Genomic DNA, 53,925 nt, shown 5'->3' with positions numbered 1-53,925 from the left:
CCCGCGTACGGTCAGCCCCACGACCGGCAGCCGGGCCCGTACGAGGGCCAGGCGCAGGGCCCCTACGAGGCCCACCAGGCGCAGGGCCCGTACGAGGGCCAGCACCAGGGCCGGCCCGCCCACGACCCGAACCAGGCCTACGGCCAGACCCCGCCCCCCGCCCCGGCCGCACACGGCGCCGAGGGCTGGCCCCCGCCGCCGCCCGCCGTTCCCGCGTACGAGGGGGGCGGCTCCGGCCACGGCGGCTGGGGCGCCCCGCTCCACACCGACGGCGCCCCCGCGCCCAAGCCGAAGGGCCGGGGCGGCCTGGTCGCGGCCGTCCTCGCGGCGGCCCTGCTCGCGGGCGGCATCGGCGGCGGCATCGGCTACTGGGCGGCGGAGCGCAGCGACAACGCCTCCGGCTCGACGACCATCACCGCCAGCACCCCCAAGGACGTCAAGCGGGACCCCGCCTCGGTCGCGGGCCTCGCCGCGTCCGCGCTGCCCAGCGTCGTCACCATCGAGGCCTCGGCCGGCGACGGCGAGGGCGGCACCGGCACCGGCTTCGTCTACGACGAGCAGGGCCACATCCTCACCAACAACCACGTGGTGGCCTCCGCCGCCAACGGCGGCAAGCTCTCCGCGACCTTCTCCAACGGCAAGAAGTACGAAGCCGAGGTGATCGGCCGTGCCCAGGGCTACGACGTGGCGGTGCTCAAGCTGAAGAACCCGCCCGCCGGCCTGAAGCCGCTGGCGCTCGGTGACTCCGACAAGGTCGCCGTCGGCGACTCGACCATCGCGATCGGCGCCCCCTTCGGCCTGTCCAACACGGTCACCACCGGCATCGTCAGCGCCAAGAACCGTCCGGTGGCCTCCGGCGACGGTTCCGGCGGCAAGAACTCGTACATGAGCGCCCTCCAGACGGACGCCTCCATCAACCCGGGCAACTCGGGCGGCCCGCTGCTCGACGGCCGGGGCGCGGTCATCGGCATCAACTCCGCGATCCAGTCCGCCGGGAACGGCGGCTTCGGCGGCGGCCAGGCCGGCTCGATCGGCCTCGGCTTCGCCATCCCGATCAACCAGGCCAAGAACGTCGCCGACTCCCTGATCAAGACCGGCAAGCCGGTCTACCCGGTGATCTCGGTGTCCGTGGACCTCCAGGCGAAGAGCGACGGGGCCAAGATCTCCGAGCAGGGCGCGGCCGCCAACGAGCTGGTCGACCCCAACGGCCCGGCCGGCAAGGCGGGCCTCAAGCCCGGCGACGTCATCACCGAGTTCGGCGGCCGCCAGGTCGACAGCGGTCCGACCCTGATCAGCCTGATCTGGACGTACAAGCCGGGCGACACCGTGAAGCTGACGTACCTGCGCGACGGCAAGCCGAACACCGTCGACATCACCCTCGGCTCGCGGGTCGGCGACAAGTAGACGGCCGAAGAGCGGCGACGGACGACGAAGGGCGACGAAGAGCGGCGACGGGCAGGCGCTCGACGCTGGCTTGATGGCAGGGGCCGTGGGCGGGATTCCGTCTACGGCCCCTCCCAATATCTGCTTATGCTTCGCTCGTGTTCGATTCACGGCACATACGGACATTCCACGAAGTGGTCGCGGCGGGCTCGTACTCCGCGGCCGCTCGCGTCCTGGGCTACACCCAGCCCGCGATCACCCAGCAGATGAAGGCGCTCGAACGCGCTGTCGGCACCCCGCTGTTCACCCGCGTGGGCCGGAAGATGAAGCTCACCGAGGCCGGCGAGTCCCTGGCCCGGCACGCCGAGTCCATCCTCGGCAGCCTCTCCGCCGCCGAGGCCCAGCTCAAGGCGTACACCCGGCTGCGCACCGGACGCGTCCGGGTCTGCGGATTCCCCAGCGCCAACGTCACCCTGGTCCCGGAAGCCCTCAGCGGCCTGGCCAAGGACCACCCCGGCGTCCAGGTCGAGCTGCTGGAGGGGGAGCCGCCGGAGTCCCTGCGCCGCCTCCAGCGCGGTGAGTGCGACATCACCCTGGCCTTCACCTACCCGGGTCTGCACGAGGAGATCCCCGAGGAAGTCGCCGAGGTCAGGCTGCTGGAGGACCAGCTGACCGTGCTGCTGCCGACCGGGCACCCGCTGGCCCGGCGCCGCGCCGTGCACCTGGCCGACCTCGCGGAGGAGCGCTGGATCGCGGGCTGCCCGCGCTGCCGCGCCAACCTGCTGCACGAGTGCGCCGAGCTGGGCTTCGTACCCGACATCAGGTTCGCCACCGATGACAACCTGGTCGTCCAGAGCCTCGTGGCGCAGGGCCTCGGCGTCGCCATGATGCCCGCGCTGGTACTGCCCTCGCTCTCCCTCAGCCGTGTCTGCGGACGGGTGCTGGAACCCGCCGCGCGCCGGCACATCGCCGCCTACGTCTACCGCGACCACCTGCGCATCCCGGCGACGGCCGTGGTGCTCGACGAACTGAAGCGCGTGGCGGCGAACCGGGTCGGCTGCTGAGCGCCGCCGGCTGAGCCCGGCCCCTCCGGCGCTCCGGCGACCCTCGATCCATAAGCGGAGCTTGGGAATTCAGGGCAGAACTGTCGTTGGACGTGATGGATCGGCCGACGGACGCTGCTTCCATGACCACCACCACGCAGGCCCGTACGACCGCGAGGATGGCCGCCCTCGTCAGTGAGATCCGCAACGTCGTCGACCGGGGGCTCGCCCCCGATCTGACCGCCTACCTGGTCGGTGAACGACTCGCCCCGCACCTGGGCGCCCCCGAGCTGCTCGCCCCCGAGCAGCGCGAGGGCCATCCCGACCGGTACCGGCAGCACGTCCTGCACACCGAGCCCGACGGAAGCTTCTCCGTGGTCGCCCTGGTCTGGCTGCCCGGGCAGGAGACCGCCATCCACGACCACGTCTCCTGGTGCGTGGCCGGAGTGCACGAGGGTGCCGAGAGCGAGGTCCGCTACCGGCTGGCCCCCGCCATCGCCCCCGGGAGCACCGCGCGGCTCGTGGCGACCGAGGAAGTGGTCAACGGCCAGGGCGACGTCTGTGGATTCGCCCCGCCCGGCGACATCCACAAGGTGCGCAACTCCTGTCGTACGAAGGCGATATCCCTGCACGTCTACGGAGCCGACGTGAGCCGGCTCGGCAGCAGCGTCCGCCGCGTCTACCCGGAACCGACCGGCTGATGGCCCTCCTGAACCGCACCGTCCCGCAGCCTCCGAGGACGCCGCTGCGCGGTGTTTCACGTGAAACATCCACCTCCTGGCCCGGATTGGCCCTCGCCGCAGCCGGCACCCTGGTCGCCTGGTGCGTGCACCTGCTGATCCCCGCGGTACCGATGCTGACCGCCTCGGTGGTGCTCGGCATCGCGGCAGCCCACCTTCCAGGTCTACGGAGCACGGTGCGCGGCACCGCCCGCCCGGGCCTGTCGCTGGCCGGTCGGCGACTGATGCGCATCGGCATCGTCCTGCTGGGCCTCGGCCTCGGGCTGGACCAGGTCGCCCGCCTCGGCTGGGCGACGGTGGCGATGGTGACCGGCGTGGTCGCGGCCACCTTCTTCGGTACCGTCTGGCTCGGCCGCCGCCTCGGACTCCCCGGGGATCAGCCCCTGTTGATCGCCACCGGATACTCGATCTGCGGGGCCTCGGCGATCGGAGCGGTCAGCGAGGTGTCCGGCAGCGACGAGGAGGACGTCGCCTCCTCGGTGGCCCTGGTCACGCTGTGCGGCACCCTCGCCATCGCCGTCCTGCCCCTCCTCCAGGGCCCGTTGGGGCTCACCGACCTCGCCTTCGGGCGCTGGGTGGGGGCGAGCGTCCACGACGTCGGCCAAGTGGTGGCGACCGCACAGACCGCGGGCCCCGGGGCGCTGGGGGACGCGGTGCTGGTCAAGCTGATGCGGGTGGCCCTGCTGGCGCCGCTGGTGGCGGCCGTGGCCTTCTCGATGCGCGCCCGCCGGCGAGGCGCGCGCACCACCTCGGGGCGCAGGCCCGCTCCGGTCCCGCTCTTCGTGGCCGGGTTCCTGGCGGCGGCCGCACTGCGCACCACCGGGGTGCTGCCCGCCGCGTTCCTGGACTGGGCGCACACCGCGCAGGGGCTGCTGCTGGCAGCCGCCCTGTTCGGCCTGGGCAGCGCGGTGGACCTGCCGAGGCTGGCCCGGACCGGCGGCCGGGCGGCACTGCTGGGGCTGGGGGCCTGGGTGATGGTGGCCGGCGTCTCGTACGTCGGCGTCCTGCTCACCACCTGACGCGTATCCCGATTCGCCCGACGTCCCGTCTCCGCCAGCAGAGTTGGCCATTTCCTGGCCGGAACCGACCGAACGTCCGGACTGCCTCCTGACATCTCGCGCCCCTCGTGCGACGGTGCCCCCGCACAGCCGATCCGCACCGACAGCTCTTCACCCCACCCTGCCCGGGTCCGACCGGTCCGGGCACGGACGAAGGAGTCTGCGTGAATCGTCATCGCACGGCGGCGTCCGTCCTCCTCGCCGCGGGCGCGCTGCTCGCGGGGGCCCTGACGGCCGCCTCCCCCTCGGCCGCCGCCCAGTCGCCCACCTCGTACCGGCCGTCGCACACGGCCGGCTTCTGGACGGCGGAGCGGATGCGCCGGGCCACCCCGCTGGACGCGCCGGCCGGCCCCGGCGCCACGACCACGCGTACCGGCGCCACCGGGTCCGCCCCTTCCGCCCCGTCCGGCCCGCCGGTCCGGGTGGCACCCACGTCGGCCTCGCCCACGGCCTTCCCGCAGGCCGGCGGGGCGTGGACGGGCGGCGGGGCGATCGTGAAGACCTCGGGCCGGGTCTTCTTCACCATGGGCGACCGCACCGCCTCGTGCTCCGGCGACTCGGTCACGAGCGCCAACGGCAGCACGGTCATCACCGCCGGGCACTGCGTGAAGTACCAGGGCGCCTGGCACACGAACTGGGTCTTCGTCCCGGCCTACGACAACGGGAACGCGCCCTACGGCCAGTGGCCTGCCACCAAGACCTTCGCGACCGACCAGTGGGCGGCGAGCGAGGACATGAACATGGACGTGGGCCTCGCGGTCGTCGGCCCCCTGAACGGCCGGAAGCTCAGCCAGGTCGTCGGGGCCCAGGGCATCCTCTTCAACGGCGGCTACAACAAGAAGATGTACTCCTTCGGCTTCCCGGCGGCGGCCCCGTACGACGGCACGAAGCTCGTCTACTGCAGCGGGAACAGCGGCAAGGACTTCCTGCTGACCAAGGACCACGGCCTGGGCTGCAACATGACGGGCGGCTCCAGCGGCGGCCCCTGGCTCCAGGACTTCAACGAGGCGACGGGCCTGGGCACCCAGGTCTCGGTGAACAGCTTCGGGTACGCCTTCCTGCCGAACCGGATGTACGGCCCCTACTTCGGCGACGAGGCCAAGGCCGCCTACGACAGGGCCCAGGCCTCCTGACCCCCGCCACCCCCTCCCGCCCCGGAAACACCCACCACACCCACCCCCACATCCCGGTACTCTGTACCGGCCAGGTGGGTTGCCCGAGCGGCCTAAGGGAACGGTCTTGAAAACCGTCGTGGCAGCGATGTCACCGTGGGTTCAAATCCCACACCCACCGCAGCGGAACGGCCCCTGACCAGTACGTCGGTCAGGGGCCGTTCGCGTGCGCGGGGTGGGTGCGGCGCCCGGGGGTCAGTCGTGGCGGGTCACGGCGGCCGGCTGGAGGCGCAGTTCCTGGACCTGGTAGCAGTCCGCGTAGACCGTCGCGACGACCGCGCCGCAGGCGCACGCCAGGTTGGGTCCCCACTCGCCGTCCATGCCGCAGCAGGAGCCGCGCCGCATCGCGGGGTCCGGGTGCGGCTCCAGGCCGGTGCCGTCGTCCGGGTGGAGGACGAGGGTCCCGCGGGGGCCGGACTCGACCAGCAGGCCGGAGGGCTCGTCCAGGACGTACGGGGGCCCGCACGGCTGCGGATCCACGGCGAACGCCCCCGGGGCCATGCGCACGATGGGCCCATCGGTGTGACCCTGCGCGTCCGTGGGGTCCGCGTCGGGCCGGTGCCACTCGGCGTCCACGTCCGGGTGCGGCAGGGGCCGCTCGGTGAGCGCCCGCGTGAGCGCACGGCCGCAGGTGCGGCACTGGAAGGTCGTCATGGGGACACCTCGTTTCCCGGCTGATTATCGGCGTTGGTTCATACGAGTGGTGTTTGTCGGAAGAACGGCGCGGGTCGTGGGGGCCCTGCGGTTGCGACCACATCATGACGAATGTATGCAGATCCGCCCTTCGGAACATTGAGAAATGAGGCATCCGTCATGACCCACCGCAGCAGCGTCACGTCGATCTGGACCACCGTCCTCGCCGCCCTCGTGGCCCTCCTGGCCGCCCTCGGATTCGGCGGCAAGGCGGCTCCGGTCGCCGCTTCCGCGTCCGTCGCCACTCCGATGGTCCCCGCCGTGCGCCGGCCGGCTCCGGTGGCGCGACGGACGTGGCGGGCGATGATGCGGGGCGGTTCGCTCCCGCCGACCATCAAGCAGCGGATCCGCGCCGAGGCCCACGGCAAGTCCCCGTCGGTCCGCTGTTCGACCACCGCCGCCGCTCTCGCCGCCGACGCGGTGTCTGGTACGGGATCCGGTTCGGGTGTGGGTGCCGGTGTGGGTGCCGGTGTGAGTGCGGGTGCGGGTGTTCGGGCGGGTGCCGGTGTGGCGGGTGGTCTCGGCGGTGGTGCGGAGCGTCGGCAGATGGCGCTCGCGGCGTAGTGGGGCTGCCTGAGCAGTACGGCACCAGCAGCGAGAGCGGCCCGGTCGGTCCGGCCGGCGGGTTGTGCGGCGCCGTGGAACGGACACGGCACAGGACGTACCCCGGGACGCAGTGGCAGGGCGTACCGCAGACGCAGTGCGGAACGCGGTGCGTGACGCAGCGCGGGACGGCAGTACAGGACGGCAGCGCGTAGGGCAGCACAGGACGGCAGCGCGGAAGGCGGCTCCGGACGCGGACGAGACGCGGACGAGATGCCGGTGAGACGCGGCAGACGTACGAGCGCAGGCGCTGGAGCCCGGTCGGAGACGGCCGTGGATCGCGCCGCGGAGTGCCCCCGGAGCGGGGCACGGTGGAATGGCCCCGGCGGACGCCCGGGGCGTGCAGGGGGCGTGAAGCTCGACAGGCAGGGCCGTAGGACCGGGAGACGGTGGGGTTCCCGGACGACACGGCCCTCATCGGCATGTCCGGGACAGGCCGGTTTGAGGGAACGGTTCGTCCCTTGCGCGCCAAGGGTTTCAGCGCGGGTACAGGCGCTGACCTGCGGTCGTCGGGGCGTGAACGAGGTTTATCCGATGTTGGTCATGCTTGCGGGGGAATAGGCGGCTGCGGGGTGGTTCGCCGGGGATTCGGTGGGCAACTCTGGTCTCGCGACGTCGTCCGCAACACGGAACGACCGAGGCGGTCGGCCAACTGCCTTGGAGATCACCCGACTTCGGTTTTCTGGAGGATTCAGACATGGCAAGCATCCGTACCGCCCGCGTCATCGCCGCCGTCGCCGCTCTCCCCCTCGCCGTGGCCCTGTTCGGCGGGGTGGCCTCGGCCGACAACGGCGCCCTCGCGAACGACGGGTCGAATGCGAGCGTCGCCAGCATCATCGGCAGTGGTGTGGGCGGCAACAACCACGGCAACTCCTCCACCTCGCAGCAGGTGGCCACCGGCTCCGGTGCCTCGAACCAGAACAACACCGCGCAGGTCAACGGCTCGGCCTTCACGGCGATCCACCAGTCCAACTCGAACGTCGCGGTGAACTTCCACCCCTGGTGGTAGGCGGCCCCTGAACCGCGAAGACCGCTGAGGGCGCCCGTACGACCGGACCGGCTGGGGTCCGGTCGTGCGGGCGCCCTTCCGTGTGCCCTTCCGGGTTCCCCCGCCGCCCGGCCGGTCTCCCGACCTTGACATCCCGAGTGAATCTGACGGACAGTCAGCTCCACTCGTCCGATGATGCGATGCCGGGAGGCCAGTGCCGTGCACCTCGCCCCGTCCGAAGCCCAGTCGAGGCTGCGCGCCGAGCTGCGCGAGTACTTCAGGAAGCTACTGCCGGACGGGGCGCCCGAGGACCCCGCGGCCCAGCGCGCCCTGCTGCGCCGGATCGGCGCCGACGGGCTGCTCGGCATCGGCTGGCCCGTCGAGTACGGCGGTCAAGGGCGCGGCGCCGAGGAGCAGTTCGTGTTCTTCGACGAGGCCTACCGGGCCGGGGCGCCCGTCTCGATGGTCACGCTCAACACCGTCGGACCCACCCTCATGAAGTACGGGACGAGCGAGCAGAAGGACTACTTCCTCCCCCGCATCCTGCGCGGCGAGCTCGTCTTCGCCATCGGCTATTCGGAGCCCGGGGCCGGCACCGACCTCGCCTCCCTGCGCACCCGGGCCGTCCGCGACGGAGCGGAGTGGGTGGTCGACGGACAGAAGGTCTTCACCTCCAACGCCCAGAACGCGGACTGGATCTGGCTGGCCTGCCGCACCGACCCCGAGGCCCCCAAGCACAAGGGCATCTCGATCATCCTGGTGCCCACCGACGGCCCCGGTTTCACCTGGACCCCGATCGACACCGTCGGCGGCCTCACCACCACCGCGACCTACTACGACGGCATCCGCGTCCCCGCCGGCCACCTGGTCGGCCCCGAACACGGCGGCTGGGGCCTGATCACCAACCAGCTCAACCACGAACGCGTCGCCCTCGCCGCCATCGGCATGCAGGCCGAGGACTTCTACGAGCGCGCGCGCCAACACGCCCGTACCCCCGATTCCGCCACCGGCGAGCGCCCGGGCGACCGCCCCTGGGTGCGGGCCCGGCTGGCCGAGGCCCATGCCCGGCTGGCCGCCGTACGCCTCCTCAACTGGCGCCTCGTCCAGGACGTGGGCGCGGGCACCCTCGCCCCCGGGGACGCCAGCGGGGTGAAGTTCCTGGGCACCGAGTCCGCCGTCGAGGTGTACCGGATCTGCCAGGAGGCGGTGGGGGAGGAAGCCCTGATCAGGGGTCCCGGGGCGTTCGCCGGCGGCGAGCTGGAACGGATGAACCGGGCCGCCCAGATCAACACCTTCGGCGGCGGGGTCAGCGAGGTCCAGCGCGAGATCGTCGCGATGATGCGGCTCGGCATGAAGGGGAGGAAGCGATGACCGGGGGACCGACGACGCCTGGCGCCGGGCACACGGCGGCCGGGAAGGCCGCCGCGCACACCGAGGCGCACACCGGCGGGGACGCCGACGGGGACATACGGTTCCACGCCGCCCTCAAGGCCTTCGAGGGGCGCCCCGCCGCCACCGCCGGCCGGGGCAAGGACCCGGTCAACGAGGTGATGATCCGGCACTGGTGCGAGGCCATGGGAGACGCGAACCCCGCCTACACCGGCCCGGACGCCATCGCGCCGCCCACCATGCTCCAGGCCTGGACGATGGGCGGGCTCTCCGGCCACACCGGCCGCTCCGGAGCCTACGACGAACTCCTCGCGCTCCTCGACGGCGCGGGCTGCACCTCCGTCGTCGCCACCGACTGCGAGCAGGAGTACCTGCGTCCGCTGCGGCCCGGGGACACCATCACCTTCGACGCGGTGATCGAGTCGGTCTCCGCGCGCAAGACGACCAAGCTCGGCACTGGGCACTTCGTGACCACCCGGATGGACGTCCACGCGGACGGCCGGCTCGCCGGCACGCACCGCTTCCGCATCCTCAAGTACGCCCCGGCGGGCACGAGGGCGACACCGCGGCCCGCGTCCGTCCCCCAGCGCCCCCGCCCCGTGATCAACCGCGACAACCAGGGCTTCTGGGACGGGGTGCGCGAGCACCGGCTGCTGATCCAGCGCTGTACCGCCTGCGCCACCCTGCGATTCCCCTGGCTCCCCGGCTGCAACGCCTGCGCCTCCCCCGCGTGGGACACCGTCGAGGCGAGCGGCGCCGGCACGGTCTTCAGCTACGTCGTCATGCACCACCCGCCCTTCCCCGCCTTCGACCCGCCGTACGCGGTGGCCGTCGTCGAGCTCGCCGAGGGCGTCCGGCTCGTCACGAACATCACCGGCGTGCCCTACGACAAGGTGCGCATCGGCCTGCCCGTCCAGCTGGAGTTCCTGCGCGTCGACGACACGCTCGAACTCCCCGTCTTCCGCGGAGAGGCGGGCTGACATGGACTTCCACCCCACCGAGGAACAGGCCGCGGCGGCCGGCCTGGCCGCCCGGATCTTCCGCGACCTGGCCACCCACGAACGCCTCGCCGCGGCGGGCACCGGCAGCGACGCCGAGCTGTGGAAGGCCCTGGTCTCCGCCGGACTGATCACCGCCGTAGAGGAGACCGGCCTCCTCGGCCTGGTCCTGCTGCTGGAGGAACAGGGCCGCACCACCGCACAGGTCCCGTACGCCGCCACCTGCGCGTACGGCGTCCTGCCGGTGGCCGCGCACGGCAGCCCCGCCCAGCGCGCCGCACTGCTGCCCGCCCTGGGCTCGGGCGAGGCCGTCGCGACCGGTGCCTTCCCGGCCCGGGGCCGCCGGATCACCGCCGCGCCCGACGGCCGACTGACCGGCACCGCACCCGCCGTGCCCTGGCTGCGCGACGCCACGCACGTGCTCGTCCCGGACGCCGACCGGGCGTTGTGGCTCGTACGGACGGACGCGCCCGGGGTGCTCACGGAGCCCGTGGAGACGACCGCCCCGTGGTCGGCGGGCCGGCTGACGCTGACCGGCGCCCCCGCGGAACGACTCGGCGTCCTCGGCCCGGCCGCGGGCGCCACCGGCCCGGCCGGACGCGGTGCCTACGAGCAGGTCCTCGCCGGCGCCCGCACCGCCTTCGCGGGCCTCCAGGCGGGCGTCTGCGCGGGCTCGCTCGCCCGCGCCGTCGAGTACACCTCCACCCGCGAGCAGTTCGGGCGGCCGCTCTCCACCAACCAGGGCGTCATGCTGCGGGCGGCCGACGCCCACATGGACACCGAGGCGATCCGGGTCACCGCCTACGAGGCGGCCTGGCGCATCGACGCGGGGCTCGACGCGCGCGCACACGTCCTCACGGCCGCCTGGTGGGCCTCGGAGGCGGGCAAGAGGGTCGTCCACACGGGCCAGCACCTGCACGGAGGCATGGGCGCCGACCTGGAGCACCCCGTCCACCGGCACTTCCTGTGGGGGCGCCAGCTCGACGCCTACCTGGGCTCCGGCGGCGAACTGCTGGCCGAGCTGGGCGACACCCTCGCCGCGGCCGAGGACGAGGAGGAGGACGCATGAACGTCGGCGACGCACTGCCCCCGCTGGAGATCCCCATCACCCGGACGCTGATCGTCGCGGGGGCCATCGCCTCCCGCGACTACCAGGACGTGCACCACGACGCGGAACTCGCCCGCGAGAAGGGCTCCCCGGACATCTTCATGAACATCCTGACCACGAACGGCCTGGTCGGCCGGTACGTCACCGACCGGCTCGGTCCGCGCACCGTGCTGCGCAAGGTCGCGATCCGCCTCGGCGCCCCCAACCACCCGGGCGACACGATGACGCTCACCGGTACCGTCACCGCCCTCGACGGGGACACCGCCGAGATCCGGATCGTCGGCGCCAACGCCGTCGGCCACCACGTCACGGGCACCGTGACCGTCACCCTGGGGGCCGGCGCATGAGCGTCCGTACCCGCGACGAACTCGGCGGCCGCGCCGCCATCGCCGGCATCGGAGCGACCGAGTTCTCCAAGGACTCGGGCCGCAGCGAGCTGAAGCTCGCCGTCGAAGCGGTCCACGCCGCCCTCGACGACGCCGGGCTGACCCCCGCCGACGTCGACGGCATGGTCACCTTCACGATGGACACCAGCCCCGAGATCACGGTCGCCCAGGCGGCCGGCATCGGGGAGCTCTCCTTCTTCTCGCGCATCCACTACGGGGGCGGCGCGGCCTGCGCCACCGTCCAGCAGGCCGCCCTCGCCGTCGCCAGCGGGGTGGCCGAGGTGGTGGTCTGCTACCGCGCCTTCAACGAGCGCTCCGGCCGCCGCTTCGGCTCCGGGGTGCAGCAGCGCGAGGCCTCGGCGGAGGGCGCGGCGCTCGGCTGGTCCCTGCCCTGGGGCCTGCTCACCCCCGCCTCCTGGGTGGCGATGGCCGCCCAGCGCTACCTGCACGCCCACCACCTGACCCCCGAGGCCTTCGGCCACGTGGCGGTGACCGGCCGGCGGCACGCGGCGAACAACCCGGCCGCGTACTTCCACGGCAAGCCCATCACCCTCGCCGACCACGCGGCCTCCCGCTGGATTGTGGAGCCGCTGCGGCTGCTGGACTGCTGCCAGGAGACGGACGGCGGCCAGGCCCTCGTCGTCACCACCGCCGAACGGGCCCGGGACCTGCGCCGGCGCCCCGCCGTGATCACCGCCGCCGCCCAGGGGGCCGGCCGCCGCCAGGAGGCGATGACCTCCTTCTACCGCGACGACCTCACCGGGCTCCCGGAGATGGACGTCGTCGCCCGCCAGCTCTGGCGCACCAGCGGGCTGCGGCCCGCGGACATCGACGTCGCCATCCTCTACGACCACTTCTCCCCCTTCGTGCTCATGCAGCTGGAGGAGTTCGGCTTCTGCCGGCCGGGCGAGGCAGCGGACTTCGTCGCCGCCGACGCGCTCCCGCTCAACACGCACGGCGGCCAGCTCGGCGAGGCCTACCTGCACGGCATGAACGGCATCGCCGAGGCCGTCCGCCAGCTGCGCGGCACGTCCGTCAATCAGGTCCCCGGCACGGAACACGTCCTGGTCACCGCCGGGACGGGGGTTCCGACCTCCGGCCTGGTCCTGGGAGCCGACACCTGAGCGACCGCCCCGGCCCCCGGCCCGCCACACCCACCGGCGCCACCCGCCCGTGGTCCCGGTCCGCGCCCGTCCCTCCACCTACAGGAGGTGGGGCGCGGCCCGGTCCTACAACCTGAGACGGACCCGTCTTCGGCACCTGCGGCCGATCCCACGGGCGCCGCCCGCTCCTAGCGTGGAGCCATGACCACGCCCGTGTGCACCCAGGCCTCGAATCCGACGCCGTACCCGTCGTTCTCGGCGTACGTCCGGACCCGGGGCTCGGTCCTGATGCGCACGGCGCGGTCGCTGACCGCCAATCCCTGCGATGCCGAGGACCTGCTCCAGACGGCGCTCACCAAGACCTACGTCGCCTGGGACCGCATCGAGGACCACCGGGCCCTGGACGGCTACGTCCGGCGCGCCCTGGTCAACACCCGGACCTCCCAGTGGCGCAAGCGCAAGGTCGACGAGTTCGCGTGCGACGAGCTCCCGGAGAGCGAGGAGCCGCCCGCCTGCGACCCGGCCGAGGCGCAGGCGCTTCGCGACGCGATGTGGCGCGCGGTGACCCGGCTGCCCGACCGGCAGCGGGCCATGGTGGTGCTGCGCTACTACGAGGACCTCAGCGAGGCGCAGACCGCCGAGCTGCTCGGCGTCTCGGTCGGCACGGTCAAGAGCGCCGTCTCCCGCGCGCTCGGCAAACTCCGCGAGGACCCGGAACTGACCCCGGTGCGCTGATCCGCCCGCGATGTTTCACGTGAAACGCGGCGACCCGCCCCGGCCGCGCGATGTTTCACGTGAAACGGGTACCGGCCCACAGTGATCCACCCCGCAGTTTGTACTCCCGGGTAGTGACATGCCGAGCGGTATGTGCACAGAATCGGCAGCATCCGACAGCCGCCGCAGCGCCGCAGCGCTCACCGGGAGGACGCTTTGCTGAGCACCATGCAGGACGTACCACTCCTCGTCACCCGCATACTGCAGCACGGGATGACGATCCACGGGAAGTCCCAGGTCACGACCTGGACCGGGGAGGCCGAGCCGCACCGCCGCAGCTTCGCCGAGATCGGTGCCCGCGCCACCCGCCTCGCCGGTGCCCTCTGCGATGAGCTCGGTGTCCGCCAGGAGGACCGCGTCGCGACCCTCATGTGGAACAACGCCGAGCACGTGGAGGCGTACTTCGCGATCCCGTCCATGGGCGCGGTCCTGCACACGCTCAACCTGCGCCTGCCTCCCGAGCAGCTGGTCTTCATCGTCAACCACGCGGCCGACCGGGTGGTGCTGGTCAACGGCACCCTGCTGCCGCTCCTGGCGCCGCTGCTGCCGCACCTGCCGACCGTCGAGCACGTCGTGGTCGCGGGCATCGGCGACCGCTCCGCCCTCGACGGGCTCGACGTGCGCGTGCACGAGTACGAGGAGCTGCTGGAGGGCCGCTCCGACCACTACGACTGGCCCGAGCTGGACGAGCGCCAGGCCGCGGCCATGTGCTACACCTCCGGCACCACCGGGGACCCCAAGGGCGTGCTCTATTCCCACCGTTCGATCTACCTGCACTCCATGCAGGTCAACATGACCGAGTCGATGGGCCTGACCGCCAAGGACACCAGCCTGGTCGTGGTCCCCCAGTTCCACGTGAACGCCTGGGGCCTGCCGCACGCCACCTTCATGACCGGCATCAACCTGCTGATGCCGGACCGGTTCCTGCAGCCCGCCCCGCTCGCCGAGATGATCGAGCGGGAGAAGCCCACGCACGCCGCCGCTGTCCCCACCATCTGGCAGGGGCTGCTGGCCGAGGTCACCGCCCACCCGCGCGACCTGACGTCGATGAAGCAGGTCACCATCGGCGGCGCGGCCTGCCCGCCCTCCCTGATGGAGGCCTACGACAAGCTCGGCGTCCGGCTGTGTCACGCCTGGGGCATGACGGAGACCTCGCCGCTGGGCACCATGGCCCACCCGCCGGCCGGTCTGAGCGCCGAGCAGGAGTGGCCGTACCGGATCACCCAGGGCCGCTTCCCGGCGGGCGTCGAGGCCCGCCTCGTCGGTCCGGGCGGCGACCGGCTGCCCTGGGACGGTGAGTCCGCGGGCGAGCTCGAGGTGCGCGGCAACTGGATCGCGGGCGCCTACTACGGGGGCGCGGCCGGAGACCCCGTACGGCCCGACGACAAGTTCAGCGCGGACGGCTGGCTCAAGACCGGCGACGTCGGCGTGATCAGCCCCGACGGCTACCTCACGCTGACCGACCGGGCCAAGGACGTCATCAAGTCGGGCGGCGAATGGATCTCCAGCGTGGAGCTGGAGAACGCCCTGATGGCCCACCCCGAGGTGGCCGAGGCCGCGGTCGTCGCCGTCCCCGACGAGAAGTGGGGCGAGCGCCCGCTGGCCACGGTGGTCCTCAAGGAGGGCGCCACCGTGGACTACGCGGGGCTGCGCGCGTTCCTCGGGCGGTCGATCGCCAAGTGGCAGCTGCCCGAGCGCTGGACGATCGTGACGGCCGTGCCGAAGACGAGCGTCGGCAAGTTTGACAAGAAGGTGATCCGCAAGCAGTACGCCGACGGCGCCCTGGACGTCACCACCCTGGGCTGATCAGCCGCGCGTGAGCCAGGGCCGCAGCAGCTTGCTGACCGCGGGCATGGCCACGTAGGTCATCAGGGTGCTGAAGACCACCGCGAAGGCGGCGGTCCGCAGGACGAAGTTCACGTCGACCAGGTACGGCCCGAGCACCGCGTTGCCCGCCAGCGAGATCGGGAAGATGGCCAGCCCCGAGCTGATCGCCATCTTCCAGCGCGGCGGCGCGGGCCGGGTCGTACCCGGCTTGGCGAACCAGGTCTCCATCCCCTGCAGTTCGCGCCGGGCTATCTCGGTGTGGTGGTGGCCGAGGCAGTTGGAGAACCACTCGGCCCGCTGCGGGGAGTCCTGCCAGCGCCGGAACGCCTCCTGGTCGCGGAAGCGGTGGACCAGGAACCAGGGCCCGCCGTCCGCCGCGGGCCGGAAGAGCCCGTACCCGAGGTGGCCCGGGAAGCCCGCGGCCGTCTCCAGGATCCCCTGGGCCCAGGCCTCGAAGTTCTCCTCGTGCCCGGGCTCCACCTGCCGCGCGATCAGCAGGTTCACCTCTCCGTTGTCGGCGGGGACGGTCTGCTCGGACGTGCTGGTGATGGCCATCGGGCCAGGATGGCTAGTTGGTCCCGATCTTGGCCAGCAGGTCCACGATGCGGCCCTGCACGTCCACCGTGGTGGCCCGTTCGGCGAGGAACAGCACGCTCTCGCCCGAGGCCAGCCGGGGCAGGTGGGCCGCTTCGATCCCGGTGGCCGTGTACACGACCAGGGGGGTGCGGTTCAGCTGCCCGTTGGCGCGCAGCCAGTCCACGATGCCGGCCCGGCGGCGCCGGACCTGCATCAGGTCCATGACCACCAGGTTGGGCCGCATCCGGGTGGCCAGCTCCACCGCGTCGGTGTCGGCGCCCGCCCGCGCGACCTGGAGGCCGCGCCGCTCCAGGGCCGCGGTCAGCGCGGTGGCGATCTCTTCGTGCTCCTCGATCAGCAGGACCCGGGAGGGGTGCTGTTCGCTGTCGCGGGGCGCGAGCGCCTTGAGCAGCACGGCCGGATCGGCCCCGTACGCCGCCTCGCGCGTGGCGTGCCCCAGCCCGGCCGTCACCAGGACGGGGACCTCGGCGGCCACGGCGGCCTGGCGCAGGGACTGCAGCGCGGTGCGGGTGATCGGCCCGGTCAGCGGGTCGACGAACAGCGCGGCGGGGAAGGCCGCGATCTGTGCGTCGACCTCCTCGCGCGAGTGCACGATCACCGGACGGTAGCCGCGGTCGCTCAGCGCCTGCTGCGTCTGCGCGTCCGGCGCGGGCCACACCAGCAGCCGGCGCGGGTTGTCGAGCGGCTCGGGCGGCAGCTCGTCGTCCACGGGGCGCGGTACGGGCCGGTTGACCACCTCGACGGCCCCGCCGGGTCCGTCCAGCGGCTCGGGGCCCTCGGCGGAGCCCGCCTCGGGTGCGCCTATGGCGAAGGCGCGCCCCTGGGGAGCCGGTTCGGAGAGCCTGCGGCGACGGCCGGAGCCGGAACCGCCACCGCTCGTGCCGCCGGCGTCGACGCTGATGCCCTGGCCCAGGGTGCCGAGCGCGCGCACGCTGATCGGCTGCGCGGCGCCCGCCGGGGCGTCACCGGGCTGCCGGGCGGCGGGGACGGCGGCCTGGCCGGCGCCGTCACCGTCCTCGGGGGCGGTACGGGCCGCCGGGACGGGCCACGCCGGGGTCGCGGGCAGCGCGCGCCGCCGCCCGGTCGGCGGTACGGGTTCCCCGCCGGCGGAGGCACCGGCACCGGCGGGCCCGGCGTCGGAAGCCGACGGGGTCTGCGGGGTCTGCGGGTCGGCGGCCGCGGGAGCGCCGAGGACCCGGCGTGCCCGGCGTCCGCCCGGCCCCTCGGCGTCCCCGTCGCCCTCACCGGCACCGGGGGCGGCAACGGCCTTCACGGCACCCGGAGCGGGGGCGGAAGCGGGAGCGGGCGGGACGGCGGGCGGGGCGACGGGCGCCGCCGCGGCCGGCCGCGGTCCGGCGGGCAGCGCGAAGCCGCCCTCGGGCGCGATCGGCCGCTGCGCCGCGGGAGCCCCGGGCCCGGCCGGCGCGACCGCGGCCCCCAGGGCCCGGCGGCGTCCCGCCGGATGTTCGGTCACCGGCACCGGCGGCACCGCCGGTACGGGGGGCAGCGCGGGCAGGGCGGTGCCCTGCGGGGGCACGGGCCGGCCGGCGCCGGGCCGCACCGGCCCGAGCGCGGCTTCGCTGCCGTCGCCGTCCCGGCCCCGCCTGCGCCCGGTGCCCAGCCCGGCCGGGTTCACCGGGGACTGGGCGAGTTCGGCCGGTCCCGAGGGGGCGTCGGCGGGGGTGCCGTCGGCGCGGCGCCGCCCGGACGGCAGCGCCAGGGCGCCCCCGCCCTCGGGGGCCTTCGCCCCGTCCGGCCCCTCCGCTGCGTCCGCCCCGTCGTCCAGGAACGCGTCCACCCCGCGCCGGGCCCGCCGTGCGCCGGGACCGGCCGCGGGACCGCCCCGTCCGGGAGCCGGCTCGCCGGAGGCGCCCCCGTCCGCGTCGGGCGCGGGACCGGGCTCCGGGTCCGGGTCCGGCTCGGGCAGGGTCACCGTCCCGGCTCCGGAGCCGAGCGGCAGTTCCAGCACGTACGCCCCGCCGGGCGCGCCGGGCACCTCCACCGTCTGCAGGACCCCGCCGTGCGCGGCGACGATGCCCCGCACGATCGGCTCGTGCACCGGGTCGCCGCCCTCGTACGGGCCGCGCACCTCGATCCGTACGACGTCACCGCGCTGCGCGGCGGCCACCACGATCGTGGAGTCCATGTAGCCGCTGCCCTGGGGGGTCTTGCCGGTGGCGTCGACCCCGGCGACGTCCGCGACCAGGTGCGCGAGGGCGGTCGCGATGTGCCGCGCGTCCACCTCGGCCTCGATGGTCGGGGCGTGCACGGCGAACTGCGCCCGGCCCGGGCCGATCAGCTCGACGGCGCCGTCGATGCCGGCCGCGACGACCGTGTTGATCAGGACGTTCTTCTTGCGGAGCTTCTCGCTGCCTGCGTCGAGGCGCTGGTAGCCGAGCACGTTGTCCACCAGGGTGGTCATCCGCGAGTAGCCGGCGGCCAGATGGTGCAGCAGCTGGTTGGCCTCGGGCCACAGCTGTCCCGCGTCATCGGCGGCCAGCGTGGCCAGTTCCCCGCGCAGTTCCTCCAGCGGGCCGCGCAGGGACTCGCCGAGGACGGCGAGCAGCTGGGCGTGGCGCGCCGCGAGGGCGTCGTAGGGGCGCCGGTCGGTGAAGGTCATGACCGCGCCGACGAGCAGCTCCCCGTCCCGTACGGGCGAGGTGGTCAGGTCGACGGCGACGGGCTGCCCGGCCTTGTTCCACAGCACCTGGCCGCGGACCCGGTGCTTGCGCCCGCTGCGCAGGGTGTCGGCGAGCGGGGACTCGTCGAAGGGGAAGGGCGATCCGTCGGCGCGCGAGTGCTGGATGAGCCCGTGCAGCTCGCGGTTGCCGAGATCGGTGGCGCGGTAGCCGAGGATCTGCGCGGCGGCGGGATTGACCAGGACGACCCGGCCGTCGGTGTCCGTGCCCACGACGCCCTCGGCGGCGGCGCGCAGGATCATCTCGGTCTGCCGCTGCGAGCGGGCCAGCTCGGCCTCGGTGTCCACGGTTTCGGAGAGGTCCCGCACGACGAGCATCAGCAGCTCGTCGCCGGTGTAGGCGGGCTGGGGCTCGCGGTAGGCGTCACGGCCGTCGAGGTGGGCGGCGGTGACCTCGACGGGGAACTCGCTGCCGTCGGTGCGGCGCGCGGTCATCCGCTTGGGCCGGGCGCGGCCCTCCTCGTCGTCGCCGGGGCGGCGCATCGATCCGGGGATCAGCTTGGAGTCGAACTCCGGCAGCAGGTCCAGCACGCCGCGGCCGACGAGTCCCGTGCCGGGACTCTCCATGACCTCCAGCGCGATCGAATTCGCGTTGACGACCGTGCCGTTGGCGTTGACGAGCAACAGCGCGTCCGGAAGTGCGTCGAGTATTGCTGCGAGGCGAGCAGCGCCTCGGGATGGCCTGCTGCTCACGACGAGCTTCCTCCCTGACCACGACTACCGGCATGTCACGGGAGGAGTCTAAGGGCACCGCTCCGCGGGGAGGTGGCGGAGGAACGGAGGAATCCGTGCATCCGCCCCATCCGCCCAGGTCAGGAACGCGCACTCGGAAGGACAGGTTCCAGGTCGTTCCACCTGCTGATGTCGCATCCGTTCGTCCGCCGGAACGTGCTGTCCACCTTCTGTCCGTGCCAGGTTCCCGTCACGCGGGCGGTGGCGCGCCCGCCGTCCTGGAAGGTGCACAGCTGCCGCTTGGGCTCGGGCGCGAAGGGATCCTTCCCCTCCTTGGCGAACTCCTCCAGCCTCGCGCAGGCCTTCTCGGCCTCCGGGTGGTCGCCGCCGACGGGGCGGCACTCCAGCAGGTACTCGCCGTCGACCAGCCGGTTGCCGGTGTCGGCGACGGTGACGGTGAGGCGGTCGGGGGAGGCGGACAGCAGCCGCCCCAGGGGCAGTGGTGGCAGCGGTCCGGCGGCCGCGGCGGCCAGGGCGGAGGTGACGGCGAAGGCGGCGAGACGCAGCATGGGGCACTCCAGGTCGTCCGTACGTCGTACGCCTCACCAACGAGGAGCGCGCCCCGACGTTGCGTGGTCTTAAGGCTTTGCCCTGTGGCCCCGGCTCCTTGTACCGTGGGAGCGGATTGGTGACCGGCCCCGCGCCTGTGTCATCATCTGCACGCACCTTCGTACGCGAGGGTGTGCTGGAGGCGTCGCCTAGTCCGGTCTATGGCGCCGCACTGCTAATGCGGTTTGGGGCTTACACCCCATCGAGGGTTCAAATCCCTCCGCCTCCGCACTCACGAAGCCCCGGTCCTCACGGACCGGGGCTTCGGTGCGTTCCGGGGTCCTGCGGCGAGCCGGCTCCGGCCGGGTGGTTTCGGATGCCCTGCGAGGGGTAGCCAGAGCGGCCCCCGGATCGCCGAGCCCCCGGAGCGAGACCTACCCGGACGATCTTCTTCCGGGCCGTTTTCGCAGGTCAGAGGGGTTGGACCTAATGGATTTCGCGTCCCGCCGAGGTCCATGTATTGTTGTTCTCGCAAGGCCAACGGGGCGCAAAACCCCGGGAAGCCCAAGCACTCGTAGCTTAACGGATAGAGCATCTGACTACGGATCAGAAGGTTGCAGGTTCGAATCCTGCCGAGTGCACAGCAGGCCAGAGGCCCCGGACGAAAGTCCGGGGCCTCTGCCGTTTCCGGCGGTACAGCAGCGAAGTACAGCAACCGCCTCAGCCGCTGCCACCCATCGCTTCGGACAGCTTGCCGAGAGCCTCGCGCACGGCTTCCTCGCTCGCTTCGGCGTAGACCTCCATCGTCATAGCGATCTGCGAGTGCCGCAGGATCCGCTGAGCCACCTTGGGGTGGACCTTGAGCGCGACCAGGAGCGCGGCGCAGGTGTGCCGGGTGTTCCGCAGCGGGATCACCCGCAGCCCGGCCCGGCGAGCACGCAGGCCGAACATCCGGGTGAGGTTCCCCGGCTCGATCGGCGTCCCGTACTTCGTCGTGAAGACCAGCCCGCGGCTGTCCTGCCACAGCTCCCCGGCAGCCTTCCGGTCCCCGATCTGCTGGGCCCGCCGGATCCGCAGCGCCTTGAGGCAGAGCGCCGGCAGGGGCAGGAAGTCGTCCGAGTCCTCCGTCTTGGTCTCCCGGTGCAGGATCTGCCGCCCGGCCCGCTGGATCTGGTGGTCCACGTAGAGCTCCCCGGCGTCGAAGTCGATCGACTTCCAGGTCAGCCCCAGCACCTCACCGCGCCGCAGCCCCAGACAGAGGACGAGCACCCACGCGGCGAAGAGGTGATCCTCCCGGGCGACCCCGTCCGCCAGGAACCGGCCCGCTTCGAGCACGGACCACGGCTTGATCCGCTTGCGGCGGGGCTTGGGCACCTTCACCAGCGAGGCGACGTTCTTGCCGATCTCCTCTTCCGCGACGGCATGCGTGAGGGCGGCCCGCAGCGCGTCACGCGAGCCCTGGATCACCCGCCGGGACGGGTACGCCTCGCAGCACTCCCCGATGGCACAGCACCGACGGCCCTCAGCGGGACGCTTGGCGTCCTTCCCCTGGGCACAGCACTGGCAGATGGCCGCCAGCTTGGTCAGCCACTCGCGGACGTCCCGGACGGTCAGCTTGTCGAGCCGCTTCGTACCGAGGTGCGGGGCGATGTAGAGGCGGACATACCCCTCGTACGAGACGTAGGAGAGCGGGGCCAGGTTGGGCTTGACGATCGAGTCGAGCCAGTACGAGAGGAAGGCGGAGACCGTCCGGTGCCGGGTGGCCACGGGTCCCTTCTTCGCTTCCGCGTGCAGGTTGAGCCACTTCTCGTGCACCTCCTCGCGGGTCTTGCCGTAGGCGTACTTCCGGGCGCGCTTTCCGTCCGGCTTGGTCACCCAGACGTAGGCGGCGTAGCCGTTCTTGTACGGGTAGATCGAGCCCTCGCCGTTTCCGCGCTTGCCGCTCACGCCGCCCACCCTTCGGCGCCGGAGGCGATGCGCTCGACGTACTCGTCCACCCAGGCCGGGAGGATGCGGCGGTTGCGGCCCACCTTCACCGAACGGATCTCCCCGGTGAGCACGAGCATCTTGGTCTTGGACAGGCCGAAGCCGAGCATCTCGGCGACCTCGGCGGTCGTGTGCCACTTCCGCTGGATGACTACGGCAGCCACGCGGTCTCTCCTTCCGACTCGGACAGTTCGGCCCGCATCTCACGGGCGAGTTCACGGTTGTGCTGGAGGTCCCGGCGGACATTGGCGGCGAGCCAGGATTCGCCGGGGGTGGAGCCGTGGCCGGCGAAGGACCAGTGGGCGACGACGAGGAGGGTGGCCTCCGGGTTCTCGTCGGGGTCGGGCAGGCCGAGAGAAGCGCGTTGCTGAGCGGCTCGGTAGTCCGCGCGGACCTGGCGCAAGGCGCCGAGGGTGGTGGAGTAGCGGCGGGACTTGGTGGAGAAGTGCCCGCGGAAGCCGAGCATGTGGGCCCAGGCCCGCAGACGCCGGTCGGGATAGGCCCGGTCGAGGTCCATGCAGGCTTCCATGAGCCGCCGGGGGTGATCGGGCACGCCGAGGAGGACGAGCGCCTCTTTGTTGCCCACCGGGTGGTCCACGGTGCCGGTGGTCTCGGCGGCCTTGGTGGCGTACTTGGCGACGTAGGAGGCAACGGCCTGTTCGGTCAGCTCCTCCCCGTCCCCGAAGGCGCCGATGGGCTGGACGTCGATCTGCTCGCCCCACAGGAGCACCCAGCCGCTCTCGAACCCGTGCTCCGGGTTGGCCGGCACGACGACGCGGACGCGGGCTGCGGCGGCCCGGATGGCGTCGGTGAGCAGGTCGAGGGTGGCCCACGCGGGAGGCGGGGTGTCAGGCCCCTTCGGTCCGTCGAAGCGGATCACGGCGTGGAAGTGGACGGCTCCGCGCTTCTGGTACTCAGCGACCTTGCCGAAGGAGACGCGGGACTGTTCGCGGGCAGCCTTCTGCGTCAGTCCAGCACGGGCGGCGACCTCCCGGCGGAGGTAGATCGTGAAGTAGCGCCACAGCTCGGAGGCGTGGTTGTTCCACAGCACCGCACCCGCGTAGTCGTACGTGTCCGGGTCGAGCGGGGTGCCGAGTTCGGGCGCGTCCTCGGGGTGGCGGACGCCGCAACGGCAGGGGCGGGGGCCCGGGCGGTTGTGGACCGGTCCGAAGGACGGGGCAGTGAGGGTGGCGAAGACGCGGGGGTGGTCGCGGATCGTCTCGGAAGTGCCCTTGGCCCGGTCGCCGACGAGCCCGGCGCGGATCAGGTGGTAGGTGTCGCCCGCGTACGTCCAAGCGCAGGCCGGGCACCGGGAGGCCCTGCGGTTGCCGCAGGCGACGCGCAGGACGCCGCCGGGTTCGGCGTCGGTCGTGTAGGCGTGGAGGACGGTCTTGGTGGCCGGGTCCATGAGCTTGGTGCCGCCGGAGAGGCGGATGGGGGCGGCGCATCCCCCGGTACGGCGGATCTGTTCGTGAAGGCGCTCGAAGCCCGGAGCCCCGGCCACCCGGAGCAGATCGCTCAGGGTGGCCGGGTCCAGGCCCGCCGCGGTGGCGGTGTCGGTCATGCGATCACTTCCCGTGTGCGGCGCCGTGGTTGGCGTTCCAACCGGTGACCAGGGCGCCGACCTGTGCGTCTCCCTTGGCGGAGGCGGAGGCGCCGCAGTGGCAGACGGCGGAGGCCGTGGCGGGCTCGGACGGCGAGGGCTTGCTGACGTGCAGACCAGGGGCGGCGTTCGTCGGGGTCAGCTTCGGCATGAGGCTCACCGGCCGAGGCGGACGAGGGCCGAGGGAACGGTGCGGCCGAGGCCCCGGCAGGCCGGGCAGTTGACGGGGACGGTCGTACGGGTGCCGTCGGGGGTGCGGGAGCCGGTGGTGATCGTGGCGGTGGCGAAGCCGTCGCAGTCGCGGCAGACGGGCGGGGTCGAGGCGCTCTGGGGCATGATGAGTTGTCCCTTTCGGGTCCGTTGGATCTGGGAGGGGTTCAGGCGCCCGGGGCGGCGGAAGTTTGGCGACCGAGGCCGCCCCGGGGGCCGCTCAGCGTGTGTTGCGCCTGCCGTGGCCCTTGGCCGCGTACATCGCGGAGTCGGCGGCGGACAGGGCGTCCGTGAGGGCGGGCACCAGCAGGTCAGCGCGGTGGCAGTGACCGACCGAGGCCGAGACCGGCAGGGCGAGCCCGTGGTGCGTGACGGGCTGGTCCAGGGCGGTCCGCAGGGCGGGCAGGCCCGGGGTGTGGCCGGGGTCGGTGACGATGGCGGCGAACTCGTCCCCGCCGAGGCGGGCGGCGATGCCGTGCCGGCCGCACCAGGTGCTCAGACGGCGGGCGGTCGCGGCGAGCACCATGTCCCCGGCGGCGTGGCCGTGGGTGTCGTTGATCGCCTTGAAGTCGTCCAGGTCGACCAGGACCACGACGGCACCCGGGTGCTTGGCCACCAGGTGTTCGGCGCGGGTGGTCCAACCGGCCCGGGTGTGCAGGCCGGTCAGCGGGTCGCGGCGGGCGGTGGCCAGGCGGCGCAGGAGGAGTCCGCCGTGGAGGGCCCAGCCCAGGGCCGGTAAGCCCGCGGCGACGATGTGGGTGTCCACGGGGACGTCACCGCCCCTTCTGGAGGTCCTTGACGAGCATGCGCAGGACCACGGCGACGACGGCGAGGGAGACGCCGGTGATGGCGACCGCGAGCAGCATCGAGACGAGGACGGCCCCGACGACCAGGACGACGGCGCCACCGGCGGCCGCGAGGGCGACGGCGCTGCCGGGGGTGAGCTGGACCGGGAGACGTCCCGGGGTCACCGGGGTGGCCGGGGCGTGGTGGGCGGCGGCCGGCGGCGAGACCTCTTGGCGGGGCTCGATGCCGGAGGTGTGCGGGATGGTGATGCCGGTCGGGGACGGGTTCACCGGGATGCGCGGTCGGAGCATGGCGGGGTCTCCTTACTTGGTGAGCGGGTCGAAGAGCGGGGCCAGAACGCTTCCGGCGAGGAGGTAGCCGCCGAGCAGGATCACGGCGACGAGCCACCAGGGCGGGCGTATGAGCTTGATGCCGAGCGCGCCGATGACGATCAGGGCGAGCCACAGGGGGACGTCCACGAGGTGGTCTCCTTCGTGATCAGCGCGGGTTGCAGCGGTGGGTGCGGGCGGCGAGTTCGGCGGCGGCGCGGGTGTTGTAGTCGGCGGAGAAGTCGCAGCCGGGGGCGGTGCAGACGGCGGTGTCCTTGACGCGTCCCCGGCCGTCGTTGTGGCTGCCGACGCGCACCGGGCCGAAGCGGGTGACGTTGTAGAAGCGGTTCGGACGCATGGAGCCTGCGTCTCCTCTCAGGTCAGGTGAGGGTGAGGACGATCGAGTCCGCGAGTGCCTCGGGGACGCCGAGGCGGCTCCGGAGGGTCGCGGCGTCCATCGCGGTTCCGGTCTGGGCGCGATGGGTGTCCGCGATCTTCCGCGCGTGGTCGAGCAGCGCGGGCGGCACGGGCGGAGCGGGGGCGATGTGGATCGGCGGATCGGGGGCGGGCGGAGCTGCCGGGGGCTCGGGTTCGGCCGGCGGCAGTTCGGGCGCCGGTTCGGTCGCGCGCTCCACGGTGAGATCGGCGACGGCTTCGGGCTCTTCCGCAGCCACCGGTTCCGGGTCCTGCGACGGGGCGTGAGCCGGGGCCGGGCTGTGGGCGAGGAGCGTGCCGCCGAGGAACGCGAGCGCGGGCCATCCGGCGACGAGGATCCGCAGCCAGGCCGGGACGGCGTGCAGGTCTAGCAGTCCGGCGGTGGCGACGTTGGCGCCGAGCGAGGCGACGAGGGCGATGGCGAACCACAGCCAGGCATCGCGGTTCTCCGCGTCCGTTCGCATCCGGCGCCATGCCGCGACGAGCAGCAGATCGACGCTGACCGGGTAGGCCCAGGCTTTCCAGCCGTCCTGCCCTGCCGCCGCGGCGAGGTCATGAAGGTGGGCGAAGGACAGGGCACCGGCGATGACGGCCTGGACGAATACGGCGTCTGGGCGTACGCGGGCCGTCACGTCATCGGCCGGTCGGAGGGGCAGGACACGCCGAGGATCGACGCGATCTCCTCCTTGGAGATCTCCCGCCAGGGGCAGTTACCGATCTCGTGATCGGAGCCGGTCTTCTCTCCGTTGTCGTCGCCGCAAAGCGTGCAGAACATCGGTTCTCCCGAGTTTGGGCATGGGTGGGGTAGGGATCTGGCGTGAGACGGTCGCGCCGACCGAGAGAGGGTGGGGCGGTCAGTCCGTGGCCGGGATCGGCTTCACGAGCGGCACGGGCCCGGCGGCCGCGGCCTCGGTGGCGATCACCGGCCGGTACGGGGCGAGGGCCGGGAGAGCCGGGGTCAGGCGCGCGTACTGGACGCAGACCGCGGAGGCTTCGTCGGCGCTCAACTCGGGCGTGCGGATCCGGGACCAGCCCCCGGAGGAGTCCCCGGCGACCGCCACACCGGGCTTGTCCGGCGGGATGGCCGTCACGGCCGCGACCGCGTCCGGGGCGATGTCGCCCAGGCCCATGTCGGCGGTCTGCTTGTCGTTGACGCGGTGGACGACGCGCCCGGTGAGCTGGGCGCGGAGCGAGGTGGCACCCTTGCCGAGGTCGGACCCGAACCGCTGGCCGCAGATCTCCAGATAGATCGCGGCGGCGCGGGCCAGCTGTCCCAGACGGATCAGCTGCATGACCATCCGGTCCCGCCGTTCCTCATCCTTCTTCCCCGTCACGAGGAACAGCTCCGCGACCTCGTCCACCAGGAGCACGATCGGCACCGGCCGGACCTCGTCGGGCAGGTCCCAGAGATCGGCGGCCCCGTGCGCGCTCAGGAGGTCGAAGCGGGATTCCATCTCGTCCACGAGCGCGTCCAGGAGTCCGGACGCCTCGTCCGGTGTGGTGGCGAGGGCCGACAGCCGCGGTGCGTACCGCCGATGCTCGACACCCCGCTTGCAGTCGATCCCGACCAGCGCGACCGGCAGCCGCGCGAGTCCCACGATCAGGTTGCGCAGGTACATCGACTTGCCCGACTGGTTCGAGCCGAGCGTCAGCGCGTGCGGCACCTTCCGGTAGTCCCGGACGAACGCGGTGCCGTCCTCCCGGAGCGCGACCGGAACGGTCATCGGCCCGATGGGAAGGCGACGCGGCATCTTCACCCGCCGCAACACGTCGTAGCCGGTCATCCGCAGCTCGACGAAGCCGGGCCGGGTCTCGACCACGGCGACGGAGTGGACGCCCCAGGCGTGCCGCAGCCGCTCGGACGCCGCGATCACGTCGGCGGGCTCCAGACCGGCCGGCAGTCGCAGGGTGACCCGCATGCCGGTCGAGGAGCCCCGCACGCGGCGGACCTTCGGCGGGACGGGCTGAACGTCACTGCGACGGGCGAGGTTGCGCACCAGGAACGCCCGCAGGCGCGACGGCTGCACCGTCAGCCCGCACACGTCCATCGTGGCCCGGTACGACACCGCGAACCGCACGCGCGCCACCGGCAGCCCCACCAGGGACCAGTAGACGCGGGGTGCGCGGGCCTTGGCGTAGCCGAGGCCACCACCGGCACCGGCGAGCGGGAGGCCGACCTCCCATAAGGCCGTCAGGTCGGCCATGATCAGGCCCCGGCCGTGAGGGCGACGGCACGGAACGAGATGCCGTGCCGGGCCTGGCCGTTGAACGTGTTCTCCCAGTCCCGGGCCTTGAGCCCGATCACCGACACCGGCATGCCCGGCATCAGCCCCTCGGGGAGCCCGGTCTCCGGGACGGTCACCTGGTAGAGGTTGCCCTCCCCCTCGTCCGAGATCAGCAGACCCACCGTGGACAGCCCGGCACCGGTCTCCCGGTCCATCGCGCGCTCACCGGTCTGCTTGCTCACGAGCTTCGGGGTCGGGGCCGTGGCCACGAACACCACGGCGGTCGACGTGTCCACCTTGAACGACGGCATCAATGCCTCCAGCGTTGTCGGGGGCAGCCCGAAGAGGACTACCAACTCCCGCTGTCCTAGGACTGCGAGCGCTTGAATAGATAATGCAGTGCAGTCCTAGGACTGTCAACAGTCCCAGGACTGTGTTTGACTTGATGCCGACGAAAGGGATACGCGATGGCCCCGAAGTGGAGAGAGCTGGCTGACAAGCTGGCTGAGCAGATCCGAGGAGGCGAGTACGCCCCAGGCCAGCAATTGCCGCACATCAGGGACCTGGTGGATGCCGGCGAGGGCTCGAAGACAACCGTCCACCAGGCATACAAGGCTCTGGAAGCGGAAGGCTTGGTCACCTCATCTCGCGGCCACGGAACTGTCGTGCGCCAGCAGGTGCCGCTGAAGCGACTCGGCATCGCTCGCTACGACAAGACCAAGTGGCGCGACGGCGACGAGGTGGCGTTCATCGCGGACCGCGTGGCGTCAGGACGCGCGTACCGCCGCAACGAGCAGACCCAGTCGGTCAGTCTCATCGAGGCGCCCCCCGAGGCTGCCGCCGCGCACGGCCTTCCGGCAGGCGCGCAGGTCTACGCACGCGCACGACTGGTGAAGGAGGGCGACCAGCCAACCCACACGCTCACCAGCTACTACCGGCCCGAGCACGTCGAGGGAACCCGGATCGTGGATCCGACCCCCGGCCCGGCCGGCCGCGGCGGCGGGTTTCGTGTCCTGTACGACGCCGGCTACGAGATCGACCACATGAAGGAGCGGATCTTCGCCCGCACCCCGACGGCCGACGAGGTGAAGCTTCTGCAGCTTCCGCAGGGCGAACCAGTGGTCGAGCTGCACCGGACGACCTTTACCGCCGACGGCACCGTGGTCGAGTTCGCCCTCGGGGTGCACGCAGCTTCGCGCTTCGCCTGGGAATACGACTTCCAGGTGCCAGACTCGGCGAAGGACAGGGAAGGCCAGGAGTGATCTCGACGCAGGACTGGGCAGACACCCGACTCCTCTGGAGCTACCACCAGATGGGCCACACTCCGGCGCCGTGCTCGGTCGCGATCGGGCTCGGCAGCCACGACCTGGGCGTGGCTGAGGCGGCGGTCGAACTCTACGAGCGCGGCATGGCCCCCCTGCTCGTGTTCACCGGAGCCACCAGCCCGACGACGCGCGAGCGGATGCCCCGCGGTGAGGCCGTCCACTACCGCGAGCGGGCGTTGGAGCTCGGCGTCCCGGGTCGTGCCGTGCTGGTTGAACCGCGAGCCCGGAACACGGGCGAGAACATCACCTTCTCTCGCGAGCTGCTGCACGAGGCCGGCGTCGAAGTGACCTCCGTCCTGCTGATCAGCAAGCCGTACGAGGAGCGGCGCGCGTACGCCACGGCACGGAAGCTCTGGCCCGGAGTGGAGATCGTCAGCGCGTCCAGCCCGATGGCGCTGGAGGAGTACGTCGACTCGATCGGCGACGCCCGGCTGGTCATCGACATGCTGGTCGGAGCGTTGCAGCGGCTGATGGTCTATCCCGAGCAGGGATTCATGATCAGTCAGGCCGTTCCGGACGACGTGGCCGAGGCCTACGAACGACTCTGCCGACAGGGCTTCACGAGCCGCCTCCTGCGAGACGATTCCGGTCAGGCGCGCAGCCACACGCGTCGGTGACGAGCGACGCCGTGGACATGCTCCACCTGCTCAGGTGTGAGAGTCCCGGCGAGCGGTCCCAGAGCGGCCACCTCCCGCTCCTGATAGACGCGGACGGCGTATGCCGTCGCTGCTCGGTCCAGGGACGCGATGCCGACGAAGACCAGGACCGGTTCGACAGGGACCTCGAAGGCGCAGTACCGCCCCAGGACCTTTCGCACGAAGTTGGCTTCGGACTGGCTCGCCGCAGCGTAGGGGCGGGGCGGACCGCCGTTGATCTTGGCCATGGAGTCGCCCACCCAGACCGAGGCGCCGCGGTGGTGCTTGGTGTTGACGGTGAACACCCCGCCTGGGCCGATCACCAGGTGGTCGATGTCGCCGCCGTTGCTCTTTTCGATGCCGTGAAGGACACGCCAGCCCAGTGGGACGAGTCGTTCCAGCTCACGACCTACCCGCCGCTCGCCTTCCAGGCCGGTGTACCAGCTATCCCACTCCGTAGTCTGTCGCAGTAACTTCGCTTTCAGCCGCTGCACCGTCGACGGTCCTCGTTCGGCGATCGTCCCGACGAGTCGGGAGCCGGGCCGATTCCTGGCCAGGTCTTCGCTGGGGCTGAGAGGTGGGACCGACGCCGGCCCCTCAGATCGACGGGGCGGGGGTGTGTGGATGGGGTGCCCTGACCGCCGGGGAGGCGTCGCGGGGCCGGGCTGACGCGGAGGAGTCGTAGGCCGGACGATGAGCCCTTCGCCGAGATATAGCCGCAGAAGTGCCAGCGCTTCCTCCTGGTACTCCGGGATCTTGATCGTCACGGTCTTGGTCGCTCGATCCGCCCACGCCACGGCCGTTCCGTCCGTCAGATTGACGTACAGCCGGTCCCTGCCATGCCTCTTCCACGGATGGACCGTCAGTTCGCTCACCAGCCGCCCCCCTGATTGCCGTCCCCACGTATATGCCAACAGGCGGTGGGCAGATCGGCAAGACCGCCGGAGCAACACGAGCTGTTACAGGTTTCTCTACCTCATCAAGCACCCGGCTGCGCTCCGCTCCGCCGGGCGGGCTTCCCGGCGCCGCTCTGCGCGACGCTCCTGCCTTCGGCCCGCTCCGCGCACGCTCCGCCGACGCCCGCCCCTGCAAGACGGGATAGGCCAAAAGGCATGAGCTGAACCCTGAAGCCCGCGGATTCCCTCCCTCACCGACATGCCTCCGGCGGGGGCGCTCCGACTCCGGGATGGACGGGGCGCCGCTGGCGGGTGCCGGCCGTGGTGGGTTGAGGTGGGGAACTCCCATCCCGTCCGCCGTCGACCCAGGCAAGCCGAGCAGACACGGCACCGGGCGTCCAGGTCGTTCGTCCAGTTGGGCGCTCCACCTGGACGCCCGGCACCGCGTCCGCTCTACATGTCATGGGCCGACGGCAGACGGGATGGGAGTTGGGGGGCGAGTGGTGGGCGACGATAGCGGGCCACCGACTCTGACGGTTCCGCCAAGGCTCCCTTCACGACCTAGGCTCAATCGCTGCGTTTCTGCTTAAGCTGATACGCGTATCCGCGACCAGCTGTTCCAGGCTTATGCTCGATTTCCCCTGCCTCTATCAGGCTCTCGAAGATCTTCTTCATTTTACTTTCGCTGCCTATGCCGGTCATTTTCCGAGCCTGCTCATTCCTGATGGACTCGTTGTTGTTCAGATACTCGACGACCTGCTGAGCGGGAGAAGCGAGACTCTCATGTCGAACGACTACGAGGACTGAGTTCTCGCCTTCTTCGATGATGGGAGAACGGAGGTTGAGTTTCTTCATTGATTCGAATGCCGTGTTAAGACCTTCCCCGACATCCTTATTGGGAGGATTCGGGAAACGGTTCAGATGGCGAACCAGGTAGGGATTCCTGCTGAGGCGCTCGTCGAGGATATTGTTGGTTGTGATGTGGCCGGGAAGTCGCCCAGGGCTTTGGATCTCGATTCGATTCTCGAAGATTCGAATGTGAATGTCGTCCGTTACTGAATAGTCTCGATGCAGGACGGCATTCGTGATGATCTCGTGCAAAGCTTCGTGTGGATACTTGACGCTTCGGAGGCCATCCTCGTCAAGATAGGCTGCCGCAGCCACGACCTTGACGGTCTTATCGACAGCATCGTAGATCTGCTTGTAGAGGGCTCCCTCGATGGTCACCGGGTCTTCAACCAGCCTGTCCCGGGATTGTTCCTCGCTGCTGTACCTGTAAATCTTGATGCCGCATCGTTTCGGGAGGCACGCTTGGGGCTCATCAGCGAAGAGAAGGGCCGCGGCTACGACTGGTTTTCCCGAGACCAGCAGATTTTGTTTCCTGAGGTATGTCTCGGGTTCTGTGACTGGGACCGCACTAAGTAGATACTCAATAACTGCTTCCGAGTTTGTTACGACGTCCACATCGATGGACAGGGTCTCGGATTCGAAAGATTCGAGCCCTTTTTGCCTGCGTAGTGCTGTGAGCGCTTCCTCGGAGGTTACGGGGGTGTTCTGGGCGCTAAGCCGTTTGTATATTTTTCCGTCGGCTGTCTTTCGGATGGCGCGAGATTTTCTCGCGTTGATGTGCAGGACGCATCCAGTAAGGTGATCCGCAAAGAGAAACTCTGCGTCGAGGTCAGTTCCGAAAGGGGAGACATCCTCAAGTGCGTGGATCAGCTGATTGGCGTCCTCAGGATCATTGAAGCCGTCCCAATTGAATCCCGATTGTGACTCGGTTACGCCGATGTAGAGGTCTCCGCCATCGGCGTTACAGAAAGCAGATACGGCGCGGGCGACTTTGGCCGGTGCGATTCGCTTGTCCTTGAAGTCGAGGAAATGCCCCTCTTGTCGCTCAAGGAGCGTGGCTGCTTGATCTGCCGAGATGGTTACTGTCTCGAACAATTCCCCCCCCTGTGTTACTCGTTCAGGACTTTCGGGTGCCGTGGGTACCCAGCGCGCGGCTGTCGGACGCGCGCGCCCAGCCTATGCGTCGCGGGTTGGTTCCACCGGACCTTTAGAGAGGATTCGGTTGCAGGTGATGCGGCGGGATGGGGTACCTGCGCCGGCTCTGACTGACGGAGGAGCCGAGGATCGCAGCCTCCACCGTTGGGAGGATCGCAGCCTCCACCGTTGGGAGGACAGACCGGAGGCCATCAGCTGGATGCCACCGGGCCGCGTCAGGAATGCTCCTGCGGCAGCCCTGCTTGGGGGCGTCATCGCGGCAGTCGGGCGCGGGTGACGTGCCATCGTGGCAGCTTGTGGGCGACGCAGGTACAGCAGCGCGGTACCGCAACCCCAGCAACCTCCGACGTCCGGTAACCCCTCTCTGGGGCTCGGAGCGGCCGGAATGGCCCTCGCTGACCGGTCTGGCTAGAGCTACGGATCAGAAGGTTGCAGGTTCGAATCCTGCCGAGTGCACAGCCGAAGAGGCCCCCCGGTTCACCGGGGGGCCTCTTGCGTTGCCTTGACGTCGCCCTGGCTAGCCTTCGCGGGACCGGTCGGTCTTTCGCACCTTCGAAGGGGAACTCCATGGGTCTGTTCGGGAACGCGCACCACATCGATGCCGGCACCGCGCAGCGGGACTTCGCGCGGTTGCTGGGGAACGGGGAGCAGGTGCACGCCGCGTACCTGCTGATCCGGGACACGATCCTGCTCACCGACCGGCGGCTGGTGCTGGTCGACAAGCAGGGGCTCACCGGGAAGAAGGTGGAGTACCACTCGATCCCGTACCGGAGCATCACGCACTTCGCCGTGGAGACGGCCGGGCACTTCGATCTCGACGCCGAGCTGAAGATCTGGATATCGGGCACGCCGGAGCCGATCGAGAAGACCTTCACCAAGGGCGTGGACATCTACGAGCTGCAGGCGATCCTCACGCAGTTCGTTGCCCGGTAGCGAGCCCTCGCCGAACTCCGTTCGGCATGATCTTGGTATTGCAGGATCCGGTACCGTCTTGGCAAGAGTAGCCCGGCAAGAGCAGCCGTGGCCCCTGGGAGGAACACCGCGTGGACGACATCGACCGGGCGCTCGTGCGGCGCCTCCAGCAGGACGCGGGCCAGTCCTACGCGGCGCTGGGCGCGGCCGTCGGGCTCTCGGCCGGGGCCACCCACGAGCGCGTCCGCAAGCTGCGCGAACGCGGGGTCATCCGGCGGACCACCGTCGACGTGGATCCGGCCGCCGTGGGCAGCGGGGTGCTCGCCTACGTGATGGTCGACTCCCGCAGCTGGATGGGGGACTCCCGGGAGGAGTTCGAGGCCATCGCCGAGATCCAGGAGGCGCACGTCATCGCGGGCAGCGCCTCCGTCCTCGTCAAGGTCCGCACCGCCACCACCGGGCAGCTCCAGGACGTCCTGCGGCGCCTGTACGCCATCGACGGCGTCAGCGGCACGCAGGCCACCGTCGTCCTGGACACCTTCTTCGAACGGCCCCTGCCGCTGTGACCTGGCGGTGCACCGGGCTGCGGTGGGCCGACGGCCGCCCCGTCATGGGCTGGCGGGGGCCGGCGGGCCGGGAGACCACCAGCCGTCTGGTGTACGGGTCCCCGCTGGTCTTCACCGTGCGGGACGAGCGGCGCTGCCTCGGGGTGTGGCGGGCCGGGAAGCGGACCCCGTGCCCGACGGCGCGGACCGTGCCGGGCCGCACGGGCAGCGCCCAGTGCCCCGAGTGCGCCCGCCTGGACCGGTCCTTCTCGGTGGCCGCCGACACCAACGCCGCCGACCCGCGCACCTACCGGGTCTACCTGGCGTGGTTCGGGCCCGGGCTGGTCAAGGTCGGCATCACCGCCGAGGAGCGGGGCGCGGCCCGGCTGCTGGAGCAGGGGGCGGTGACCTGGTCCTGGCTGGGGCGCGGGCCGCTCATGGCCGCGCGGCGTACCGAAGAACTGCTGCGCGCCGCCCTCGGGGTGCCGGACCGGATCGCCTACGCCCGCAAGCGTGCCGTACGGGGCCACCTGCCGCCGGCCCCGGAGCGGGCCCGCGAGGTCGCCGGGCTGTACGCGCGGGCCGCCGCCCTGGCCGGCTGGCCGGAGTCGCTGGAGCGGGTGGCGTGCGGGGTCACCGACCACGCGGCGGTGTTCTGGCCCGACGGGCCGCCCGCCCCGGCCCGGGTGGTCACCGAGCTGGTGTCCGGCGGGAGCATCGCGGGCGGGCTCGTCGCCGCGGCCGGGCCGGACCTGCACTTCGCGGACGGGCTCGTGCTGGACACCCGCCTCATGGCCGGCTGGGGGCTGGGCGTCGCGTCGGCGGACGCCGTCACGGACGTGCCGCTCGCACCGGTGCCCCCGGCGCTCCCCCCGGCGGAGCAGGACGGCCTGTTCTGACCGCGGGGTCAAGACCTGGCTCGCTCTGTCCCTCCACGGCTGTTCGCGGTGGACAGGCGCGGGGCCCTACGCCGAGGGTGGGCACATGAGCACGCAGCCCGTTCGGGCCTTCTGGGAACGTCTGGACCTGCCCGGACTGGTCGACGTCCACACGCACTTCATGCCCGCCCGGGTCATGGAGAAGGTCTGGGAGTACTTCGACGCCGTCGGCCCGCTGACCGGTGTCCCCTGGCCCATCACCTACCGGCACGAGGAGGAGCAGCGGGTCGCGCTGCTGCGGGAGTTCGGCGTGCGCGCCTTCACCTCCATGGTCTATCCGCACAAGCCCGGCATGGCCGCCTGGCTCAACTCCTGGGCCGCGGACTTCGCCGCCCGCACCCCCGCGTGCCTGCACACCGCCACCTTCTTCCCGGAGCCCGAGGCCGCGGCGTACGTCGGGCAGGCCGTGGCGGGCGGGGCCCGCGTCTTCAAGGCGCACGTCCAGGTCGGCGGCTACGACCCGAACGACGAGCGGCTCGACGCGGTGTGGGGGCTGCTCGCCGAGGCCGCGGTCCCCACCGTGATCCACTGCGGTTCGGGCCCGGTCGCGGGCAAGCACACCGGTCCGGGCCCCGTCGCCCGGCTGCTGGAGCGTCACCCGGGCCTGCCGCTGATCGTCGCCCACATGGGGATGCCCGAGTACGCCGACTTCCTCGACCTCGCCGACCGCCACCCGGGCGTCCGGCTCGACACCACGATGGTCTTCACCGACTTCGCGGAACGGCTGAGCGGCTTCCCGCCCGGCGCGCGCGGACGGCTCGCGGACCTCGGCGACCGGATCCTGCTCGGCACCGACTTCCCGAACATCCCCTATCCCTACGAGCACCAGCTGGAGGCCCTCGAACGGCTCGGCCTCGGCGACGACTGGCTGCGGGCCGTCTGCCACGACAACGGCGCCCGGCTGTTCGGCCTCACCGGTACCCCCGGCCTCACCGGTATCCCCGGTCCTCCCGCTCCTCCCGGCACCCCCGGCCCTCCCGGCACCCCCGGCCCTCCCGGCCGTCCCGGTCCTCCCGCCCCCTGAGGACGTTTCTCAGGAGATTCACAGGTTGGGGCAAGAACGCTCTCAGGGGCGGCGGCCAGCGTGAAGGCATGACTGCGACGACCACCTCCCACGCGTCCACGTCCACCGGCTCCCCGACGGCCCTGGTACGGCCCGACGGCGGACCCTGCCGGGTCCTCGTCGTGGACGACGAGGCCTCCCTGGCCGAGCTGCTGTCGATGGCCCTGCGCTACGAGGGCTGCGAGGTCCGCAGCGCCGGGGACGGAGCCGGCGCCGTCCGCGCCGCCCGGGAGTTCCGCCCCGACGTGGTGGTCCTGGACATCATGCTCCCCGACATGGACGGCCTGGCCGTCCTCGGACAGCTGCGCCGCGAGATCCCGCAGGTCCCGGTGCTCTTCCTGACCGCCAAGGACTCCGTCGAGGACCGGATCGCCGGGCTGACGGCGGGCGGCGACGACTACGTCACCAAGCCCTTCAGCCTGGAGGAGGTCGTCGCCCGGCTGCGCGGCCTCGTCCGCCGCTCCGGCGCCGCCCAGGCGGCCCGCGGCGGATCGGTGCTGGCCGTCGGCGACCTGCGGCTGGACGAGGACAGCCACGAGGTGGTCCGCGGCGGCCAGGAGGTCCACCTCACCGCCACCGAGTTCGAGCTGCTGCGCTACCTGATGCGCAACCCCCGCCGGGTCCTCAGCAAGGCGCAGATCCTCGACCGGGTCTGGTCCTACGACTTCGGCGGCCAGGCCAACGTGGTCGAGCTGTACATCTCCTACCTGCGCCGCAAGCTGGAGGCGGGCACCGGCCTGCCCCCGATGATCCACACCCGCCGCGGAGCCGGCTACCTGATCAAGCCGGCCGACTAGTGCCCCCGCGCCCGACCCGGATCCCCGGCCGCCCCTGGTCCCTGCGGACCCGGCTCGTCGTCTCGGCGGTGGCCCTGATCGCGGTGGTGGGCGCGGCCATCGGTACCGTCACCACCCTCGCGCTGCGCTCGTACCTGGTCGACCGGCTCGACGACCAGCTCAGCGTCTCCGTGGACATGGCCACCCGGGGCCCCGGCGCCGGGAAGGCCGCCCGCGAGAACAGCCTCGGCTTCGTCCTGGCCCCGGGAAACCCGACCGGCACCGCCGGGATCCGCCTCGGCCCCGACGGCAAGGTGCTCGCCTCCGGACTCAGCTCCTCGGGCGACGGATCCCCCCTCGACCACGTCCGCCCCCTCTCCCAGGGCCAGACCGACGCCCTGCTCGCCGTGGCCCGCCGGACCGCGCCCGGCCGCCCCGGGCCGGTCGAGGCGGAACTCCCCGGACTCGGCGGCTACCGGGTGCGCGCCTCCCCCGACGGCGGCCTGGTCCTCGCCACCCCGCTGCGCGACGTCGACCGTACGGTGGGCACCCTCATCGGGGTCGAGGTGTCCGTCACCCTCGCCGGGCTGATCGCCGCCTCCCTCGCCGGACAGGCCCTGATCGGGGTCGCCCTGCGCCCGCTGCGCCGGGTCGCGGCGACCGCCACCCGCGTCTCCGAACTCCCCCTGCACAGCGGCGAACCCGCGCTCCACGAGCGGGTCCCCGATGCCGAGGCCGACCCCCGCACCGAGGTGGGCCAGGTCGGCGCCGCCCTCAACCGGATGCTGGGCCACGTCTCCTCCGCGCTCACCGCGCGCCAGCACAGCGAGATGCGGGTCCGCCAGTTCGTCGCCGACGCCAGCCACGAGCTGCGCACCCCGCTCGCCTCCATCCGCGGGTACGCCGAACTGACCCGCCGGGGACGGGAGGAGACCGGCCCCGACACCCGTCACGCCCTGGGCCGGATCGAGTCCGAAGCCACCCGCATGACCGGGCTCGTCGAGGACCTGCTGCTCCTCGCCCGGCTCGACGCGGGCCGCCCGCTCGCCACCGGCGACACCGACACCGACCTCGCGCCGCTCGTCGTCGACGCCGTCAGCGACGCCCGGGCCGCCGGCCCCGGCCACCACTGGCGCCTCGACCTCCCCGCCGAACCCGCGACGGTCCGCGGCGACCCGGCCCGGATCCAGCAGGTCCTGGTCAACCTCCTCGCCAACGCCCGCACCCACACCCCGCCCGGCACCACCGTCACGGCCCACGTTTCACGTGAAACATCCGCCGTCCGGCTGCGGATCGAGGACGACGGGCCGGGCATCGCTCCCGAACTGCTGCCCCACGTCTTCGAGCGCTTCGCCCGCGGCGACGCCTCCCGCTCCCGCGCGGCCGGCTCCACCGGCCTCGGCCTCGCCATCGTGCAGGCCGTCGTGGTCGCGCACGGCGGCTGGGTCGACGTGCGCAGTGAGCCCGGGCGGACCGCCTTCGAGGTGCTGCTGCCGCTCCCCGCCGGCCCGTCGCGGGACTCACAGAGGGGCCACAGGCTCACCACACAGCCGTGACAGGGCACCCCGCGAGGGTCGGAGCATGTCAACCGACGCCTCTCCCGGGGCCCTTCCGGCCCGGGCGCACCTCGCGCCCCTGCCCGGCGTGCCCGTACTCGACGTGGTGATCCCGGTCTTCAACGAAGAGGAGGACCTCGGCCCCTGCGTGCGCCGCCTGCACGCACACCTCACCCGCACCTTTCCCTACCCCTTCCGCATCACCATCGCCGACAACGCGAGCACCGACCGCACCCCCGAGGTCGCGGCCGCCCTCGCCACCGCGCTCCCGGAAGTACGGAGCACCCGGCTGGAGGAGAAGGGCCGCGGCCGCGCCCTGCGCACCGTGTGGACCGGCTCGGAGGCCCCCGTCCTCGCGTACATGGACGTGGACCTCTCCACCGACCTGAACGCGCTGCTGCCGCTGGTGGCCCCGCTCATCTCCGGCCATTCCGACCTGGCCATCGGCACCCGGCTGGCCCGCTCCGCACGCGTGGTGCGGGGCGCCAAGCGGGAGTTCGTCTCCCGGGCGTACAACCTGCTGCTGCGCTCCTCGCTCGCGGCCCGGTTCAGCGACGCCCAGTGCGGGTTCAAGGCCATCCGCGGCGAGGTCGCGCAGCGGCTGCTGCCGCTGGTGGAGGATTCGGGCTGGTTCTTCGACACCGAGCTGCTGGTGCTCGCCGAGCGGGCCGGACTGCGGATCCACGAGGTGCCGGTGGACTGGGTCGACGACCCGGATTCCAGCGTCCACCTCGTGCGCACCGCCACGGAGGACCTCAAAGGAGTCTGGCGGGTGGGCCGCGCCCTGGCCGTCGGCGCGCTCCCGCTCGACCGGATCGCCCGCCCCTTCGGGGACGACCCGCGCGACCGCGGGGCCCTGCCCGGGGTGCCGCGCGGGCTGGCCCGGCAGCTGCTCGGGTTCTGCGCCGTCGGCGTCCTGAGCACCCTGCTCTACCTGCTGCTCTACTCCGCCCTGCGGGGCGCGGCGGGCCCCCAGGGCGCGAACGCGGCCGCGCTGCTGCTGTGCGCCGTCGCCAACACCGCCGCCAACCGCCGGCTCACCTTCGGGGTGCGCGGGCGGGCCCGGGCCGTGCGCCACCAGGCCCAGGGGCTCGTGGTGTTCGGCATCGGACTGGCCCTGACCAGCGGCTCGCTCGCCGCGCTCGGAGCGGCCAGCGCCGAGCCGGCCCACGCCACCGAACTGGCCGTCCTGATCACCGCCAACCTCGCCGCCACCGTGCTGCGGTTCCTGCTCTTCCGCGCCTGGGTCTTCCCCGAGCGCACCTCTCCCACGACCGAGGAGGGTCCGTGACCACGGCCGCGCTCCCGCACTTCCCGTCCGCCGCCCCGCTGCCCGCCGCCGTCCGCGCCACGGACGCCCGGCCCCGCTGGGAGCGGCCCGCGTACACCGTCCTGCTGCTGGGCACGGCCCTGCTCCTGCTCTGGAACCTGGGCTCCTCCGGCTACGCGAACTCCTTCTACTCCGCGGCCGTCCAGGCCGGTTCCGAGAGCTGGAAGGCCTTCTTCTTCGGCTCCTCCGACGCCGGCAACTCGATCACCGTCGACAAACCCCCGGCCGCCCTGTGGCCGATGGCGCTGTCGGTACGGCTCTTCGGGCTCGGCTCCTGGCAGATCCTCGTGCCGCAGGCCCTGATGGGCGTCGCCACCACCGCCGTCCTGTACGCGGCCGTCCGCCGTCAGTTCGGCCCGGCCGCGGCCCTGCTGAGCGGCTGCGCCTTCGCGCTGACGCCCGTCGCCGCGCTGATGTTCCGGTTCAACAACCCCGACGCCCTGCTCACGCTGCTGCTCACCGTCACCGTGTACTGCGTGCTGCGCGCCCTGGAAGGGGCGCACACCCGGTGGCTGGTCTGGGCCGGTGTCGCGGTCGGGTTCGGCTTCCTGACCAAGACCCTCCAGGCGTTCGTGATCCTGCCGCCGCTCGCGGTCCTCTACGCCGTCTGCGCGCCGACGCGGCTGCGCCGCCGGCTGGGGCAGCTGCTGGCGGCCGGGCTGGCCGCGGCGGCGGCCGGCGGCTGGTGGGTGGCGGTGGTGGAGCTGTGGCCCGCCGCCTCCCGGCCGTACATCGGCGGCTCGCAGAACAACTCCTTCCTGGAGCTGACCCTCGGTTACAACGGCCTCGGCCGGATCAGCGGCAACGAGACGGGCAGCGTCGGTGGCGGGGCGGCGCGGCGCGGGGCAGGGGGACCCGGCGGGGGCGGGGGCGGCGGCTGGGGGGAGACCGGCATCGACCGGCTGTTCTCGGCCAACATCGGAGGGCAGATCTCCTGGCTGCTGCCCGCCGCCCTGGTGTTCCTGGTGGCCGGACTGGTGGTGACCTGGCGGGCCCGCCGGACCACCGACTCCCTGGACGGGATGGCCCGCGCGGCCTTCGTCGCCTGGGGCGGGTCCCTGCTGATCACCGCGGTCGTGTTCAGCTGGATGCAGGGCATCTTCCACGAGTACTACACCGTCGCGCTGGCCCCCTTCGTGGCGGCGCTGGCCGGCATGGGCGTGGCCGTGCTCTGGGAGGAACGCGGCGGGTGGGCCGCCGCGCTCACCCTGTCCGGAACGCTCGCCCTGACCGCGTGGTGGTCCTTCGTCCTGCTCGGCCGTGCCCACGGGTACGTTCCGTGGCTGCGCTGGGCGGTGCTGGCGGCCGGTCTGGCGGCGGCGGCCGCACTGCCGTTCGCCGCACGGCTGGGCCGCCGCGCCCTCCTCGCGGTGGCCGCCCTCGGGCTGGGCGCGGCGCTGGCGGGGCCGTTCGCGTACTGCCTGACCACCGTCGGCTCGGGGCACACCGGTTCCATCGTGACGGCCGGACCGGCGGTGGCGGGCGGCCGCGGCGGCCCGGGCGGCTTCGGGGGCCCCGGCGGCGCACCGGGCCGGTTCGGGCCGGGCGGGGAGGGCGGCCCGCAGGGCATGCCCCAGGGGACACCGCAGGGCATGCCGCAGGGCGCCGGCACGGGCCCCGGCGCACCGGGCGCACCCGGCGGCGCCGAGCTCCCCGGCGGCCGGGGCGGCCCCGGCGGCGGTCCCGGCGGCGGCCCCGGCGGCGGTCCCGGCGGTGGTGCAGGCGGCGGTCCCGGCGGGCTGCTGGGCGGCACCCGGGTCGGCGCCGCCGCCACGGCCGCGCTGCGCACCGACTCCTCCCGCTACACCTGGGCGGCGGCGGCCATCGGCTCCCAGAACGCGGCGAGTTACCAGCTGGCCTCCGGCGCGCCGGTGATGCCGGTCGGCGGGTTCAACGGCAGCGACCCCTCACCGACGCTCGCGCGGTTCCAGGAGTACGTGAAGGAGGGGCGGATCCACTGGTTCATCGCCTCGGGCAGCGGCGGGGCGCGCGAGGGCGGCGGCGGCCCGGGCGGGGCCGCCGGCAGCGCCATCGAGGAGTGGGTGAAGGGGGCGTTCGTGCCCACCACCGTCGACGGCGTCACCTTCTACGACCTGACGGCTCCTTCGGCCGGCTCGTCCTGATCCCGCCTGGACGGACGGGTGACCCCCTAGCATCAAGAGGGCGGACCGGGCATTCCGGGCTGATCCCCTTGTGGCGAGGAGGGTGCCTCCATGGCGACCGAGGCCGATCCGGGCGGGAGCAGGACCAGTGTGTGGCTGGTCGCCAGGCCCGCCGCCCACGCCAGACGCCGCAGCGAGCAGCCGTCGGGGCTCGACCGGGAACGGATCACCGCCGCCACCGTGCGCCTCCTCGACGCGGAGGGGCTGCACCGGTTCTCCATGCGGCGCCTGGCCTCCCAGCTCGGGGTCACCGCGATGTCCCTCTACTGGTACGTGGACACCAAGCACGACCTGCTCGAACTGGCCCTGGACAGCGCCCTGGGACAGCAGCGGCTGCCCTCCGGACCGCCCCCGCAGGAGGGCTGGCCGGGCCGGCTGCGGAGTCTGGCCTGCGGGTACCGCAGGCTGTTGGCGGAGCATCCGTGGGTGGCCCCGCTGAGCGTGGCCTACCCGAACATCGGCCCGCACGCGCGGGCCTTCGACGCCGCCCTCCAGCGGCTGCTGGACGCCACCGGACTGGCGGATCCCGGCCGGACCGGCGCGCACCTGGCGGTCTCGCAGTTCCTGCACGGCTGCGGCGCGACGGCCCGGCGGGCGCCGGAGACGGACTTCGGCCTGGCCCTCGACGTCCTGATCGCGGGGATCGAGGCCAAGGCCCGGGCCAGAGCCGGTGACCGCGGGGCGGGCCCGCGCCCCCGGTGACGGCGGCGACGTGCGCGAGGGCGGGTGGACGGGCCGCGTTCGCGGCGCGCCCACCCGCCCTCGCGGTACGCGGGTCCGGCGCCGGCTACGGGGCCGGGACCTTCGCCGCGGCGGTGTCGCCGGCCGGAGCCGGGAGCTCCGCGCCGCCCTCGGCGGCCGGGGCGTGGGCGGCCGGCCTGGACTTCAGGGCGACCTCCTTGATGAAGAGCACCAGCACCAGCCCGAGCAGCGCGAACGGGGCGGCGTAGAGGAAGACGTCGCCGACGCCGTGCCCGTACGCGGACTCGATGACCGTCCGGAACGGCGCGGGCAGCTTGTCGAGGTCGGGGATGCCGCCGCCGGCGGTGCCGCCGTGGCCCATCGCGGCGGCCTTCGGGCCGAGCTCGGCCAGTCCGTCCTTGACGTAGTGGGTGACCCGGTTGGCCATGACGGCGCCGAGCGCGGAGACGCCCACGGCGCCGCCGAGCGAGCGGAAGAAGGTGACGACGGAGCTGGCGGCACCGAGGTCCTCGGGGGCCACCTGGTTCTGGGTGGCGAGGACCAGGTTCTGCATCATCATGCCGAGACCGAGGCCGGTCAGCGCCATGAAGACCGCGATCTGCCAGTAGGCGGTGTCGTAGCGCAGGGTGCCCAGCAGGCCGAGTCCGGCGGTCAGCAGGACGCCGCCGGCGACCAGCCACGCCTTCCAGCGGCCGGTCTTGGTGATGATCTGGCCGGAGACCGTCGAGGAGACGAAGAGGCCGCCGATCATCGGGATGGTGAGGATGCCCGACATGGTGGGGGACTCGCCCCGGGCCAGCTGGAAGTACTGGCTGAAGAAGACCGTGCCGGAGAACATCGCGATGCCGACGAAGAGCGAGGCCGCCGAGGCCAGGCTGATGGTCTTGTTGCGGAAGAGGCGCAGCGGAATGATCGGGTCGCTCGCACGGGACTCGACGAGCAGGAAGAGCAGGCCGAGCGCCACGGCGCCGCCGACCATGGCGGCGGTCTGCCAGGAGAGCCAGTCGTACGAGGTCCCGGCCTGGGTGACCCAGATCAGCAGCAGGGACACGGCGCCGCTGATCAGGAAGGCGCCGAGCCAGTCGACCTTGACCTCGCGGCGGACCACCGGGAGCCGCAGGGTCTTCTGGAGGACGATCAGCGCGATCACGGCGAAGGGCACGCCGACGTAGAAGCACCAGCGCCAGCCGAGCCACTCGGTGTCGGTGATGACGCCGCCGAGGAGCGGGCCGCCGACCGTGCCGACGGCGAAGACCGCGCCGAGGTAGCCGCTGTAGCGGCCGCGCTCGCGCGGGGAGATCATCGCGGCCATCACGATCTGGGCGAGGGCGGAGAGGCCGCCGACGCCGATGCCCTGGACGACGCGGCAGGCGATGAGCGTGCCGGTGTTCTGGGACAGGCCCGCCACGACGGAGCCGAGGACGTAGATGACCAGGGATATCTGGACGAGCAGCTTCTTGCTGAAGAGGTCGGAGAGCTTGCCCCAGAGGGGGGTCGCGGCCGTCATCGACAGCAGGGCGGCGGTGACGACCCAGGTGTAGGAGGACTGGGTGCCACCGAGGTCGCTGATGATCTTGGGCAGGGCGTTGGAGACGATCGTGGAGGACAGGATCGCCACGAACATGCCGAGCATGAGCCCGGACAGCGCCTTCATGATCTGGGGGTGGGTCATGGGTGCGCCGTCGGACGTGGTCTCCGACCGGCCGCCTCCCCGCACACCGTGGGGTGTGGTCGTCGCCATGGGTTTCCCTTTGTCTAGAAGCTCGATCGGAGTCGGGCCAGCAGGGTGTTGAGCACGTCGATGTCTTCGGGGGACCAGTCGGTGAGCGCCTTCTCCAGCGCGTCCGTGTAGCGCGAACCCAGTTCGGCGAGCACCGCGCGGCCCGCGGCGGTGAGGCGCAGGATCCGGCAGCGGCCGTCTCCGGGGTCGGTCTCCCGGTCGAGCCAGCCGCGGGCCGCCAGGTGGGCGACGTGCCGGCTCGACACCGAGATGTCGACGGCCATGAACTCGGTCAGGCGGCTCAGCCTCATCTCACCGTGCCGGTCGAGCACGGTGAGGACGGCGGCCGCGCCGGGCGGGCAGTCCGGGGGCAGGATCCGGGCCAGGTCGCGCTTGACGGAACCGATCCCGGCGAGCTGGCGGGCCAGTTCCTCGTACCGGGTGGTGCTCCGCACCGTCCGTGGGGTCACCGGACCGCCTCCCATCTCGTTGCTTGGGGCAACCATAGAAGCGAATGGTTGCTACAGGCAAATTAATCTGCGGGGTTGGCCGGTAAAGGAATCGGAAAACCGGTTAGGGTCCTGAGCCATGGCTGCGAACCACAACTCACCTGAGCCCGAGGGCACCTACGACCCCGCGGGCAGCACACAGATGTTCCGGGCGTTCGTGGAGGAGGCCGAACCGGCCCGCACGCCGTCCGTGCCGGGCGCGCGGCGGCGCGCGAAGGGGTCCTCCGGCGCGAAGGGCGGCCTGAACGTGGGGCTGGTCGTCGCCCTGGTCCTGGTGCTCGGAGCCGCCGTGTGGGTGGTCGTCCACTGACGGGCCGCCGGCCCGGCGGGCCCTTCAGCTCCAGGTGGCCGTGACGTTCCGGGTGTCCACGTGCATGCCCAGGGGGACCCGCCAGGACTCCACGCAGACCGTGTAGGTCTGCGTCTTCGAGGTGCCCCCGGCGATCGGGGCGGGCAGCGGCTGGCTGGTGGTGATCGTGGCCCAGTCGACGCCGAGGGCGCCGATGATGTGGGTGGCGAAGCCGACCGTGCCCGAACGGGCCGCGGTGCTACCGGTGTTGGTGAACTTCACCGTGACGCGCTCGCACCAGCGTTCGGACGCGGCCGTGCGGGCCGGGGTGCCGATCGCGATCCGGGCCGGGGTGGCGGGCGGAGGCGGGGGCGCCGGAGTGCCGGGAGGGGTCGGAGTGCCCGGAGTGCTTGGCGTGCCTCCCGAGCCCGAGCCGCCCGAGCCCGAGCCGCCCGAGCCGGAACCGCCCGAGCCCGAGCCGCCCGAGCCCGAGCCGCCCGGCGCCGGCGGGGTGCCGGGGGGTGCCGCGGAGCCGCCGGGGCCGGTGGCCGTCCCTCCGCCCGGGGCGGAGCCCGCACCAGGGCCGGACCCCGGTACGCCGGGCGACGTAGAAGACGGGGTCGCCACCGGGGACGCGGCGGACGCCGAGGACGCGGCGGAACCCGGCGCGGCCGGGGGCAGGGCCTGGAGCTCGACCGGCCCCCGGGGTGCCACGTTCTGCCCGGCGCCCCGTTCGGGCCCGGGCCCGGCCGCGCCCACGGCGACGTAGCCGTCCCGGGCCGGTCCGCCGCAGCCGGTGAGGGAGGCGGTGGCAGCGGCGCACAGAGCGGCGGTCAGGGCGAGCGTGGTGCGGGATCCCGTTCGCATCGCGCCAGTTTTCCTGACGTCATGTCAAATGTGAACCCCGCGGCCCCGCTCCGGCTCACTCCCCGATGAGGCCCACGCGCAGCTGCGCGAGCGTGCGCGTCAGCAGCCGGGAGACGTGCATCTGGGAGATGCCGACCTCCTCGCCGATCTGCGACTGGGTCATGTTCGCGAAGAAGCGCAGCATGATGATCTGCCGTTCCCGGGGCGGGAGTTTGGCCAGCAGGGGCTTCAGGGACTCCCGGTACTCGACGCCCTCCAGCGCGGTGTCCTCGTACCCGAGGCGGTCCGCGAGGGAGCCCTCGCCGCCCTCGTCCTCCGGGGAGGGCGAGTCGAGCGAGGAGGCCGTGTAGGCGTTGCCGACGGCGAGCCCGTCGACCACCTCTTCCTCGGAGACGCCGAGCACGGCGGCCAGCTCCGGCACGGTCGGGGACCGGTCCAGCTTCTGGGCGAGCTCGTCACTGGCCTTCGTCAGCGCCAGGCGCAGTTCCTGGAGCCGGCGCGGGACGCGGACGGACCAGGAGGTGTCCCGAAAGAATCGTTTGATCTCGCCCACGACGGTCGGCATCGCGAACGTCGGGAACTCCACGCCGCGTTCGCAGTCGAACCGGTCGATCGCCTTGATCAGGCCGATGGTGCCGACCTGGACGATGTCCTCCATCGGCTCGTTGCGGCTGCGGAACCGGGCCGCCGCGTAACGCACCAGCGGCAGGTTCAGCTCGATCAGGGTGTCGCGTACGTACGTTCGGTCGGGGCTGTCCGCGTCCAGGGCGGCGAGTCGCTGGAAGAGGGAGCGGGAGAGGGTGCGGGTGTCGATGGCTTCCGAGCGGTCGGACACTGCCGGAGTCTCGCGCTTGACGAGCGTGAGCACCTTGGAGCTGCCCTGGTCTACGGACATGCCACCCCCTTGAGGTCGCGGACGGTCGCGTTCTCTGCGCGCCCGTCGGAGGAACGCAGCCTCCACCTGAATACCGGAGGCGGGGCTGCGGCAAACGCGGTTCCAGCAGAATGTCACATGTCGGCAACACGCTGTAGCGTCATGTCGACAAGTATCTCCAGTGACAGACGGCCGACCGAGCGGAATGAGCCGGTTCTGTAGGGAAACGCGGGAGCGCCTCCACCCGATCCGGTTAGGCCTCGATCCTGTTTGCGGATCTCAGACGGGCGAAGCTCCGGGCGAGCAGCCGCGACACGTGCATCTGGGAGACCCCCAGCTCGGCGCTGATCTGCGACTGGGTGAGGTTGTTGTAGTACCGCAGCAGCAGGATCCGCTGCTCCCGTTCGGGCAGCTGGACCAGCAGGTGGCGGACGAGGTCGCGGTGTTCGACGCCGGCCAGCTCGGGGTCCTCGTACCCCAGCCGGTCGAGCAGGCCCGGCATGCCGTCGCCCTCCTGGGCGGCTTCGAGCGAGGTCGCGTGGTAGCTGCGGCCGGCCTCGATGCAGGACAGCACCTCGTCCTCGCCGATCCGCAGCCGCTCGGCGATCTCGGGGGTGGTCGGGGTCCGGCCGTGGAGGGTGGTGAGGTCCTCGGTGGCGGCGTTGACCTGCACCCACAGCTCGTGGAGGCGGCGCGGGACGTGGACGGTGCGGACGTTGTCCCGGAAGTACCGCTTGATCTCGCCGACGACCGTCGGCATGGCGAAGGTGGGGAACTGGACCCCGCGCTCCGGGTCGAACCGGTCGATGGCGTTGATCAGGCCGATGGTGCCGACCTGGACGACGTCCTCCATCGGCTCGTTGCGGCTGCGGAAGCGGGCCGCCGCGTACCGCACCAGCGGGAGGTTCGCCTCGATGAGGGCCCCGCGCACCCGGTCGTGCTCGCTGGTGCCCGGCTGCAGCCCCTTCAGCTGGCCGAAGAGGACCTGGGTGAGGGCCCGGGTGTCCGCACCCCGGCCCTGAGGTCTCGGCGGGACCGGCGGCGCCTGGGGGGCCGGGGGCTCCTCGCGCTGTTCCTGGAGGGGCTCCTGCCGGGGCGCGAGCGCCGGTGGCGGGGGTTCCTGCTGGGACTCCTGCTGGGGTGGCACCTGAGGCGCAGTACTGGCCGGCACGGTCACGCCACCCCTTCGGTCAACTATCCGTCAAAAGCGGTCATAGCATCACAAGACATGTGCACTGTGTGCAAGCACCGTATAACCACGTGTTGAGGGCAAGTTGGGCATATGCGGGCAATTTCCTCGAATGGCGGGAATGCAAAAGACCCCCCATCCGTCGGAGTAGGGGGGGCCGGGAAGTCCGGAAACCGCTTCGGCGTACGGGTTCAGTTCACCAGTTCGGTGATGAACTCGCCGATACCGGAGGCCGCATCCGATATGCCCTGGAAGCCTATTCCCACCATCTCGGCGGCCCGCTTCGGCTGGGTGATGATCACGAAGAGGACGAACACGGTGAGGACGCCCGTGATGAGCTTCTTGGTGTCCATGAACGGTGTCGGCCTCCCCAACCGGCTACTGCAAAGTCGGTGGAGTCTAACCGGTCAAGTTCTGGCACTCACCTGCCCTTTAAGGACCAATGACCCGCGGGAACGGGTCCTTTGCCGCTGGGTGCCGGGTTGCGGAGGGCGCAGGATTGAGGAGAGCCCACCGGTTCTGGCAGGAAATCGGTGGGTGAGGGACAGGACCTCACTGCGGGGTCCGAGCCGCAAGCTTCCCCCCTGACTGCGGCTCGGGCTGGCAGGTTCCGTCCTCACCGGGGGAAGTGGCTTGTCCCCCCGATGCCACTTCCCCCGTCCCCCACGTCGAAGGCCCCGGCTCCGGTCGGGGCCTTCTTCGCGTCCTGCGCCCGTGCGCCTGTGCGGTCGTCCGGCCGGTCGTCCGTTCGTTCGTCCGGTAAGGGGCTATTCGATGGCCCCGGCCAGCTCCGCGATGGGCTGGACGGGCGCGATCACGGGCGCGAGCTGGTTCGGCAGCTCCATCAGCTGGTTGAGCTGGTTGGCGCCCGCGCTGACCTTCGAGCCGATCTCCTGGACGGACCGCGGCTGGGCGCCCGCCGGCATGTCCGGGGTGGCGGTCGGCAGGTCCGGGAGGGTGAGGGGGGCGAGGCCCGCGGCGGAGGCGGCGGGTGCGGCGAAGCCCGCGGCGGCCCCCGCGAGGGCGATGGCGGCGAGGATGCGCTGGGTCTTGTTCATGCCGTGACAACGGCCGAGCCGTCGGCCGGTCACGGCGGGCATGCGCGAGAGCCCCGGTTCGTACGAACCGGGGCTCTCGTCAAGCGCGGTAGTGGAGGGATTTGAACCCCCGATGGGTTGCCCCATACTCGCTTTCGAGGCGAGCTCCTTCGGCCACTCGGACACACTACCGAGATAGATCCTAGCCGATGGCGGGGAGTGCTTTGCAACTCCGGACGCAGTGGCCTGGCTCACCGCTCCCGGAAGAAGTCCGTCAGCTGCCGCGCGCACTCCTGCTCCAGCACCCCGCGGACCACCTCGGGCCGGTGGTTGAGGCGGCGGTCGCGCACGAGGTCCCAGAGCGACCCCGCCGCGCCCGCCTTCTCGTCTCCCGCGCCGTACACGACCCTCGCCACCCGCGACTGCACGAGCGCGCCCGCGCACATCACGCACGGCTCCAGGGTCACCACGAGGGTGCACCCCGTCAGCCGCCACTCCCCGAGCCGGGCGGCCGCCCGGCGCAGCGCCAGTACCTCGGCGTGTGCCGTGGGGTCGCCGGCCGCCTCGCGCTCGTTGTGCCCGGCGGCGAGGAGCTCTCCGTCCGGGCCGAGCACGACGGCACCGACCGGCACGTCGCCGGCCGGTACCGCGAGGGCGGCCTGCTCCAGCGCCAGGCGCATGGAGTCCCGCCAGGGATCCCGTACGGGATCGTGGTCGTACGGGGTGTCGTGCACGGCGATCACTAGCGGACGGCCTCCAGTACCTCGGTGGCGCCGAGCGAGTCGGCGATCTCCGAGAGGGCGTCTCCGTCGAGGGACATCAGTTCCTTGTGGCCGACTCCGAGGTCGTCCAGCAGCCGGGGGTCGCCGAGCGGGCCGGCCGGGAGCGGTTCGGCTCCGGTTCCCGCCCCGTCGTCCGCGTCGTCGTCCCCGTCGTCCGTGAACGCGGCGACCGGTTCGTCCTCGCCGTCCTCGGTCCCGTCCAGGTCCAGTTCGTCGAGATCGTCGTCCTCCTCATCGTTGCCCAGCAGCTCCTTGGTCAGCATCGAGCCGTAGGAGCTGCGGTCGGCGGCGGAGGCGTTCGACACGTAGTACCGAGGGTCCTCCTCCCCGTCCACGCGGATGACGCCGAACCAGGCGTCCTCCTGCTCGATGAGGGCGACCACCGTGTCGTCGTCGACAGCGGCGGACCGGGCGAGATCGATCAGATCACTCAGGGACTCGACGTCGTCGAGTTCCATGTCGCTCGCTTCCCACCCGTCTTCGGTGCGCGCGAGCAGTGCGGCGAAGTACACCGTGACTCTCCCACTGGTCATAGGCGTGCCGGTTGGAGGTCCCCCCGGCCGGAGGTTGGGGTGGGAACGGCCGTGACGCTCGCCGGTCCTTACCCCGCCCAATCGGCATCGTGGCAGAAACAGCGGCTTTGCGAGAGGTCTTCGGCGCGGCGGCCGTGTCGCGGCGCCGGTTGCCGGGCCGGCGGGGGGACGCGGGGGGGACGGACGGAGGCCGGCGGGAAGACGGTGGCCGGACGGGCCGGGTGCGGCCAGGGGGCGGGCCGGGAGCGACGAGGGCGTGCGGTGACGGGAGGGGGCGTGAGGGGGGCGGGGCGGGTCAGGGGGCGGTCACCAACGGAAGGTGCGCATCCGCATCTGCTGGCGCATCCGGGCCGCGCGGGCGCGCCGTGGCTGGACCCGGTCGCGCAGTTCCCGGGCCTCGTTCAGGTCGCGCAGGAACTGCGCGCGCCGCGCCCTGCGCTGGGCCGCCGTCTCCGGGGCCTCGTACGCCTCGCTACCGCCGCTCCCGTCACTCCCGCTGCTTGTGCCGCTCCCGTCACTCGTGCTGGTCTCGTTCGGCTGCGTGTCGGGCATCGGCCACCACCCACGGCTGGTCCGGTCGTCCTCCTCCGCCGGCGCGAAGCAGTCCCCCCGGACCCACCTTCCCCCGGGTGGCGCGTTTGATGCCACCCTTCGGCAGGTCGGCCCAGGTCAGGCCTCGTCCGCGGCGTCGTCGTGGAGGGCCGGTACGACGGCCACCGGGCCGTGCGCGTGCTGGAGCACCGCGTGCGCGACCGAGCCCATCAGCAGGGAGCGCCGGCGGGGGTGGTGGCGGCCCACCACGACGAGCGCGGCCGACCGGGACGCCTCCACCAGCCGTCCGGCCGGGTCCCCAGGCACGGCCGCCTGTTCGACGGGCACCTGCGGATACCGGGCCCGGACCGGGGCGAGGCGCTCCGTCTGGGAGCGCAGCATCTCCCGTTCGGCGGGGATGCCGTCGCCGCCGTCGGCCAGGGCCTCGGGCGGGATCACCGCGAAGGGACTGTCGATCACCAGGGCCGGACCGGGCGGCAGGGCGTACGCGGAGACCACCTGGACGGTGGTCCCCCGGGCGGCGGCCTCGGCGAAGGCGAAGTCCAGCACGTCGTCCGGGGTCTCGGCGGCGTGCAGTCCGAGCACCACGCGGCCGGCGGAGGGCTCGGAGCCGGCGTCCCGGGCCTCCCGGTCCGCGTGCGGGACGACCACGACGGGGCAGGTGGCGGTGGTGGCGACGGCCCGGCTGCTGGAGCCGAGCAGCAGCGCCGCGAAGCCGCCGCGCCCGCGCGAGCCCATCACCAGCATCAGCGGCGCGCCCTCGGCGGCGATCACCCGCAGGGCCTCGGGGACCGAGCCCTCCAGCGCCTCGTAGCGGACCTCCGGCGGCAGCTCGGGGGCGGTCTCCAGGAGGCCGCGCACGTGGTCGCCCACGGGGTCGGCGTACTGCTCGGGCTCGTTCGGATCGTGCAGGGCCGAGCGGCGGCCCGCGTACAGCTGGGACGTCTCGGGGAGCACGTGGGCGACCAGCAGGCCGGTGCCGTGGCGCAGCGCGGCGCCGCGGGCCCATTCCAGGGCGCGCAGGCTGTGGTCGGATCCGTCGACGGCCGCGATCACGGGTGCGTGGGTCATCACCCCAGGGTCCCGGGCGGTGCCGGGGGCCGCACCTCGGGCCGCCGCCGGGCGTGTCGCGGGCCGGACGCGGGCGCGCCGGGGGTCCGCGCGGGTTGGCCGCGGGTCCGCGCGGGTCGGCCCGCGGGTCCGCTGCGGGCCGGGCGCGGGCGCGCGGCGGCCGTCCCACCGCGTAGCCTTTTGCCAGTGGGTCGCGAACAGGCGACCGGTTTCGCAGGTAGCAGGGTCGCAGGTCGCAGATCGCAGGTCGAAGCCCGGCTGAGTCTTGGAGGATGTTGTGCGTTTGCAGGTCGTCGATCACCCCTTGGTGGCGCACAAACTCACCACGCTGCGCGACAAGCGCACCGACTCCCCCACCTTCCGCCGGCTCGCCGACGAGCTGGTGACGCTCCTCGCCTACGAGGCCACGCGCGACGTGCGCACCGAGCAGGCGGACATCGAGACCCCGGTCTCCCCGACCACCGGCGTCAAGCTCTCGCACCCGCGTCCGCTGGTCGTGCCGATCCTGCGCGCCGGTCTCGGCATGCTGGACGGCATGGTGCGGCTGCTGCCGACCGCCGAGGTGGGCTTCCTCGGCATGGTCCGCAACGAGGAGACCCTGGAGGCCTCCACGTACGCGACGCGCATGCCCGAGGACCTCTCCGGTCGCCAGGTCTACGTGGTCGACCCGATGCTGGCCACCGGCGGCACGCTGGTCGCCGCGATCCAGGAACTCATCAAGCGCGGCGCCGACGACGTGACCGCCGTGGTGCTGCTGGCCGCGCCCGAGGGCGTCGAGGTCATGGAGCGCGCGCTGGCGGGCACGCCGGTGACGGTGGTGACGGCCGCCGTGGACGAGCGGCTCAACGAGCACGGCTACATCGTGCCGGGCCTGGGCGACGCGGGCGACCGCATGTACGGCTCGGCGGAATAGCCGTACGGCGGGTCCGCCCGCCTCAGCACTTCCCGGCGGGCGCGGGCACGGGGTTGGCCAGGGCGGCCAGCGCCTTGTCCGCGTCCGCCTTCGCGGTGAGTTCCTTGAAGGAGTCGCCGAGGATCAGGTCGATGTCGCCGCCCTCGCGCGCGTCGGTCTGGGTGGTGACCCCGGCGAGCTGCGCGGCGAGCACGGAGTACGCGGCCTTGTCGGTCCGCGGGGAGCCGACCAGTATCCCGGCGCCGGGGACCTTCTTGTCGAAGCCGGCGGGGGCGTTGCCGACCTGGCCGATGACGAAGCCGCGTTTCTCCAGCTCGTCGCGGACCGCCTTGGCGAGTCCGGCGCGCGGGGTCGCGTTGTAGACGTTGACGGTGATCTGACCGGGCTGGGGGAGCGCGGCCGCGGGACTGGCCGACGGTGCCGCGCCGGGGCCGGACCCCGTGTTCACGGCCTTGGCGGCCTTGCCCGCGCCGGGCGACGCCGTGGGGCAGTCCTTGCCCGCCGCCGCGTTCCGCTTGCCGTCGCCTCGGAACACGCCGATGAGCTGGAGTCCCCCGTAACCGAGAAGGGCCAGCGCGAGGAGCGATCCGAGCAGGGCGAACACGACCTTGCGGCGTCGCCGGGGCCGGCTCATGCGGGGGTAGGCAGCTCCCGTGACGCGGTACTTTCCGCCCATGCCGGGGGGAGTGAGCATGCTCATGGGCGCAGCGTAGTGCCGTACCGGAACGATGCCTACTAAATGATCTATTGATCGGCTAAGGCCGACCCGAAAGGCGCAATCAGTCCATTTCCAGGACGCGCGCGTGCAGCACCTGGCGCTGCTGGAGGGCCGCGCGCACCGCGCGGTGCAGCCCGTCCTCCAGGTACAGGTCGCCCCGCCACTTCACGACGTGGGCGAAGAGGTCGCCGTAGAAGGTGGAGTCCTCGGCGAGCAGCGTTTCGAGGTCCAGCTGGCCCTTGGTCGTCACGAGCTGGTCGAGCCGGACCGGGCGCGGGGCGACGTCCGCCCACTGCCGGGTGGTTTCCCTGCCGTGGTCGGGGTACGGCCGCCCGCTTCCGATGCGCTTGAAGATCACACGGAAAGCCTACCGGGCCCGCGCCTCCGGGCGCAGCCTCGCGCCGTCGGTGCAAAAGTGGCACACGGGGCTATTACGGGAGTGATGCATGAGTCCGAGCACCGACCCCGCCGTTCCGGCGGACCCCGCGGACGGCCCGGCCGCGCAGATCGCCGCCGGGTACGCCTTCACCGGACCCGCGCTCGACCTGGGCGCCCTGCTCTGGGACGGGGCCTGCCTGCCGGAGCGGCAGATCCGCATCCCGCTGTCGATGCTCAACCGGCACGGCCTGGTCGCGGGGGCCACCGGCACCGGCAAGACCAAGACCCTCCAGC

60 protein-coding genes and 4 tRNA genes (2 of these 64 running past the window's edge) are annotated in these 53,925 nt (G+C 72.3%); 31 read left to right on the top strand and 33 right to left on the bottom strand.

Annotated elements, in window-relative coordinates; all coding sequences use genetic code 11:
• The 6 genes from ACGFXC_RS13625 to ACGFXC_RS13600 all read left to right on the top strand — a co-directional run.
• Positions 1 to 1,404, top strand: the 3' portion of a protein-coding gene (locus ACGFXC_RS13625; RefSeq protein WP_393712424.1) for a S1C family serine protease. Its footprint begins 195 nt before the window's first position; 1,404 of the gene's 1,599 nt are visible here — the last part of the coding sequence; its start codon lies beyond the left edge, outside the window; it ends in the stop codon at positions 1,402 to 1,404.
• Between the two features lie 137 nt (positions 1,405 to 1,541).
• Positions 1,542 to 2,447: a LysR family transcriptional regulator gene (locus ACGFXC_RS13620; RefSeq protein WP_351823157.1), complete on the top strand. Its 906-nt coding sequence runs from the start codon at positions 1,542 to 1,544 to the stop codon at positions 2,445 to 2,447.
• Positions 2,448 to 2,569: 122 nt separating this feature from the next.
• Positions 2,570 to 3,127 carry a cysteine dioxygenase gene (locus ACGFXC_RS13615; protein WP_393712422.1) on the top strand — a complete coding sequence of 186 codons (558 nt, stop codon included), beginning with the start codon at positions 2,570 to 2,572 and terminating at the stop codon, positions 3,125 to 3,127.
• Complete coding sequence (locus ACGFXC_RS13610) at positions 3,127 to 4,185, top strand: YeiH family protein (RefSeq protein ID WP_393712420.1); 1,059 nt, start codon at positions 3,127 to 3,129, stop codon at positions 4,183 to 4,185. The genes ACGFXC_RS13615 and ACGFXC_RS13610 overlap by 1 nt, the downstream gene beginning before the upstream one ends.
• 203 nt (positions 4,186 to 4,388) lie before the next feature.
• On the top strand, positions 4,389 to 5,357 hold the full coding sequence (locus ACGFXC_RS13605; RefSeq protein WP_393712418.1) for a trypsin-like serine peptidase: 969 nt from the start codon (positions 4,389 to 4,391) through the stop codon (positions 5,355 to 5,357).
• Between the two features lie 73 nt (positions 5,358 to 5,430).
• Positions 5,431 to 5,517 (top strand) — tRNA-Ser (locus ACGFXC_RS13600).
• Between the two features lie 74 nt (positions 5,518 to 5,591).
• Here ACGFXC_RS13600 and ACGFXC_RS13595 read toward each other — a convergent pair.
• On the bottom strand, positions 5,592 to 6,050 hold the full coding sequence (locus ACGFXC_RS13595; RefSeq protein WP_393712417.1) for a hypothetical protein: 459 nt from the start codon (positions 6,048 to 6,050) through the stop codon (positions 5,592 to 5,594).
• 159 nt (positions 6,051 to 6,209) lie between these two features.
• Here ACGFXC_RS13595 and ACGFXC_RS13590 point away from each other — a divergent pair, with 159 nt between their 5' ends.
• The 9 genes from ACGFXC_RS13590 (at position 6,210) to ACGFXC_RS13550 (ending at position 15,244) form a co-directional block, all read left to right on the top strand.
• Positions 6,210 to 6,653: a DUF6344 domain-containing protein gene (locus tag ACGFXC_RS13590; protein ID WP_393712415.1), complete on the top strand. Its 444-nt coding sequence runs from the start codon at positions 6,210 to 6,212 to the stop codon at positions 6,651 to 6,653.
• Positions 6,654 to 7,389: 736 nt separating this feature from the next.
• Positions 7,390 to 7,701, top strand: a complete 312-nt coding sequence (locus ACGFXC_RS13585; RefSeq protein WP_393712413.1) for a hypothetical protein — start codon at positions 7,390 to 7,392, stop codon at positions 7,699 to 7,701.
• Between the two features lie 198 nt (positions 7,702 to 7,899).
• Positions 7,900 to 9,051 (top strand): acyl-CoA dehydrogenase family protein, encoded by a 1,152-nt coding sequence (locus ACGFXC_RS13580; protein ID WP_393713174.1) that lies wholly within the window; start codon positions 7,900 to 7,902, stop codon positions 9,049 to 9,051.
• Positions 9,048 to 10,049 carry a bifunctional MaoC family dehydratase N-terminal/OB-fold nucleic acid binding domain-containing protein gene (locus ACGFXC_RS13575; protein ID WP_393712412.1) on the top strand — a complete coding sequence of 334 codons (1,002 nt, stop codon included), beginning with the start codon at positions 9,048 to 9,050 and terminating at the stop codon, positions 10,047 to 10,049. Before ACGFXC_RS13580 ends, ACGFXC_RS13575 begins: the two co-directional genes overlap by 4 nt.
• Before the next feature lies 1 nt (position 10,050).
• Complete coding sequence (locus ACGFXC_RS13570) at positions 10,051 to 11,136, top strand: acyl-CoA dehydrogenase family protein (RefSeq protein WP_393712410.1); 1,086 nt, start codon at positions 10,051 to 10,053, stop codon at positions 11,134 to 11,136.
• On the top strand, positions 11,133 to 11,522 hold the full coding sequence (locus ACGFXC_RS13565; protein WP_393712408.1) for a MaoC family dehydratase: 390 nt from the start codon (positions 11,133 to 11,135) through the stop codon (positions 11,520 to 11,522). The genes ACGFXC_RS13570 and ACGFXC_RS13565 overlap by 4 nt, the downstream gene beginning before the upstream one ends.
• Positions 11,519 to 12,685, top strand: a complete 1,167-nt coding sequence (locus ACGFXC_RS13560) for a lipid-transfer protein (RefSeq protein WP_393712406.1) — start codon at positions 11,519 to 11,521, stop codon at positions 12,683 to 12,685. The genes ACGFXC_RS13565 and ACGFXC_RS13560 overlap by 4 nt, the downstream gene beginning before the upstream one ends.
• A 180-nt stretch (positions 12,686 to 12,865) precedes the next feature.
• Entirely contained in the window at positions 12,866 to 13,399 is a 534-nt protein-coding gene (locus ACGFXC_RS13555; RefSeq protein ID WP_393712404.1) for a SigE family RNA polymerase sigma factor, read from the top strand.
• A 195-nt stretch (positions 13,400 to 13,594) separates the two neighbouring features.
• Entirely contained in the window at positions 13,595 to 15,244 is a 1,650-nt protein-coding gene (locus tag ACGFXC_RS13550; protein WP_393712402.1) for a long-chain fatty acid--CoA ligase, read from the top strand.
• Here ACGFXC_RS13550 and ACGFXC_RS13545 read toward each other — a convergent pair whose 3' ends face one another.
• From ACGFXC_RS13545 to ACGFXC_RS13535, 3 genes are all read right to left on the bottom strand, one after another.
• Positions 15,245 to 15,820: an antibiotic biosynthesis monooxygenase gene (locus ACGFXC_RS13545; protein ID WP_393712400.1), complete on the bottom strand. Its 576-nt coding sequence runs from the start codon at positions 15,818 to 15,820 to the stop codon at positions 15,245 to 15,247. It lies immediately after the preceding gene.
• Positions 15,821 to 15,833: 13 nt separating this feature from the next.
• The gene (locus tag ACGFXC_RS13540) at positions 15,834 to 19,253 is read right to left on the bottom strand and encodes a PAS domain-containing protein (RefSeq protein WP_393712399.1); all 3,420 of its coding nucleotides are present in this window, start codon (positions 19,251 to 19,253) and stop codon (positions 15,834 to 15,836) included.
• A 119-nt stretch (positions 19,254 to 19,372) separates the two neighbouring features.
• Complete coding sequence (locus tag ACGFXC_RS13535; RefSeq protein ID WP_393712397.1) at positions 19,373 to 19,801, bottom strand: SSI family serine proteinase inhibitor; 429 nt, start codon at positions 19,799 to 19,801, stop codon at positions 19,373 to 19,375.
• Positions 19,802 to 19,979: 178 nt separating this feature from the next.
• Here ACGFXC_RS13535 and ACGFXC_RS13530 point away from each other — a divergent pair.
• Both ACGFXC_RS13530 and ACGFXC_RS13525 read left to right on the top strand, forming a co-directional pair.
• Positions 19,980 to 20,070 (top strand) — tRNA-Ser (locus ACGFXC_RS13530).
• Between the two features lie 279 nt (positions 20,071 to 20,349).
• A tRNA-Arg gene (locus ACGFXC_RS13525) sits at positions 20,350 to 20,422 on the top strand.
• 79 nt (positions 20,423 to 20,501) lie between these two features.
• Here the strand turns inward: ACGFXC_RS13525 and xerC are convergent.
• From xerC to ACGFXC_RS13460, 13 genes are all read right to left on the bottom strand, one after another.
• Positions 20,502 to 21,737 carry a tyrosine recombinase XerC gene (gene xerC / locus ACGFXC_RS13520; RefSeq protein WP_393712395.1) on the bottom strand — a complete coding sequence of 412 codons (1,236 nt, stop codon included), beginning with the start codon at positions 21,735 to 21,737 and terminating at the stop codon, positions 20,502 to 20,504.
• Complete coding sequence (locus tag ACGFXC_RS13515) at positions 21,725 to 21,931, bottom strand: excisionase family DNA-binding protein (protein ID WP_393712393.1); 207 nt, start codon at positions 21,929 to 21,931, stop codon at positions 21,725 to 21,727. Before ACGFXC_RS13515 ends, xerC begins: the two co-directional genes overlap by 13 nt.
• Positions 21,919 to 23,331: a replication initiator protein RepSA gene (gene repSA / locus ACGFXC_RS13510; protein WP_393712391.1), complete on the bottom strand. Its 1,413-nt coding sequence runs from the start codon at positions 23,329 to 23,331 to the stop codon at positions 21,919 to 21,921. The genes ACGFXC_RS13515 and repSA overlap by 13 nt, the downstream gene beginning before the upstream one ends.
• 4 nt (positions 23,332 to 23,335) lie before the next feature.
• The gene (locus ACGFXC_RS13505) at positions 23,336 to 23,521 is read right to left on the bottom strand and encodes a hypothetical protein (protein ID WP_393712389.1); all 186 of its coding nucleotides are present in this window, start codon (positions 23,519 to 23,521) and stop codon (positions 23,336 to 23,338) included.
• A 5-nt stretch (positions 23,522 to 23,526) separates the two neighbouring features.
• Positions 23,527 to 23,706 carry a hypothetical protein gene (locus ACGFXC_RS13500; RefSeq protein WP_393712388.1) on the bottom strand — a complete coding sequence of 60 codons (180 nt, stop codon included), beginning with the start codon at positions 23,704 to 23,706 and terminating at the stop codon, positions 23,527 to 23,529.
• Between the two features lie 94 nt (positions 23,707 to 23,800).
• Entirely contained in the window at positions 23,801 to 24,346 is a 546-nt protein-coding gene (locus ACGFXC_RS13495; protein WP_393712386.1) for a GGDEF domain-containing protein, read from the bottom strand.
• A gap of 7 nt (positions 24,347 to 24,353) precedes the next feature.
• Complete coding sequence (locus tag ACGFXC_RS13490) at positions 24,354 to 24,677, bottom strand: SpdD-like protein (protein ID WP_393712385.1); 324 nt, start codon at positions 24,675 to 24,677, stop codon at positions 24,354 to 24,356.
• Between the two features lie 12 nt (positions 24,678 to 24,689).
• Positions 24,690 to 24,845 carry a hypothetical protein gene (locus tag ACGFXC_RS13485; RefSeq protein WP_266838830.1) on the bottom strand — a complete coding sequence of 52 codons (156 nt, stop codon included), beginning with the start codon at positions 24,843 to 24,845 and terminating at the stop codon, positions 24,690 to 24,692.
• A gap of 19 nt (positions 24,846 to 24,864) precedes the next feature.
• Entirely contained in the window at positions 24,865 to 25,053 is a 189-nt protein-coding gene (locus tag ACGFXC_RS13480; protein WP_393712383.1) for a mobile element transfer protein, read from the bottom strand.
• A 22-nt stretch (positions 25,054 to 25,075) separates the two neighbouring features.
• A complete protein-coding gene (locus ACGFXC_RS13475) occupies positions 25,076 to 25,762 on the bottom strand; it encodes a DUF2637 domain-containing protein (RefSeq protein WP_393712381.1) in 687 nt (228 codons plus the stop codon).
• Entirely contained in the window at positions 25,759 to 25,905 is a 147-nt protein-coding gene (locus tag ACGFXC_RS13470) for a hypothetical protein (RefSeq protein WP_393712379.1), read from the bottom strand. Before ACGFXC_RS13470 ends, ACGFXC_RS13475 begins: the two co-directional genes overlap by 4 nt.
• A gap of 79 nt (positions 25,906 to 25,984) precedes the next feature.
• Entirely contained in the window at positions 25,985 to 27,334 is a 1,350-nt protein-coding gene (locus tag ACGFXC_RS13465; RefSeq protein WP_393712377.1) for an FtsK/SpoIIIE domain-containing protein, read from the bottom strand.
• A 2-nt stretch (positions 27,335 to 27,336) separates the two neighbouring features.
• The gene (locus ACGFXC_RS13460) at positions 27,337 to 27,666 is read right to left on the bottom strand and encodes a hypothetical protein (protein ID WP_393712375.1); all 330 of its coding nucleotides are present in this window, start codon (positions 27,664 to 27,666) and stop codon (positions 27,337 to 27,339) included.
• A gap of 156 nt (positions 27,667 to 27,822) precedes the next feature.
• Here ACGFXC_RS13460 and ACGFXC_RS13455 point away from each other — a divergent pair, with 156 nt between their 5' ends.
• Together ACGFXC_RS13455 and ACGFXC_RS13450 are read left to right on the top strand one after the other, a co-directional pair.
• Positions 27,823 to 28,617, top strand: coding sequence for a GntR family transcriptional regulator (locus ACGFXC_RS13455; protein WP_393712374.1), 795 nt, complete (start codon positions 27,823 to 27,825; stop codon positions 28,615 to 28,617).
• Complete coding sequence (locus ACGFXC_RS13450; RefSeq protein WP_393712372.1) at positions 28,614 to 29,297, top strand: YdcF family protein; 684 nt, start codon at positions 28,614 to 28,616, stop codon at positions 29,295 to 29,297. Before ACGFXC_RS13455 ends, ACGFXC_RS13450 begins: the two co-directional genes overlap by 4 nt.
• On the opposite strand, the gene ACGFXC_RS13445 is transcribed toward ACGFXC_RS13450, so the two are convergent.
• The gene (locus tag ACGFXC_RS13445; protein WP_393712370.1) at positions 29,270 to 30,190 is read right to left on the bottom strand and encodes an NERD domain-containing protein; all 921 of its coding nucleotides are present in this window, start codon (positions 30,188 to 30,190) and stop codon (positions 29,270 to 29,272) included. The genes ACGFXC_RS13450 and ACGFXC_RS13445 overlap by 28 nt on opposite strands.
• A gap of 588 nt (positions 30,191 to 30,778) precedes the next feature.
• Positions 30,779 to 32,155 carry an ATP-binding protein gene (locus ACGFXC_RS13440; protein WP_393712368.1) on the bottom strand — a complete coding sequence of 459 codons (1,377 nt, stop codon included), beginning with the start codon at positions 32,153 to 32,155 and terminating at the stop codon, positions 30,779 to 30,781.
• A gap of 627 nt (positions 32,156 to 32,782) precedes the next feature.
• Between ACGFXC_RS13440 and ACGFXC_RS13435 the strand changes: the two genes are divergently transcribed.
• The 9 genes from ACGFXC_RS13435 (at position 32,783) to ACGFXC_RS13395 (ending at position 42,199) form a co-directional block, all read left to right on the top strand.
• Entirely contained in the window at positions 32,783 to 33,148 is a 366-nt protein-coding gene (locus ACGFXC_RS13435; protein ID WP_393712366.1) for a PH domain-containing protein, read from the top strand.
• Between the two features lie 110 nt (positions 33,149 to 33,258).
• Positions 33,259 to 33,693, top strand: coding sequence for an Lrp/AsnC family transcriptional regulator (locus ACGFXC_RS13430; protein WP_393712365.1), 435 nt, complete (start codon positions 33,259 to 33,261; stop codon positions 33,691 to 33,693).
• Positions 33,690 to 34,571, top strand: coding sequence for a DUF2797 domain-containing protein (locus ACGFXC_RS13425; RefSeq protein ID WP_393712363.1), 882 nt, complete (start codon positions 33,690 to 33,692; stop codon positions 34,569 to 34,571). The genes ACGFXC_RS13430 and ACGFXC_RS13425 overlap by 4 nt, the downstream gene beginning before the upstream one ends.
• A gap of 85 nt (positions 34,572 to 34,656) precedes the next feature.
• Positions 34,657 to 35,634 (top strand): amidohydrolase family protein, encoded by a 978-nt coding sequence (locus ACGFXC_RS13420; RefSeq protein ID WP_393712361.1) that lies wholly within the window; start codon positions 34,657 to 34,659, stop codon positions 35,632 to 35,634.
• A 68-nt stretch (positions 35,635 to 35,702) separates the two neighbouring features.
• The gene (locus tag ACGFXC_RS13415) at positions 35,703 to 36,470 is read left to right on the top strand and encodes a response regulator transcription factor (RefSeq protein ID WP_393712359.1); all 768 of its coding nucleotides are present in this window, start codon (positions 35,703 to 35,705) and stop codon (positions 36,468 to 36,470) included.
• The gene (locus ACGFXC_RS13410; RefSeq protein WP_393712357.1) at positions 36,470 to 38,005 is read left to right on the top strand and encodes a sensor histidine kinase; all 1,536 of its coding nucleotides are present in this window, start codon (positions 36,470 to 36,472) and stop codon (positions 38,003 to 38,005) included. Before ACGFXC_RS13415 ends, ACGFXC_RS13410 begins: the two co-directional genes overlap by 1 nt.
• Positions 38,006 to 38,030: 25 nt before the next feature.
• The gene (locus ACGFXC_RS13405; protein WP_393712355.1) at positions 38,031 to 39,296 is read left to right on the top strand and encodes a glycosyltransferase; all 1,266 of its coding nucleotides are present in this window, start codon (positions 38,031 to 38,033) and stop codon (positions 39,294 to 39,296) included.
• Positions 39,293 to 41,458 carry a glycosyltransferase family 39 protein gene (locus tag ACGFXC_RS13400; RefSeq protein ID WP_393712354.1) on the top strand — a complete coding sequence of 722 codons (2,166 nt, stop codon included), beginning with the start codon at positions 39,293 to 39,295 and terminating at the stop codon, positions 41,456 to 41,458. Before ACGFXC_RS13405 ends, ACGFXC_RS13400 begins: the two co-directional genes overlap by 4 nt.
• Before the next feature lie 90 nt (positions 41,459 to 41,548).
• Positions 41,549 to 42,199, top strand: coding sequence for a TetR/AcrR family transcriptional regulator (locus tag ACGFXC_RS13395; protein ID WP_393712352.1), 651 nt, complete (start codon positions 41,549 to 41,551; stop codon positions 42,197 to 42,199).
• An 85-nt stretch (positions 42,200 to 42,284) separates the two neighbouring features.
• Here ACGFXC_RS13395 and ACGFXC_RS13390 read toward each other — a convergent pair whose 3' ends face one another.
• Together ACGFXC_RS13390 and ACGFXC_RS13385 are read right to left on the bottom strand one after the other, a co-directional pair.
• The gene (locus ACGFXC_RS13390) at positions 42,285 to 43,940 is read right to left on the bottom strand and encodes an MDR family MFS transporter (protein WP_393712350.1); all 1,656 of its coding nucleotides are present in this window, start codon (positions 43,938 to 43,940) and stop codon (positions 42,285 to 42,287) included.
• Between the two features lie 14 nt (positions 43,941 to 43,954).
• Positions 43,955 to 44,389 carry a MarR family winged helix-turn-helix transcriptional regulator gene (locus ACGFXC_RS13385; RefSeq protein ID WP_393712348.1) on the bottom strand — a complete coding sequence of 145 codons (435 nt, stop codon included), beginning with the start codon at positions 44,387 to 44,389 and terminating at the stop codon, positions 43,955 to 43,957.
• 118 nt (positions 44,390 to 44,507) lie between these two features.
• Here ACGFXC_RS13385 and ACGFXC_RS13380 point away from each other — a divergent pair, with 118 nt between their 5' ends.
• On the top strand, positions 44,508 to 44,738 hold the full coding sequence (locus ACGFXC_RS13380; RefSeq protein WP_393712346.1) for a hypothetical protein: 231 nt from the start codon (positions 44,508 to 44,510) through the stop codon (positions 44,736 to 44,738).
• A gap of 24 nt (positions 44,739 to 44,762) precedes the next feature.
• Here the strand turns inward: ACGFXC_RS13380 and ACGFXC_RS13375 are convergent, their stop codons facing one another.
• The 10 genes from ACGFXC_RS13375 to ACGFXC_RS13330 form a co-directional block, all read right to left on the bottom strand.
• Positions 44,763 to 45,584, bottom strand: coding sequence for a hypothetical protein (locus tag ACGFXC_RS13375; RefSeq protein WP_393712344.1), 822 nt, complete (start codon positions 45,582 to 45,584; stop codon positions 44,763 to 44,765).
• 55 nt (positions 45,585 to 45,639) lie between these two features.
• A complete protein-coding gene (locus ACGFXC_RS13370; protein ID WP_393712342.1) occupies positions 45,640 to 46,479 on the bottom strand; it encodes an RNA polymerase sigma factor SigF in 840 nt (279 codons plus the stop codon).
• 232 nt (positions 46,480 to 46,711) lie between these two features.
• On the bottom strand, positions 46,712 to 47,629 hold the full coding sequence (locus ACGFXC_RS13365; protein ID WP_393712340.1) for an RNA polymerase sigma factor SigF: 918 nt from the start codon (positions 47,627 to 47,629) through the stop codon (positions 46,712 to 46,714).
• Positions 47,630 to 47,838: 209 nt separating this feature from the next.
• Positions 47,839 to 48,000, bottom strand: a complete 162-nt coding sequence (locus ACGFXC_RS13360) for a hypothetical protein (RefSeq protein ID WP_164720920.1) — start codon at positions 47,998 to 48,000, stop codon at positions 47,839 to 47,841.
• A gap of 414 nt (positions 48,001 to 48,414) precedes the next feature.
• A complete protein-coding gene (locus tag ACGFXC_RS13355; protein ID WP_393712338.1) occupies positions 48,415 to 48,705 on the bottom strand; it encodes a hypothetical protein in 291 nt (96 codons plus the stop codon).
• A gap of 86 nt (positions 48,706 to 48,791) precedes the next feature.
• Positions 48,792 to 48,876 (bottom strand) — tRNA-Ser (locus tag ACGFXC_RS13350).
• 59 nt (positions 48,877 to 48,935) lie between these two features.
• The gene (tadA, locus tag ACGFXC_RS13345) at positions 48,936 to 49,364 is read right to left on the bottom strand and encodes a tRNA adenosine(34) deaminase TadA (protein ID WP_393713172.1); all 429 of its coding nucleotides are present in this window, start codon (positions 49,362 to 49,364) and stop codon (positions 48,936 to 48,938) included.
• A 62-nt stretch (positions 49,365 to 49,426) separates the two neighbouring features.
• On the bottom strand, positions 49,427 to 49,978 hold the full coding sequence (locus tag ACGFXC_RS13340; protein ID WP_393713171.1) for a hypothetical protein: 552 nt from the start codon (positions 49,976 to 49,978) through the stop codon (positions 49,427 to 49,429).
• 327 nt (positions 49,979 to 50,305) lie between these two features.
• The gene (locus ACGFXC_RS13335; RefSeq protein WP_393712337.1) at positions 50,306 to 50,551 is read right to left on the bottom strand and encodes a hypothetical protein; all 246 of its coding nucleotides are present in this window, start codon (positions 50,549 to 50,551) and stop codon (positions 50,306 to 50,308) included.
• Between the two features lie 117 nt (positions 50,552 to 50,668).
• A complete protein-coding gene (locus ACGFXC_RS13330) occupies positions 50,669 to 51,622 on the bottom strand; it encodes a universal stress protein (RefSeq protein WP_393712336.1) in 954 nt (317 codons plus the stop codon).
• A 277-nt stretch (positions 51,623 to 51,899) separates the two neighbouring features.
• Between ACGFXC_RS13330 and upp the strand changes: the two genes are divergently transcribed.
• Positions 51,900 to 52,535: a uracil phosphoribosyltransferase gene (gene upp / locus ACGFXC_RS13325; protein WP_393712335.1), complete on the top strand. Its 636-nt coding sequence runs from the start codon at positions 51,900 to 51,902 to the stop codon at positions 52,533 to 52,535.
• Positions 52,536 to 52,557: 22 nt separating this feature from the next.
• On the opposite strand, the gene ACGFXC_RS13320 is transcribed toward upp, so the two are convergent.
• Positions 52,558 to 53,235 (bottom strand): LytR C-terminal domain-containing protein, encoded by a 678-nt coding sequence (locus ACGFXC_RS13320; protein ID WP_393712333.1) that lies wholly within the window; start codon positions 53,233 to 53,235, stop codon positions 52,558 to 52,560.
• Between the two features lie 79 nt (positions 53,236 to 53,314).
• Positions 53,315 to 53,611 (bottom strand): type II toxin-antitoxin system VapB family antitoxin, encoded by a 297-nt coding sequence (locus ACGFXC_RS13315; RefSeq protein WP_030010424.1) that lies wholly within the window; start codon positions 53,609 to 53,611, stop codon positions 53,315 to 53,317.
• A gap of 88 nt (positions 53,612 to 53,699) precedes the next feature.
• Here ACGFXC_RS13315 and ACGFXC_RS13310 point away from each other — a divergent pair, with 88 nt between their 5' ends.
• On the top strand, positions 53,700 to 53,925 hold the 5' end (the start) of the coding sequence (locus ACGFXC_RS13310) for a helicase HerA-like domain-containing protein (protein ID WP_393712331.1). It continues 1,376 nt past the right edge of the window; the window shows 226 of its 1,602 coding nt (coding positions 1–226); the start codon lies at positions 53,700 to 53,702; its stop codon lies off the right edge, out of view.

Source organism: Streptomyces sp. NPDC048507 (assembly GCF_043199995.1).
Taxonomy (GTDB): Bacteria; Actinomycetota; Actinomycetes; order Streptomycetales; family Streptomycetaceae; genus Streptomyces.
The sequence above is the reverse complement of the archived record's forward strand: the minus strand, read 5'-3'. Positions and strand labels throughout refer to the sequence as shown.

What these genes read in the sequence shown, in the direction of transcription:
- ACGFXC_RS13615 (WP_393712422.1), top strand. Translation starts at nt 2,570, where the DNA reads ATGACCACCACCACGCAGGCCCGTACGACCGCGAGGATGGCCGCCCTC.
- ACGFXC_RS13610 (WP_393712420.1), top strand. Translation starts at nt 3,127, where the DNA reads ATGGCCCTCCTGAACCGCACCGTCCCGCAGCCTCCGAGGACGCCGCTG.
- ACGFXC_RS13595 (WP_393712417.1), bottom strand. Translation starts at nt 6,050, where the DNA reads ATGACGACCTTCCAGTGCCGCACCTGCGGCCGTGCGCTCACGCGGGCG.
- ACGFXC_RS13590 (WP_393712415.1), top strand. Translation starts at nt 6,210, where the DNA reads ATGACCCACCGCAGCAGCGTCACGTCGATCTGGACCACCGTCCTCGCC.
- ACGFXC_RS13585 (WP_393712413.1), top strand. Translation starts at nt 7,390, where the DNA reads ATGGCAAGCATCCGTACCGCCCGCGTCATCGCCGCCGTCGCCGCTCTC.
- ACGFXC_RS13575 (WP_393712412.1), top strand. Translation starts at nt 9,048, where the DNA reads ATGACCGGGGGACCGACGACGCCTGGCGCCGGGCACACGGCGGCCGGG.
- ACGFXC_RS13570 (WP_393712410.1), top strand. Translation starts at nt 10,051, where the DNA reads ATGGACTTCCACCCCACCGAGGAACAGGCCGCGGCGGCCGGCCTGGCC.
- ACGFXC_RS13565 (WP_393712408.1), top strand. Translation starts at nt 11,133, where the DNA reads ATGAACGTCGGCGACGCACTGCCCCCGCTGGAGATCCCCATCACCCGG.
- ACGFXC_RS13560 (WP_393712406.1), top strand. Translation starts at nt 11,519, where the DNA reads ATGAGCGTCCGTACCCGCGACGAACTCGGCGGCCGCGCCGCCATCGCC.
- ACGFXC_RS13555 (WP_393712404.1), top strand. Translation starts at nt 12,866, where the DNA reads ATGACCACGCCCGTGTGCACCCAGGCCTCGAATCCGACGCCGTACCCG.
- ACGFXC_RS13545 (WP_393712400.1), bottom strand. Translation starts at nt 15,820, where the DNA reads ATGGCCATCACCAGCACGTCCGAGCAGACCGTCCCCGCCGACAACGGA.
- ACGFXC_RS13535 (WP_393712397.1), bottom strand. Translation starts at nt 19,801, where the DNA reads ATGCTGCGTCTCGCCGCCTTCGCCGTCACCTCCGCCCTGGCCGCCGCG.
- repSA (WP_393712391.1), bottom strand. Translation starts at nt 23,331, where the DNA reads ATGACCGACACCGCCACCGCGGCGGGCCTGGACCCGGCCACCCTGAGC.
- ACGFXC_RS13505 (WP_393712389.1), bottom strand. Translation starts at nt 23,521, where the DNA reads ATGCCGAAGCTGACCCCGACGAACGCCGCCCCTGGTCTGCACGTCAGC.
- ACGFXC_RS13500 (WP_393712388.1), bottom strand. Translation starts at nt 23,706, where the DNA reads ATGCCCCAGAGCGCCTCGACCCCGCCCGTCTGCCGCGACTGCGACGGC.
- ACGFXC_RS13490 (WP_393712385.1), bottom strand. Translation starts at nt 24,677, where the DNA reads ATGCTCCGACCGCGCATCCCGGTGAACCCGTCCCCGACCGGCATCACC.
- ACGFXC_RS13480 (WP_393712383.1), bottom strand. Translation starts at nt 25,053, where the DNA reads ATGCGTCCGAACCGCTTCTACAACGTCACCCGCTTCGGCCCGGTGCGC.
- ACGFXC_RS13470 (WP_393712379.1), bottom strand. Translation starts at nt 25,905, where the DNA reads ATGTTCTGCACGCTTTGCGGCGACGACAACGGAGAGAAGACCGGCTCC.
- ACGFXC_RS13465 (WP_393712377.1), bottom strand. Translation starts at nt 27,334, where the DNA reads ATGGCCGACCTGACGGCCTTATGGGAGGTCGGCCTCCCGCTCGCCGGT.
- ACGFXC_RS13460 (WP_393712375.1), bottom strand. Translation starts at nt 27,666, where the DNA reads ATGCCGTCGTTCAAGGTGGACACGTCGACCGCCGTGGTGTTCGTGGCC.
- ACGFXC_RS13455 (WP_393712374.1), top strand. Translation starts at nt 27,823, where the DNA reads ATGGCCCCGAAGTGGAGAGAGCTGGCTGACAAGCTGGCTGAGCAGATC.
- ACGFXC_RS13435 (WP_393712366.1), top strand. Translation starts at nt 32,783, where the DNA reads ATGGGTCTGTTCGGGAACGCGCACCACATCGATGCCGGCACCGCGCAG.
- ACGFXC_RS13420 (WP_393712361.1), top strand. Translation starts at nt 34,657, where the DNA reads ATGAGCACGCAGCCCGTTCGGGCCTTCTGGGAACGTCTGGACCTGCCC.
- ACGFXC_RS13415 (WP_393712359.1), top strand. Translation starts at nt 35,703, where the DNA reads ATGACTGCGACGACCACCTCCCACGCGTCCACGTCCACCGGCTCCCCG.
- ACGFXC_RS13405 (WP_393712355.1), top strand. Translation starts at nt 38,031, where the DNA reads ATGTCAACCGACGCCTCTCCCGGGGCCCTTCCGGCCCGGGCGCACCTC.
- ACGFXC_RS13395 (WP_393712352.1), top strand. Translation starts at nt 41,549, where the DNA reads ATGGCGACCGAGGCCGATCCGGGCGGGAGCAGGACCAGTGTGTGGCTG.
- ACGFXC_RS13390 (WP_393712350.1), bottom strand. Translation starts at nt 43,940, where the DNA reads ATGGCGACGACCACACCCCACGGTGTGCGGGGAGGCGGCCGGTCGGAG.
- ACGFXC_RS13380 (WP_393712346.1), top strand. Translation starts at nt 44,508, where the DNA reads ATGGCTGCGAACCACAACTCACCTGAGCCCGAGGGCACCTACGACCCC.
- ACGFXC_RS13375 (WP_393712344.1), bottom strand. Translation starts at nt 45,584, where the DNA reads ATGCGAACGGGATCCCGCACCACGCTCGCCCTGACCGCCGCTCTGTGC.
- ACGFXC_RS13370 (WP_393712342.1), bottom strand. Translation starts at nt 46,479, where the DNA reads ATGTCCGTAGACCAGGGCAGCTCCAAGGTGCTCACGCTCGTCAAGCGC.
- ACGFXC_RS13360 (WP_164720920.1), bottom strand. Translation starts at nt 48,000, where the DNA reads ATGGACACCAAGAAGCTCATCACGGGCGTCCTCACCGTGTTCGTCCTC.
- ACGFXC_RS13355 (WP_393712338.1), bottom strand. Translation starts at nt 48,705, where the DNA reads ATGAACAAGACCCAGCGCATCCTCGCCGCCATCGCCCTCGCGGGGGCC.
- tadA (WP_393713172.1), bottom strand. Translation starts at nt 49,364, where the DNA reads ATGCGCCTGGCGCTGGAGCAGGCCGCCCTCGCGGTACCGGCCGGCGAC.
- ACGFXC_RS13335 (WP_393712337.1), bottom strand. Translation starts at nt 50,551, where the DNA reads ATGCCCGACACGCAGCCGAACGAGACCAGCACGAGTGACGGGAGCGGC.
- ACGFXC_RS13330 (WP_393712336.1), bottom strand. Translation starts at nt 51,622, where the DNA reads ATGACCCACGCACCCGTGATCGCGGCCGTCGACGGATCCGACCACAGC.
- ACGFXC_RS13320 (WP_393712333.1), bottom strand. Translation starts at nt 53,235, where the DNA reads ATGAGCATGCTCACTCCCCCCGGCATGGGCGGAAAGTACCGCGTCACG.